Source organism: Saccharothrix stipae (genome assembly GCF_054781895.1).
In genome coordinates, this window is the sequence record NZ_BAAGTN010000008.1 from 1,050,782 (window position 1) to 1,108,452 (window position 57,671).

Consider the following 57,671-nt stretch of genomic DNA (forward strand, 5'->3'; position numbering starts at 1 on the left):
CTGATCACGCGCACCGTCAACGGCGTGGAATCGCAGCACTGCACCGGCTGGATGTTCGGCGCGAGCCTGGTGCTGACCGCCGGGCACTGCGTCTACAACCAGAGCAGCGGCTGGTACACCGGCCAGCTCAAGTTCTACCCCGGCGCGAACGGGACCACCTACCCGTACGGCTCCTGCACCGCGGCGACCCTGCGGTCCAACACCGGCTGGACCACCGACGGCAACCCCGACGCCGACTACGGCGGCGCGTCCCTGAACTGCACTGTCGGCAACACCACCGGCTGGTACGGCGCGTACTGGACCACGGCGTCGCTCATCGGCACGTCCACCACGATCCAGGGCTACCCCGGCGACAAGGCGCGGCAGCAGTGGATCCACTCCGATCAGGTCCGGGCGAGCAATTCACTGCGCCTGTACTACGACAACGACACCGTCGGCGGCAACAGCGGCAGTTCGGTGCACACCGTGCGGGCGTCCGGGTCCTCCGGCTGCGCCGGCCGGTGCTCGCTGGCGTTCCACGCCTACGGCGTCGGTTCCAACGGCCACAACAGCGGCCCGCGCATCACCGAGAGCCGGTTCAACCTGGTCATCGGCTGGCGCTGACCCGATCCGGTGCGGTTCGCGGGGGCGCGGCAACCGGGAACGCCGTCCGTTCCGTCCCAGTGGTGACCGAGAGGAGCGAATCGTGAGACGCGCACACCTCGCGCTGCTGATCGGCGTGCTGGCGCTCGCGGCGTGCGGCGGGGAAACCCCGTCGTCCGACGCCGACACCCCACCGCCCACCACCGCGCAGGCCGTCGTCACCGGCGTGGTCACGGACTCCGCCGGTCGACCGGTGGCCGACGCGCTCGTGCAGCCGAGGTCGCTGGACACGCCACCCCACCCGGTGCCGGAACTGGCGGTCCTGTCCGGACCGGACGGCCGCTACGAATGGCGCCTGACCCCGGGCCGCTACGAGTTCGCCGTGACCAAGGACGACCGCACCGGTCCACCGGCCGAAGCGACCACCGAAGCAGGCCGGACCGACCACGTCGACCTCCGCCTGCCCTGACGCCCGCCGCCCCGACCCGGAGATCCGGGTCGGGGCGGCCCGCCCGGCCACGACCGGGTGTCAGCACGCGTCGGATCCAGCCCCGTCAGACGCCCGTCACGGCGCCTGTCACCGCGCGCACCGAGCGGATGTGGCTGACCAGGAACTCGCGGTGTTCGCCGCGCGGCGCGCAGTTGGCCTTCAGGTTGCCCGCCGCGTGGTCGACCGGGGTGATCACGTGCTTCACCGTGCTGCGCCGGCCGTTGGCCACGGCGATCTCCACCGACGTCCGGCTCACCAGGGCGTCCGCCAGCAGCACGACCTCCGAGTCGGGCAGCACCAGCGACTGGTCCCGCAACAGCCGCACCGCGCCCATCCGCTGCGACTGCGCGGGTGGCAGCGCGATCTTCGGGCGCGGCCGTTCCCGCTCGACCAGCGCCGCGGCCAGCTTCGCCAGCTCCTGCTCGGTCAACGGCGCCCGCCACCCGCCGGTCGCCCCGCGCGGCACCGGCGGCTCGACGCGGCGCCGGGGCACCCGCTCCAGCACCGACGTGCCGTCCACCGCCGACGTCGTCGGCGCGTAACCGGCCGCCCGCAGCAACGCCAAGGTCTCCGTGGCGGGCTTCGCCGAGGCCAGCACCGTCGGACCCAACGGCTGCAGCGACAGCTGCGCCAACGACCGGTGCCCGGCGATCTCGCTCAGCAGCAACGGGTCCTCGGCCCGCACGCAGCACGCCACCGGTGTCACGGTGATCCGCCCGTGCTGCCGCGCCACCTCCCGCACCAGCCGCTCCACCGTCGGCGGCACGCCGTGCTCGGCCACCGACGCCAACCGCGCCAGCAGCGCGTCCGGCTCGTGCCCCGCGTCCAGCGCCCGCCGCACGCTGGCGCCGCTGAACCGCCAGCCACCCGCCGTGCCGTCGGCCGCCAGGTCCAGCACCGAGCTCAGCTCACGGCTCGGCAGCCCGGCCACCACGGCGGTCAGGTCCGGTCGCAGGTGGGCGGTCGCCGCGGCGGGCGGCACGAACCGCCCGGCCACCTCCGCCACCCGACCCGGCTCCACCCGAACCGTTTTCACCCGATCGGGGGTCACGTGGCCCGCCGACACCGCACGTCCCAACGCGGTCGCCGAGCCCAGCGCCACCAACCCCACCGACTCGGCCTCCACCAACGCCGCCTCGGTGGCCGCCCGGCCGTGCACGGCGGGCCGCGTCCACACCAGGTCCGCCACGACCTCCTGCCGCAGCTCGAACGCCTCGTCCTCGCCGAGCAGCGCGTACCGCTCCAGCAGGCCCTGCCGGACCCGCTCGCCGGTGTCCCCGGCGGAGGGCTCGGCCGGCGCGGGCCGCTGCCCGCCCGGCGGCCACGTCATCCGCGGCCACGCCTCGGCCAGCGCGGCCAACCGGTCCGCGGGCGGTGCGGCGCGCCAGGCGTCCGACCCGCTGGTGGGCACCAGCCGACCGTCGTCCACCGCGAGCAACCGCGCCTCCACGGCCAACCCCAGCCACAACCGCACCCGACCCTCGTCGGCCCGCAGCACGCCCGCCACCCGCCGCAGCTCCCGCACCCCGACCACCGCGCGGCACGCCACCTGATCGACGTCGCACAGGTCGACCAGCCGCGTCACACCATCCACAGTGGACGTCGCGGGCGTGATCGCGGCCCGGTCGGCGAAACCCCGGTTCTGCGCCGCACGGCGCGGCGCGCGCGGCGCGGGCGTGATGCGGCGGCGCGGCTCCTCCTCCAGCGGCCGCAAACCCGGCGAGAAGACCAACCGCCCCTGCGCCGGCCACACCAGCGCCCTCGCCCGCAACTGCCCCAACGCCCGCTTCAACTCCGCCCGCGACGCCTTCCCGTTGCACCGCAACCGTTGCGCCAACGCCTCCGCGCAAGCCTCCTCGCCTAATCGCACCGCGGTGTCCAGCACGTCCCGGCACGCCTGGTCGAGCCCGTCCACGGCCGCCCGCAGCGACGCCGTCGTGGTCAACTCCTCCGCCAGCGCCCGCAGCGAGTGGGGCCGGCGGTCGGCGGCGTCCCTGCGCACCGCCAAGATGTCCCGGATCTCCCCCGCGTCGAGCTCCCGCAGCCATCCGGCCAACACCGATTTCCTACCCACCCGGCCGATTATGCACAGAACGTGACCGCTCGGTGATGCGTTGCGATAGGGCGCTCGAATGAGCCACGAATGGACGAACGTAAGCTGGGCGCCGTGGAATTCACCGGCTTCGGCGAACACGCCATCGACTTCTACGACGGACTCGTGGCCGACAACTCCAAGGCCTACTGGGAGGACCACAAGCACGTCTACCAGCACGACGTCCGGGAACCCATGGACGCGCTGCTCGGCGCGTTGGAGGCCGAGTTCGGCAAGGGAAAGGTCTTCCGGCCCTACCGCGACGTGCGGTTCAGCAAGGACAAGACGCCCTACAAAGACCACTGCGGCGGCGTGGTCGAACTCGGCCGCGGCGGCGGCGCGCACTACGTGCAGCTCGGCACCGACGGCCTGTTCGTGGCCGCCGGGTCGTTCGCCATGGCCTCCGACCAGCTCGCCCGCTACCGCGAGTCGGTCGCCGACGACGTGCGCGGTCGTGCGCTGGAGAAGGTGCTCGCCAAGCTCGCCAAGTCCGGTTGGCAGCTGCGCGGCGACGAGCTCAAGCGGGTGCCGCGCGGCCTCGACCCGGAGCACCCGCGGGCCGGGCTGCTCAAGCACAAGCGCATCTACGTGGCCAGGGTGTGGCCGCCCGACGACACGCTGCACGAGCCGGGCTGCCTGGACCGGGTCCGCGGCGCGTGGCGCGAGGCGACGCCGCTGGTCGACTGGTGCGCCGACCACATCGGGGTCACCGAGACCGGCTTCGGCCGCTGACCACCCGCCGTGCCAGGAGGTGGCCGACCGCGATGCCGGCCACGTCCACGAGCGCGTCGAACAGGTCTCCGCCGCGGTTGAGCGCGGTGATGAGCCACTGCAACACTTCCGAGACCGCGGCGTAACCAATGAGGACCGCGGCCAGTGGCCCGGCGGGCAGCCGTGCGTACCTCCCGGCACCCATGAGCAGGGCGAACAGCAGGAAGTGCACCACCTTGTCGGTGCCCGGCGGAGCCGTGGGCACACCTGACGCGGGGGTGAACAGCACGATGACGCTGAGCAACACCGCGACCACGAACGGAAGGATTCTGACGCCCACGGACCGGATTCTCCCTGTTTCGCGGAGATTACTTCCCGGTACATCCTGATCGGTCCAGTGACAGGGACTACTCTGACTAGACGTGAGTCGACGCGCGAAGATCGTCTGTACGATGGGTCCTGCCACCGCGACCGAGGAAAAGGTCAACGAGCTGGTGGCGGCCGGTATGGACGTTGCCCGGATGAACTTCAGCCACGGCAGCCATGCCGACCACAAGCAGGTCTACGACCTCGTCCGCAACGCGGCCGATGCGTCGGGCCGCGCGGTGGGCATCCTGGCCGACCTCCAGGGACCGAAGATCCGGCTCGGCCGGTTCGCCCACGGCCCCGTCGAGTGGCGCACCGGTGACATCGTCCGGGTGACCGTCGAGGACGTCGAGGGCACCCACGACCGCGTCTCCACCACGTACAAGCAGCTGGCGCAGGACGCGAAGGCCGGCGACCGGCTCCTGGTGGACGACGGCAAGGTCGGCCTGACCGTCACCGAGATCGACGGGCCGGACGTGGTCTGCGAGGTCACCGAGGGCGGCCCCGTCAGCAACAACAAGGGCCTCTCGCTGCCCGGCATGGACGTGTCCGTGCCCGCGCTGTCCGAGAAGGACATCGAGGACCTGGAGTTCGCCCTCAACCTGGGCGTGGACTTCATCGCCCTGTCGTTCGTGCGCTCGCCCGCCGACATCGACCTGGTCCACCAGGTGATGGACCGCGTGGGCCACGGCCGCAAGCCGGTGATCGCCAAGATCGAGAAGCCGGAGGCGGTCGACAACCTCGAAGCGATCGTGCTCGCCTTCGACGGCGTCATGGTCGCCCGCGGCGACCTGGGCGTCGAGCTGCCGCTGGAGCACGTGCCGCTGGTGCAGAAGCGGGCCATCCAGATCGCCCGCGAGAACGCCAAGCCGGTCATCGTGGCCACCCAGATGCTCGACTCCATGATCACCAACTCGCGGCCGACCCGCGCCGAGACCTCGGACGTCGCCAACGCCGTGCTCGACGGCGCCGACGCGCTGATGCTGTCCGGCGAGACGTCGGTCGGCCGCTACGCCATCGAGTCGGTCAAGACCATGGGCCGCATCATCGTGGCCGTGGAGACCGAGTCGACCGTGGTCCCGCCGTTGACGCACGTCCCGCGCACCAAGCGCGGCGTGATCTCGTACGCGGCGCGCGACATCGGCGAGCGGCTGAACGCCAAGGCGCTGGTCGCGTTCACCCAGTCCGGTGACACGGTGCGGCGGCTGGCCCGCCTGCACACCCCGCTGCCGCTGCTGGCGTTCACGCCCGAGCCCAGCGTGCGCAGTCAGCTTTCTCTCACCTGGGGCACCGAGACGTTCCTCGTGCCTAAGGTGGACTCGACGGACGAGATGGTCCGCCAGGTCGACCTGTCGATGATCGACATCGGCCGGTACCAGCCGGGCGACCTCGTCGTGGTCGTGGCAGGCTCGCCGCCTGGCACCATCGGCTCGACGAACCTCATCCGGGTGCACCGCCTGGGGGAGGACGACCACGCTTAGGAGATGACGTGACCGAGGCTGCCCGCGCCGCGGCGACCGCCGAGTTCTCGGACGTTCCACGGGACACCGACGGCGTGCCGCACGGGCAGCCCGTGCTCGACCGCCTCGTCGCGCTGCTCGACCTGGAGCGCATCGAGGAGAACATCTTCCGCGGGGTGTCGCCCGCCGAATCGCCCGTGCGGGTGTTCGGCGGGCAGGTCGCGGGCCAGGCCCTCGTCGCCGCCGGCCGCACCGTCCCGGCCGAGCGCCGGGTGCACTCGCTGCACTCGTACTTCATCCGCGGCGGTGACCCCACCGTGCCGATCGTGTACGAAGTGGACCGCATCCGGGACGGGCGCTCGTTCACCACCCGGCGCGTGGTCGCGGTCCAGCACGGCAAGGCGATCTTCGCCCTGTCGGCGTCGTTCCAGCTGGACGAGCCGGGCCTGGACCACCAGGAACCGATGCCCGCCGTGCCGCCGCCCGCCACGCTGCCCACCTACGCCGAGTCGGCGGCCGGGTACCTGGAGAAGATCGGCATGGCCAGGCTGCCGCGGCCGATCGACATCCGGTACGTGACCGAGCCGCCGTGGCGGGCGCGGGAGGACGGGCCGGGCGAGGCGCGCAGCCAGGTGTGGATGAGGGCCGACGGCAAGCTGCCGGACGACGACCTGCTGCACGTGTGCGTGCTGGCCTACGCGTCGGACATGACGCTGCTCGACTCGGTGCTGGTGCGGCACGGCGTGTACTGGGGGACCGACAAGGTCCTGGGCGCGAGCCTGGACCACGCCATGTGGTTCCACCGCCGGTTCCGGGCGGACGAGTGGTTCCTCTACGACTGCGCCTCCCCTTCGGCGTCGGGTGCCCGGGGGTTGGCGACGGGCCGCTTCTACCGCCACGACGGCCAGTTGGTGGCTACCGTGGTGCAGGAGGGCCTGCTTCGGGTTCTGTAACCGATCGGCTACGCTGCGCAGTCAACGGGACGTCATGGGAAGTGGGTCGCGATGAGCACGATGCACAGGCCTGACCACTGGCTCACGCTGGAAGAGTGGGACGCGCTCCCTGAGGACGAGTTGCATCACGTCGAGCTGGTTGAGGGAGCTTTGCACGTGTCGCCGAAGCCGGCGCTCAAACACCAATTGGCTGCGAAGCGGTTGGGTACCTGGCTCGATGAGCAGCTGCCTCACGATGTGGTGGCGGTGCCAGAGATCGATGTGCTGATCAATCCCGTGCCTCCGATCACAGTGCGCGCACCCGACATGGTCATCGTCCCGACCGGGCGTGCTATGGAGTACCCGAAGCGCGTCGACCCTGACGACGTCCTGCTGGCAGTTGAGATCGTGTCACCGGGGACAAGGCGCATGGACCGCATGCTCAAGCCGATCGAGTACGCCGACGCCGGGATTCCGCACTACTGGCTGCTCGAACTCGACGACCCGATCACGCTCGTGGCGTTCACCCTGGTTGACGGCGAGTACAGGCATGTCGCCGGTGGCACCGGGAAGGTCGAGGTCCCCAGTCCCTTCCCGGTCACCCTCGACCTCGACGCGCTGCTCATCCGCTGAGGGCTTCCCACAGCGCTCGGACGTGCCGCTCCTCGGTGGCCTCAGCGCCGATCGCGACCCGGATGGCGAACCGGCCGTTGACGACGGTGTGGGTGATGAACGCGTCGCCGCTCGCGTTGACGCGGTCCATGGCGGCCCGGGTGACCGCGTCGCCGTCCCGGTGGGCGATGACGACCAGTGACAGCGAGCGCGGGACGACCAGGTCCCACTCGTCGGACGCCGACACCCACGATTCGAGCAGGGCGGCCAGCTCCACGTGGCCGCGCAGGTGGGCGCGCACGCCCTCCAGGCCGTACCAGCGCAGCACCGACCACAGCTTCAGCGCCCGGAACCGGCGGCCCAGCGGGACCTGCCAGTCGCGGTAGTCGACCACCGCACCCGACTCGGTCGCGGTGTCGCGCAGGTACTCCGGCAGGATCGTGAGGGCGTCCACCAGCACGTCCGGGTGCGCGGTCCAGAACAGGGACAGGTCGAACGCGGTCAGCATCCACTTGTGCGCGTTCGCGGTGAACGAGTCGGCCGCCTCCACGCCGTCGAACAGGCCCCGGAACTCACGGCACAGCGCCGCCGGCCCGGCCCACGCCGCGTCCACGTGCAGCCAGATCCCGTGCTCGGCGCACACCGCGGCGATCTCGCGCACCGGGTCCACCGCGCCCGTGCTCGTGGTGCCTACGGTCGCGCACACCAGCACCGGCCGGCGCCCGGACTCCACATCGGACCGGACGCGCGCGGCCAGGGCGTCGACCCGCATGGCCAACCGGGAGTCCACCTCGATCCCCCGCACGGCCTGCTCGCCGAGCCCGGCCATGCGCGCGGCGCGTTCGACGGACGAGTGGGTCTGCGACGACACGTACACCGTCTCGGTCCCGTCCACCCCGGACCGACGCCACGTCCCGCCCGACGCGCGGTGCAGGGCGGCGAGCACCGCCACCAGGGCCGCGGACGACGCGGTGTCCTGGATGACACCACCGCCCACGAACGACGACGGCAGGCCCATCGCGCCGACCAGCTCGTCCAGCAGGTGCTGCTCGACCTCGGTCGCGGCCGGCGAGGAGGACCACAACATGCCCTGCACGCCCAGGCCCGACGACAGCAGGTCGCCCAGCACCGACGGCAGGGACGCGTTCGACGGGAAGTAGGCGAAGAAGCCCGGGTGCTGCCAGTGCGTCGTGCCGGGCAGCACGACCCGGTCCAGGTCCGCGAGCAGGCCGTCGAACCCCTCGCCCCGCTCGGGCAACCCGGCCAGCCGCCCCCGCACCCAGCCCGGCTCGACCGGCGACTTGACCGGGAAGTCCGCCACCCGCGAGCGGTAGTCGGCGATCCAGTCGACCACCTCGTGGCCGATCCGGCGGAACTCGTCGGGGTCCATGGCGTGGAATCTAGACGCGGCGCCTGCGGTGGGTGGGTCGCTGGTCATCCGGTGGGGTGAGGGCCCGGGTCTCCACCCGCTCCAGCACCACCGAGCTGGTCAGGTTGCGCACCTCCGTGCGGGAGGCGATCTTGTCCATCAGGAACGCCTGGAGGTGGGTGCTGTCGGCCACCGCGATGTGCACCAGGAAGTCCGCCTGGCCGCTGACGTGGAACAACGACCGCGTCTCCGGCTGCGCCATCACGAACCGCCGGAACGCCGCCACCACCGGCCTGGTGTGCGGCCGCACGTTCACCGAGACCACCGCCTCCAGCGGCAGACCGGTGGTGCGCGGGTCGACCACGGCGTGGAAACCGGTGATCACGCCCAGGTCGCGCAGCCGGCGCACCCGCTGCAGGCACGTCGACGGCGCGATGCCGACCAGCTCGGCCAGGCTCCGGTTGGGCAGCGTCGCGTCGTTCTGCAACGCCTCCAGGATCAGCCAGTCGACCGAATCCAGTTCGGCTGTCTCGCTCACAACCGAACACTGTAACCCTCGGGTGGAATACACCCGAACGTGTGGCCGAGGATGCGGCCGTGCACATCGCCTGGACCTCCTTCCTGCTCGCCCTCGTGGTCATCACCGTCGTGCCCGGCCCGGACTTCGTGCTGGTCACCGGCAACGCGGTGCGCGGCGTGCGGTACGGCGCGCTCACGGCGGCGGGCGTGGTGACCGGGCTGCTGGTGCACGCCGTGCTGGCCACCGCGGGGCTGTCCGCGCTGGTCGTGGCGGTGCCGGCGGCGTTGCTGGCGGTCAAGGCGGTGGGCGCGGTGTACCTGGCGTACCTGGGCGTGATGACGTTGCGCGCGGCCCGGCGCGGTGGGCCGATCAGGCGAGCGCCGAAGTCGGACCGGTCGCTGTTCCTGCGCGGCGTGCTGTGCGACCTGCTCAACCCGAAGGTGATGCTGACCTTCCTCAGCCTGGTGCCGCAGGCCATGGACCCGGCGTCGCCGCCGTTGCCGCAGGCCGCGCTGCTGTCGGCGGTCGCGGTGGGTGTGTTCGCGTGCTTCTGGGCCGTGGTGGTCCCGCTGGCGGGCCGGCTGGCGGCGCTGTTGTCGCGGCCGGGGGTGCGGCCGGTGTTCGAGCGGCTGTGCGGCACGGCCCTGATCGGCATGGCGGCTTCCGTGCTCGCCGCGTAGTTCTCGTTATCGTGCCGCTTCGGGGCAGTCTCCGGTGGGTGAGCCGGACTCGGCCGAGAGGAGCGGTATGCGGGCACCAGGGGACGCGGCGGCGGTGACGGCCGCGCAGCGCGGCGAGCCGGGCGCGTTGGACGCGCTGGTGGCGGCCTACCTGCCGCTGGTCTACAACGTGGTGGGGCACGCCCTGGCCGGGCACCCGGACACCGACGACGTGGTGCAGGAAACCATGCTCCGCGCGCTGAACGGGCTGTCGAGGCTGCGGGAGCCCGAGGCGTTCCGGTCGTGGCTGCTCGCGATCGCGATGAACCAGGTGCGCGACCACCACCGCGCGCGGGCGCCGCTGGCCGACGCCGAACCGGCCGACCTCGCCGACCCCGGCGCGGACTTCGCCGACCTGGCCATCACCCGGCTCCAGCTCACCGGCCAGCGCCGGGAGGTGCTGGCCGCCACCCGGTGGATCGGCGACGACGAGCGCGAGCTGCTGTCGCTGTGGTGGCTGGAGCAGGTCGGCCGGATCACCCGCGCCGAGCTCGCCGAGGCGCTCGACCTCACGCCGCAGCACGCGGCCGTGCGGGTGCAGCGGATGAAGGCGCAATTGGACGGGGCCCGGGTCGTCGTCCGGGTGCTCGCCATGCCGCGTTGCGGCGACCTGGCCGGGGTGATCGCGGACTGGGACGGGCAGCCCAGCGCGCTGTGGCGCAAGCGGATCGTGCGGCACGCGCGGGAGTGCGCCCGCTGCGCGCGGGGGTTCGCCGACCTGGCGGCGGTGGACGGGCTGCTGGCCCGCATCCCGCTCGTGCCGCTGCCGGCCGGGTTCGACCTCGGAGCGCGGCCCGCGGTCGTGGTGGCGAAGAAGGGGTTCTGGGCCAACGCGGTCGCCTCCAAGCCGTTGGTCGCGGCGGCGGCCGTGGTGGCGGTGACGGCGGTGGCGGGCGCGGTCGTGCTGCTGCCCGCCGAGGGGACGCCGGTACCGGCGGCGGCGCCGGTCGTCACGACCACCCGGATGCCCTCGACCATCGCCACCACCACGACCACCACGACGACGACAACGACCACGACCACGACCACGACCCCAGCCGCGCCGGTCGCACCGCCGCCGGCCGTCCAACCGGTCGCCAAGTCCGTGAAGAAGGGCGTCGGCACCTGGCACTTCGACGGCGTCACGCGGGCGCTGTCCGACGTCGGCGCGGGCTGGTACTACAACTGGGCGACCACCCCGGAGAACGTGCAGGCGCCACCGGGCGTGGAGTACGTGCCGATGATCTGGGGCGCGAAGGCGGTGACACCGGCGAACCTCCAGGCGGTCAAAGGACAGGGGACCACCCTGCTCGGCTTCAACGAGCCGGACCTCGCCGAGCAGTCGAACATGACCGTGGAGCAGGCGCTCGACCTCTGGCCGCGTCTCCAGGCGACCGGGATGCGCCTGGGCAGCCCTGCCGTCGCCCACAGCGGTGACCGCGAGGGCGGTTGGCTCGACCGGTTCATGGCCGGCGCGCGGGAACGCGGGCTGCGGGTCGACTTCATCACGCTGCACTGGTACGGCTCGGACTTCGGCCCGGCCGCCGTCGGCCACCTGAAGAGCTACCTGGACGCCGTGCGGGCCCGGTACGGCCTGCCGGTCTGGCTCACCGAGTACTCGCTGATGGACTTCTCCGGTGGCGGTGTGCGCTACCCGGACGCGGTGCAGCTGGCCGACTTCGCCGGCGCGTCGTCGCGGATGCTCGAAGACCTGCCCTACCTGGAGCGCTACGCGTGGTTCGCGCTCCCCGCCGACAAGCCGGGCACGGGGTTGTACGTGCCCGGGGGAACACCCAACCGGGCGGGCGAGGCCTACCGCGCCACCGGTTAGGTGGGTGCCCACCGCCGGTCGTGCGGCGGTGGGCACCGTGCGACACCGGCCCGCCGCCGGTCGAGCGGCGGCGGGCCGGTTCCTCGTGCTCAGGCGAACATCTCGGCGAGCAGCTCGGGGCCGAGGGCGATCGCGGCGGGGCGGTAGGCGGGCGGCGGCGTGCCCATCAGCTCGCGCACCAGGAAGTCCCAGCAGCGCTTGCGGACGTAGGTCAGGCAGTCGATGAACGTGTGCTCGGCGCCCGGCACGATGAGCAGCTCGAAGTCCTTGTCGGCGGCGACGAGCCGGTCGGCCAGCCGCATCGTGTGGTCGGGGTGGACCTGGTCGTCCAGCTCGCCGTGCACGAGCAGCAGCTTGCCCGCCAACCGGTCCGCGAGCTCCACGTTGGAGGAGCGGGCCCACGCCTCGGGCGCGTCCGCGCCGTCGTAGGTCTCCACGAAGCCCGGGTTGAAGCAGGGGGCGTCGTGCGAGCCGGACAGGGCGACGCCGACCTTGTACACCTCCGGGTGGTCCAGCATTGCCCGTGCCGCGGCGAACCCGCCGCCGGAGTGACCGAGCACGCCCACCCGGTCCAGGTCCAGCCACGGCCGCGTCCCGGCCAGCTGCCGCAGCGCCGCGACGTGGTCGGCCAGGCCGCCCGCGTCGGCCACGTTGCCGTAGGAGGCGTCGTGGAAGGCCTTGCTCCGCCCCGGGGTGCCTCGCCCGTCCAGCGCCACCACCACGAAGCCGAGCGCCGCGAGGGGTTCCGCGTCCAGGCCCATCCCGCCCGGGTCGAAGCACGGTGCGACCCGTTCGACCTGCGGTCCGGGGTAGACGGTGTCCACCACGGGGTAGCGCCGGGCGGGGTCGAACCCGCGCGGCCGGTACAGCACCCCGTAGATGTCGGTCACGCCGTCGGCCGCCTTCACCCGGAACCGCTCCGGCGGCGTCCAGCCGGTGGCGGTGAGCTTGGTGGTGTCGGCGCGCTCCAGCTCGACCAGCACCCGCCCGGACCAGTCGCGCACCGTCGTCACCGGCGGTGTGTCCACTGTGGACGCCGAGTCGATGAAGCCCGCCAAGGTGTCCGAGAGGGTGACGACGTGGTCCAGCTCGTCGTCGGTGACCTTGGCGAAGCCGGAGCCGTCCAGCCCGACCCGGCACACCGTGCGCCGGTACGGGTCGGACTCGACCAGCCCGGAGGCGGTGAAGTACACCACCCGCTCGGCCTCGTCGACGTGCAGGAGCCGCCGCACCGCCCACGGGCCGGAGGTGACCTGCCCGAGCAGCTCGCCGGTGCGCAGGTCGTACCGGTACAGGTGGCCCCAGCCGTCGCGCTGGGAGTACCACAGCACCTCGTCGGCCAGGACCCGCACGATCGGCGGCTCGAACAGCCACTGGTTGGGCTCGACCCGGGTGGACCCGGTCTCCCGGAGCACGGTGGTGACCTCGCCGGTGGCCGGGTCCAGCCGGTGCAGGGTGAGCGTGCGCGGGTCGCGGGGCCGGGCGAGGTAGTACACCGCCGAGCCGTCCGCGGCCCACCACGCCCACTTGGCCGTGATCGGCGACAGGTGCGGCGTGAGCAGCGGTTCGGCCTGCGCCCGGACCACCGTGCCGGTGGCGACGTCCAGCACGACCAGTTCGGTCCGCGGCAGGTGCTCGTCACCGGGGTAGGCGTACCGCTGGGTGTGCAGCACCGGGGCGCCGCCGTCGGCGGGCCTGGCCTCCACCAGGTGGGTCCGCCGGACGTCGCGCTCGTCGATCCGGTGCGCCAGCACCTTGGTCGAGTCGGGCGACCAGGCCACCGCGGGCGGCAGGTGCGGCAGTCCGATCTTGCGCAGCAGGGTGGCGTTGCCGGTGGCGGCCGGGCCCGGGCCGTAGGCGTGGTCGGGTTCGCCGTCCGTGGTCAGCGCCCACTCGCGGCCGTCGGACAGCGAGTGCGCCCACAGGTCGTGCCCCCGGCGGGAGACGGCGACCTTGCCATCGGGCGACGGCACCGCCAGCGGGTTGCCCGGCGGCGTGAACTCGGCCCGCTCGCAGGTGTAGCCGTCGAGGTGGCAGCGCCAGTACTCGCCGAACGCGTCGAACTCCACGGCGTTCCCGGTCGGTGCGATGGCGGTGAACGGCAGGGCCTCGGGGTCCACCTCCCGCCCTGAGACGACGGTCAGCGCGGCGGCGAGCCGGGCGTGGTCGAAGGCGGGCTCACGGGTGCCGGCCGCCGGGTCGACCAGCACGAACCGCTTGCCGCCGCCGGTGTTCACCGCGTACCAGAAGCGAGCGCCCCCGTCGATCCACCGCGGCCTGACCTTGTCGCCGACGACGAGCTCGCCGGGGCGGGCGGGTCGGCGGAGGAGCTGTTCCGCGGCTTGGTAGTCCTCAGTGGTGCTCATGTCCTCGTCCTTCTCGGTGTCGGTCGGGCGCGGCGGTGCCGCGGTGGTGCTCGCAGGGGGGTGCTGCTCAGATGCTGCGGGCGGTGATGTCGCCGTAGGCGGTGGTGGCGTGGATGGCCAGCTCGGCGGTGCCGTCGGTGTTGCGCAGCGAGTTGTGGACGCGGCCGTGGCCGGTGCCGGCGTCGAGGGACGCGGAGACGCCGGTGGCGGCGCCGACGGTCACGTTGCCGGCCTGGGTGCGGAGCACGAGGGTGCCGTGCACGGCTTCGGCGATCGCGATGTCGCCCTTCATGGTGCTGATCTCGGCGGGGCCGGTGAGGCGGCCGACGGTGACGTCGCCGGCGTGGGTGGTGAGGCGGACGGTGGCGGCCTCGTCGAGCTTGACGGTGCCGTGGGAGCCGTCGTAGGTGACGTCGCCGAGGCGTCCGACGCCGCGGAGGTCGGCACTGGCGGCCTTGGCCTCGACGCGGGAGCCGGTGGGGAGCTGGACGGTGACCTCGACGGCTCCCGAGGCGCCGAGGTACTGGTTCTTGGCGGTGGTCACGATCCGCAGGACGCCGTCGGCGTAGTCGACCGAGGTCTGCTCCGCCGCCTTGACGTCGCGGCCCTTGGCGGCGTCGGCGGGCCGGACCTCGACGGCGGTGTCGGCGCGGTCGGCGGCGATGAACCGGACGTGGCCGGCGGGGATGTCCAGGACGGTGGAGACGGGGGCGGTGGTGGCGAAGGTGCGCATCGTGTTCAGCTCCTGGGCTCGTTGTTTCTGATGCTCGAAACGCTACGTTGCGTTCACAGATCGAGCAACAACGGCGTTGCACGGATGCGCAGTATGTACTGGTAAAACCATGATTTTCGTTGCAACGGAGCAGAATCAAATGCAACAAGCCGTGCTCGTTGCGTTGCAATGGTTCAGAAGTGAACGCTATACTGGGCGCATCGGGGCGGCACGGAGGAGATCGCGATGCCGGGAGGCAGGCTCACCCAGCAGGAACGCCGGCAGATCGCGCTGGGCCTGGCCGACGGCCTGCCCTACGCGGAGATCGCCAGGCGGCTCGACCGCCCCACCTCGACGGTCACCCGTGAGGTGATGCGCAACGGCGGGCCCACCACCTACCGCGCCGACCTGGCCCACCGCGCCACCGAGCGCCGCACCCACCGGCGCAGGCAGACCGTGCCCGCCGGCCCCCGGGCGACGTCGCAGGCGCACGGGCGCGACGCCGAGGCCGTGCGGGAGTACGAGGAGACGTTCACGACCATCCTCGTGCAGTCGGGCCTGCCCAAGATGATGGCCCGGGTGCTGACCTGCCTCTACACCACCGACGCGGGCAGCCTCACGGCCGCCGAACTCGTCGGTCGCCTCCAGGTCAGCCCGGCGTCGGTCTCCAAGGCGATCACCTTCCTGGAAGGCCAGGGCCTGGTCCGCAGGCAACGCGACGAGCGCCGCCGCGAGCGCTACGTCGCCGACAACGACGTCTGGTACCAGTCGATGATCGCCGCCGCCCGGTCGCACGCCCAGCTCGCCGAGACCGCGCGGCTGGGTGTCCGCGTCCTCGGCCCGGACACCCCCGCCGCCAACCGCCTGCGCAACATCGCCCGCTTCGTCGACTTCGTCGGCGAGAGCATCGTCCGCGCCGCGGAGCAGGCCCGCGAGATCCTCTCCACGGAACTCGACACGACCCCGCAAGGCACGACCCCGCAAGACGTGCGCCCGGAGGGCGCGCCCTAGGCGTCCGGGCGGTTGTCGAACAGCGGCTGCCAGCGGCCGTCGAAGCCGCCGTTGGCCGGCAGGTGCCAACCGGGCGGCAGCCACACGCCCACCTCGTGGCTCGCGCGGTCGTCCACGCCGCCGGAGTGCACGAAGTACTCGTGCTGCCGCCAGTAGGTCCCGTGCGAGGCCGGGTCGCCGCTGACCGCGCCCCGGCTGCGCCCCGAGCTGTCCAGGCCCGTGCCCGCGAACCCGCCGAAGTCGTCCGACCCCGACGGCGTGTCCTCGTCCAGCTCCGCCGAGTACGCGCCGAAGAACCACGCCTTCGACAGGTAGCCCTCGCGCCCGTCGGTCAGGTCCGAGGCGGCGTCGTCGCGCGACTGGTTGTAGAACCGCTGCACGCCCGTCCCGATGCCCAGCGCGGGCGTCTCGAACCGCACGTCCACCACGTCGGTGGCCAGCCAGTGCCGCTGCCACGCCGCCTGCGACCAGTGCGTCGGCACGATGTCGGCGAGGTCCTGCAACTCGTAGGTCAGCCGCTTGACCCGCGGCCACGCCACCTTGGTGCCGTTGTCCACCCGGCTGGCCTGCGCGGAGGCGTTGGCGAACGTCAGCGGCACCGCGCCGAACGCCGCCACCGCGCCCGCCGCCCCCTCCGGCACGAACGCGTAGTGCACGTTGCGCTTGTCGTCCGCGCCGGAGATGTTCACCTCGGCGTTCACGCCCGCCGCCATCCGGCCCGAGACGTGCTCCCAGGTGTTCGTCACGAACCGCAGCTCGTGGGCGTGCGGCCCGGCGCTCGGCAGGTCGAAGTCGCTCTCGTCGGCCTGCCACAGCAGCAGGTGCGTCCCCGTGGGCGTGCGCAGGAAGTTGACGTCCGGGTCGTAGGACCGCCGCATGACGTGGTCCTTGTGGTGGGTCACGGTGGCGTTGCCGAACGACTCGCCCGCGCCGCCCGGCGTGCCGGTCACCCCGCGCACCACGATCTCCACCCGTTCCCAGTCGTGGATCTCGTCGCCGTCCTTGTCCGCCGCGTTGTACACGTGGTAGAGCAGCACCAGGGACTTCGCGCCGTTCTCGGTGAACTCCAGCAGCGCGGTGTAGAGCGTGGGCCGGATCCGCCACCGCTCGTAGCCCGCCGTCCCGGCGACGTACCGGGGGATGAGCTTCCAGTTCGCGCGGTTGGTGGCGTAGGCGCCGTCCCGGTCGAAGTCGAAGTTCGCCAACCAGTCGCGGCCCTGCTTGCCGTCGTTCTCGTCACCCCGCTTGAGGATGACCGGCGCGTAGTGGGTCAGGTACGCCTGCCGCTGGGCGGCGGTCAGCGCCCACGTGGCCTGGGCCGGGGCCGCGGGCACGGTCAGGCAGGCCGCGAGCACGGCCGCGACGAGCACGAGGAGTCGTGTCATGCCCACGACTCTCGCGCCGTCACGGCCGGGTTGTCAGCGGGGGCCCGCCCCGGTGGAGCGGGACCCCGTAGCGTCGAGCGACCACGTTCAGGCGATGTTCCACTTCTGGTTGGCCCCGCCGGTGCACGTCCAGATCTGCAACCGGGTGCCGTCGGCGCTGGTGTTCCCGGTGACGTCCACGCACTTGCCGGTCGCCGGGTTCACCAGGTCACGCCCGGCGGTGTGGGTCCACTGCTGGTTCGCGCCGCCCGCGCAGCTCCACAGCTGCAACTGCGCGCCGTCGGCGGTGCCGCGGTCCTTGATGTCGAGGCACTTGCCCAACGCCCGCAGCGTGCCGTCACCGGGCCGCGACCACTGCTGCGCCGCCGTGCCGTTGCACGAGTACAGCTGCACGGCCGCGCCGTCCGCGCTGCTCGCGCCCGCCACGTCGACGCACTTGCCCGCCAGGCCGGTGATCGCGCCGCCGCCGCCCGGGTTGCCGGAGCCCGGCGTGCCCTGCCAGGTGAACGTCGCCGAGGTGCGGGCGGGCAGGGTGTAGGTGAACGACTGGTTGCCCCAGTCGACCCGGATCGACTGGGACGACGTGCCGCCGTTGTGCGCGATCAGGGCCTTGGAGCCGTCCGGGTTGCGGTAGGCCACGTTCGGCACGGTGCCGTTCGCGGTCGAGTCGATCCGGTACGCGCCCGGCTTGACGAACTTCGTCAGGTGGCCGGTGGTGTAGTACTCGACGGTGTAGTCGACCTGGCCGGCGCGCGGGCCGCCCTCCTGCACGGTGATCAGGCCGGTGCACGTGCCGCAGCCGCCGTTGTGGGGCCCCATGTCCTGGTTGAGCGCGAGGCTCCACTTCACCAGGCTGGAGCTCCAGTTGCGGGCGTAGTTGACGATGTCGGCCATGTCCTCGTTGTGCTGGTTGGAGATCCACGTGCCGCCGGAGTGCTCGGTGCTGAACTGCCTCACGTTCGGGTACTGGTTGCGCACCTGCGTGCCGACCGCCGGGTCGCCGAAGTAGCCGTGCCACGCGATGCCGCCGAACAGCGGGTCGTTGCGCACGGCCGCGTCGCCCAGGACGCCGGAGCCGAAGTTGGCGTAGTCGCCGTAGTTCCAGTCGTGCACCAGCACCTTGGTGGTGATGCCCGCCGCGCGGAACGCCGGGTAGAGGTGGTTCTTGGTGAACTCGGCCAGGCCCGCCGGGTTCCAGCTCATGCCGGGGTAGTTCATCGCGGTCGGGTTGGACGCCTGGCAGCAGTTCGGCTCGTTCTGCACCGACACGTAGTCGATCGGGATGCCCGCGGCCCGGTAGCTCTGGACGTACTTCACGAAGTACTGGGCGTACATCGGGGCGTACTCCCACTTGAGCCAGCCCATCTGGTCCATGCGGCCGTTGTCCTTCATCCAGCCCGGCGCGCTCCACGGCACGCCCTTGACCCGCAGCTGCGGGTTGAGCTGCTTGGCCTGCTGCGTCAGCAGCCGCACGTTCGCGTCGTACCCGTTGGTGCCCCAGTCGTTGAGGTCGCAGCACGTGTCGTCCAGCGAGACGTGGCCCGGCCGGGACAGGTCGGACGCCCCGATCGGGTTGCGCACGAACGACAGGCCGATGCCGTCGACCGGGTGGAACAGCCTGCGCATCACCGCGTCGCGGGTGGCCGCCGACACGGGACCGCCGCGCAGCAGGTAGGCGGTGGTGTCGGTGATCGACGCGCCACCGCCCTCGAACTGCTGGTAGGTGGTGCCCTCGTTGACCGTGATGGTGTGGGTCGCGCCGCCCCCGTTCGAGCCGAACGCGACCGACGGCTGCTGGGCGAGGCCGCGGGTGACGACCCGTCCGCCGCTGTCGGAGGTGGTGGTCAGGTAGACGTTGACGGTCTCGCCGGCCGCGGCGGCGGGTTGCGAGGCGGCGAGGGCGGCGGCGACGGTGGTCAGGGCGATGCCGGCGCTGACGAAAGCCCGACGGTGGGAAGAGGGCACCCCGGACTCCTTTCACGACGATGTGGGCAGGGGTCATCGGCGGTCTGTAACAAAATGGAACATTTGTGGAACTTGTCCGCACGTGAAAGGAAACAAGGGCTCCGAACACCTGTCAAGGTCGTGCGCCGAGCCCGGTAAATACCGTGAAAAGTGCTGGAACGCGGGTCGCGTCAGCGGGTCGGCGCGGGCCCGGTGGACGCCCTGACCACCAGTTCCGTGGCCAGCTCGACGTGCAGCGCCTCCAGCTCGTGCCGGTCGAGCAACCGCATCAGCAGCGTCACGGCCATCCGACCCATCTCCTGCAACGGCTGCCGCACGGTGGTCAGTTCCGGTCGGGTGGCGCGGCTGAGGTCGAGGTCGTCGAAACCGGCGACCGACACGTCGCGGGGCACGTCCAGGCCGTGTTCCCGGGCCGCCCGCAACGCGCCGACCGCCATCTTGTCGTTGAACGCGACCAGCGCCGTGGGCCGGTCGGCCAGGCCGAGCAGGTCGCGGGCGACGAGGTGGCCGTTCTCGGTGGTCGGCTCGTCCACGTGCCGCAGCAGCTCCGCCGACGGCAGCACGCCGACGTCGGACAACGCCGCCGCGTACCCGGCGAGCCTGCCGTCGCTCGCCAGCCAGTCGCCCGGACCGCCGATGATGCCGATCCGCCGGTGCCCCAGCTCGACCAGGTGCGCCATGAGCCGCCGCGCTCCCGCGAAGTGCGCCGCCGACACCGACGCCACGTCGCGCGGCAGCTCGGTGCGCGGGTCGACCACCACGAACGGGAACCTGCGGTCGCGCAGCCGGACCAGCTCCTCGGCCGGCTCCGGCGGCAGGACCAGGATCGCGCCGCCCACGTCCGACCGGCCGGCCAGGCCCGGCAGCACGGAGGCGCGCTGCGCGGACACGCCGGCGCTCAGCACGACCTGCCGGTGGTGCAGGGCCAGCGTCTCGGCGACGCTGGAGACGATCAGCCCGAAGTAGTCGGTGAGCAGGTACGGGCAGCGCACGTAGATCGGGCCGGTCGGCTTGGCGCCCCGGGCCCGCGGCGCCTGCGCGCCCAACCCGGCCACGGCCCGCAGCACCAGCTCGCGGGTGTGCTCGGCGACGTTGGCCTGGCCGTTGAGCACCCGCGACACCGTGGCGATGGAAAGCCCGGTCGCCCGCGCCACGTCCCGCACCGTCGCCCTGGCCATCCGCGCCCCCGTTCCACCGCTGTTTCACGATGTTACAGCGCCGCCGGTCGAGGTCGGCGCGGGCGGCATTCAGGGGTGTCGCACAGGTGCGCGCAGGCGCGGGCGTGGGGCAGGCTGGGCAGATGAACACCTCCGAGGCACCCGCGCGGATCGCCGTCACCGGGCTCGCCGTCATGGGCAGCAACCTGGCGCGCAACCTCGCCCGGCACGGGCACCGCGTCGCCGTGCACAACCGCAGCCACGCCCGCACCAAGGCGCTGATCGCCGACCACGGCCACGAGGGCGACTTCGTGCCCGCCGAGACGCTGGAGGAGCTCGTCGCGAGCCTCCGGACGCCGCGCCAGATCATCATCATGGTGAAGGCGGGCGCACCCACCGACGCCGTCATCGACGAGCTGGTGCCCCTGCTGGAGCCCGGCGACATGGTGATCGACGGCGGCAACGCGCACTACGCCGACACCCGCCGCCGCGAGGCCGCGCTCAAGGAGGCCGGGCTCCACTTCGTCGGCGCGGGCATCTCCGGCGGCGAGGAAGGCGCGCTCAACGGCCCGTCGATCATGCCGGGCGGCTCCGCCGAGTCCTACGCGCACCTCGGGCCGGTGCTGGAGGACATCGCGGCCGAGGTCGACGGCGTGCCGTGCTGCGTGCACGTCGGGCCGGACGGCGCCGGGCACTTCGTGAAGATGGTGCACAACGGCATCGAGTACGCCGACATGCAGCTCATCGCCGAGGCCTACGACCTGCTGCACCGGGTCGGCGGCATGTCGCCCGCCGACGTCGGCGAGGTGTTCCGCGGCTGGAACACCGGCGACCTGGAGTCCTACCTGGTGGAGATCACCGCCGAGGTGCTCGCCCACGTCGACGTCGAGACCGGCGCCGCGCTGGTGGACGTGATCGCGGACGAGGCCGAGCAGAAGGGCACCGGCCGCTGGACCGTGCAGGAGGCGCTGGAGCTGGGCGTGCCGGTGACCGGCATCGCCGAGGCCGTGTTCGCCCGGTCGCTGTCCGGGCGGGCGGCTCAGCGGGAGGCGGTGCGGTCGGCGTTCGGGCCCGCCGACGTCGCGTCCGGCGCGGACCCGTCGCTGGTGGAGGACGTGCGGCAGGCGCTGTACGCGTCCAAGGTCGTGGCGTACGCGCAGGGCTTCGACCAGATGCGCGCGGCGAGCGCGGAGTACGGCTGGGACCTCGACCTGGGCGCGATGGCCACGATCTGGCGCGGCGGCTGCATCATCCGGGCCCGGTTCCTCGACCGCATCCGCGAGGCCTACGACAAGGACCCGGAGCTGGCGTCGCTGCTCGTGGACGACTACTTCCGCGACGCCGTCCGGTCGGCCGAGGCGGCGTGGCGGCGGATCGCGGTGAAGGCGGTGTCCGCGGGCGTGCCCGCGCCCGGCTTCGTGTCCGCGCTGGCCTACTACGACGGCCTGCGGTCCGAGCGCCTGCCCGCGTCGCTCATCCAGGGGCTGCGCGACTTCTTCGGCGCGCACACCTACCGCCGCACCGACCGCGAGGGCAGCTTCCACACCCTCTGGTCGGGTGACAGGTCTCAAGTGGACGCCTGAGACCACCGGCCCGATCATGGCCGGGTGCGTGACCGCTTCCGCCGCTTCCCCGTCACGGCCGGCTACCTGTCGGCCGTGGCGGGGCTCGCGCTGCTGATGCGGTTCGTGTTCGCCGACGGGATGTCGGCGCAGGTGCTGGCGTCGTTGAGCACGAACGCGGCCAACCTCGCCGACCACCCGGTCAACGCGTTGGTGGGCAGCGCGTTCGTGCTCGACCCGGTCGGCGACGGCTTGGTCGCGACCGCCCTCGGCGTGGTCGCGGTGGCGGTCTGCCTCGGCGTGCTGGAGCGCGAGGTCGGGCCGTGGCGCGCGGTGGCGGTGGTCCTCGCGGGCCACGTCGGCGCGACGCTCGTGACGGCCCTCGTCATCTCTTCGGGTGTTTACCCGACCGATCTGACCGACGTGGTCGACGTCGGTGTCGGCTACGTGGCGTTCACCGCGGCCGGCGCCATCACCGTGCTGGGGCCCGTGGTGGTGCGCTTGCCGTGGTCGGCGTTCCTCGTCGCGTACCCGTTGCTGGGCGCCGAGTGGTTCGGAGTGGTGCCCGAGTTCGCCGCCGTCGGCCACGTCGCGGCCGTCCTCATCGGACTGGTCGGCGGCACGGTCGCGGTCGCCCGCGCCTACGCGGCGGTCGGCCGGTAGGTCCGTCACCAGGGGTGACAACGACCCGCGTGATCAACACGACCGGGTGGATCCGCTGTCAGACCGGCCACTTCCTCAGTCATCATGGGGTGGACGCGACCTGTGCGACGCGGGCTGTGCCGACACGTCCCTTGTGCCGACACGGAGGTGCCACCGTGGCGACCCCTCACCACCGCGCCGGGGCCGAGTTCCGACTCGATGCCTTCTGGCCGCGCCTGCTGCCGCCCTTAGCCAGGCCGTAGCCACCCTCCCCGAACGACGACACCCCGCGCGCCGCGCGGGGCGATGACCCCTTGCTGCTCGGAAGGACCCCAGCGATGAACCGACCGCGTCCCAACAAGTCCCACGCCGGCGAGCACACCACGGCAGGCCCCCCGGGCGGCCTCGCCGCCGTGCTGCGCCACGACCTGCCCGCCTCCGCGGTGGTGTTCCTGATCGCCGTGCCGCTCTCGCTCGGCATCGCCGCCGCGACCGGCGCGCCGCTCATGGCCGGGCTGATCTCCGCCGTCGTCGGCGGCATCGTGGCGGGCTCGCTGTCCGGCGCGCCGTTGCAGGTCAGCGGGCCCGCGGCGGGCATGGTGGTGATCACCGCGGGGGTCATCGCCGAGTACGGCTGGGCCGCCACGGCCGCCATCACCCTCGCCGCGGGCGCCGTGCAGGTCGTGTTCGGCCTGAGCAAGCTCGGCCGGCTCGCGCTGTCCCTCTCACCCGCCGTGGTGCACGGGATGCTGGCCGGCATCGGCGTGAGCATCGCGGTCGGCCAGCTCGCCGTCGTCCTCGGCGGCACGGCGGCCACCTCCGTGTTCGACAACCTCGGCAACCTGTTCGACATCGACGTGCGGTGGTCGGCCGTGCTGGTCGGCGCGCTCGCCGTGCTGGCGCTGGTGCTGTGGCCCAGGGTGCCGCGCGCCTCGGTCGTGCCCGCCCCGCTGGTGGCGGTCGTGGTGGCGACGCTGGCCACCACCGGGCTCGACGTGGCGCGGGTCGACCTGCCCGACGACCCGCTCGGCCAGGTCGTGCTGCCGCAGGTGCCGTCCGGCAGCTTCGGCGCGGTCGTGTTCGCCGTGCTGACCGTGGCCGTGGTGGCCAGCGTCGAGTCGCTGCTGTCCGCCGTCGCCGTGGACAAGCTGCACGACGGGCCGCGCGCGGACCTCGACCGCGAGCTGATCGCCCAGGGCACGGCGAACGCGGTGGCGGGCGCGCTCGGCGGGCTGCCGGTGACCGGCGTGATCGTCCGCAGCTCCACCAACGTCGCCGCGGGCGCGCGCACCCGTGCGTCGACCGTGTTGCACGGCCTGTGGATCGCGGTGTTCGTGCTCGCGCTGGGTTCGGTGCTGGAGCGGATCCCGCTGGCCGTGCTGGCCGGTGTGCTGCTGGTGGTGGGCGTGCGGCTGGTGAGCGTGCGCCGGATGCGCGCGCTGTGGCGGCACGGCGAGTTCTCCGCGTACGCGGTCACCCTGGTGGGCGTGGTGGCGCTCGGGTTGGTGGAAGGCGTGCTGCTGGGCGTCGCGGCGGCGGCGCTGCGGTCGTTGCACCGGCTGACCCGCTCCTCGGTGCGCATCGAGCAGGAGCCCGACGCCTGGCGCGTGGTGATCCGCGGCTCGCTGGTGTTCCTCGGCGCCGGGCGGCTCGTGCGCGGGCTGCGCGCCATCCCGTTGGGCCAGCGGGTGCTGCTGGAGCTGCACATCGACTTCCTCGACCACGGCGCGTACGAGGCGATCGACGACTGGCGCGTCGGCTACGAGCGGCTGGGCGGGCACGTCGAGGTGGACGAGGTGCACGACACCTGGTTCAGCAAGGCCACGCGGGGGATCCCCGCGCTGCGCAAGACACCGCTGTCGCCGCTGCCGCGGTGGTTCGCGCCGTGGTCGCACTGGCAGCGCCACCGGCACGTCACCGTGCCCAGGCCGCGCCCGGACGCCGACCCGATGATCCGCGGCATGCGCGAGTTCGAGCGCACCACCGCGCCGCTGGTCCGCCCGTTCCTGGCGGAGCTGGCCTCGCGCGGCCAACGCCCGCGGCAGCTGTTCATCACCTGCGCCGACTCCCGCGTGGTGCCCAACCTGATCACCACGAGCGGGCCGGGCGACCTGTTCTGCGTGCGCAACATCGGCAACCTCGTGCCGCCGGACGGCGACGACTCCGTCGGCGCGGCGATCGAGTACGCGGTGGAGGTGCTGGCCGTGGAGACGATCGCGGTGTGCGGTCATTCGGACTGCGGCGCGATGAAGGCGGTCGTGCAGGGCTCGACCCGGCCGGGCACGCAGCTGCACCGGTGGCTGAAGGCGGTCGAGCCGAGCCTCATCCGGTTCCACACGGGGGAGTCGGACCTGCCGGCGGTCGAGCGGCTGGCGGTGGCGAACGTCGCCCAGCAGCTGGACAACCTGCTGGCCTACCCCAGCGTGCGCGAGGCCGTGGCCACCAGGTCACTGCGCCTCGTCGGCATGTACTTCGACATCTCCGCCGCCCGCGTCTACCTGGTCGACCCGGAACGCGACGGCCTCAAACCGGTAGGCGTCTGACCCACCCCACCTGCACACGATGGCGACGCCCACCGGGCTCCATCCCCGTCGCCACCGGGCTCCATCCCCGTCGCCACCCCTGCGAGGTCGCGTCGGTCGTTCGTGGCGGATTTCCCGGCGACCACGCTTTTCGGTCGCCGGGAAATCAGGCGCGAACGACCGACTTCCCGGCGACCGAGCCGCCGTCTGCGGAGCAGCGGCAATCAACTCAGCCGCCGGGAAATCAGGCGCGCGAACGGCCGACTTCCCGGCGCCCGGGCCGCCGTCTGCGGGGGGGGCGGCGGCCATTCACCACCGGCCCCGGTCGGGGGTGCGGGGCCGGTTCGATCCGAGCCCGGATCGGGTCGGGCGGCGCTGGGCTCGATTGCGGGGGATGCGCGTCGCCCGACGTGAGCGGGGACGCGCCCCCGCTCGTCGGTGGGGTGCTAACCGACGCTGCGCAGGTGCCTGCGGTGGTTGCCGGACGGCTCGTCGGGCGTCACGGTCAGCGCCAGCTGGGCGCCGAGGTACGCCCGGCACGGCGAGGGGAGGCGGCGGCTCCACCGGCGGGTGCGGCACTTCGGGCAGCGGCCGTGCTCGTCGGGCGTGTGCTCGTCCAGCAGCACCTTGACGGCGGCCACCACGCGGGGCAGCTCGCAGCGGGCGAGCTCGACCGCGGTGTCGTCGTCGCCGGTCGCCGCCAGGCGGACCAGCGTGGCCAGGTGTTCGTGGAGGGATCGGTCGAGCTGGCTGAAGACGGTGGTGGACACCTTCAGCGCTCCTTCCCTGGTGGCGGTGTGCTCCACGCAGCCTGGGACCGCGTCCGGCCGGCTGCAAGTTGCAGTACACGAATGGATGACGGATCTTTGCTCCGTTCGCGCCCGGCCACAGACTGGCTGCGTCGCCCGGACGAGTCGCCGATGGAGGTGTGTGCGGATGCCACGGGGCAGCAGCCCGACGTTGCGCAAGCGGCGGTTGGTCAGCGAGCTGCGCAGGCTGCGCGAGGCGGCGGACCTCACCATCGAGGACGTGGCGCGGCGGCTGGAGTGCTCGGCGTCCAAGATCAGCCGCATCGAGACCGGCCGCGTCGGCGTCACCCCGCGCGACGTCCGCGACATGCTCTCCGCCTACGGCGCCGACCGGACCACGCTGGACGAGCTCGTGCAGGTGGCGCGCGAGGCGCGGCGCCGGGCGTGGTGGGACGAGTTCGGCGACATCGCGCCGGGCCGCTACGTCGGGTTCGAGGCCGACGCCGAGTCGGTGCGCACCTACCAGGGGCTCATGGTGCCCGGTCTGCTCCAGTGCGAGGCCTACACCAGGGCGTTGATCCGGGGCGTGCTGCCGGGGGCGGCGCCGGCCGAGGTGGACCGCCGGGTGCGGCTGCGCAAGGCCCGCCAGGCGCTGCTGCTGGAGGACGACCCGCTGCGCCTGCACGTGGTGGTCGACGAGGCGGCCCTGCGGAGGCTGGTGGGCGGCCGGGAGGTGATGGCGGAGCAGCTGCGGCGACTCGACGAAGTCGGGAAACGGCCGAACATCACCCTCCAAGTCGCCACTTTCGAGGCGGGCGGTCACGCTGCGATGGACGGCCCGTTCGTGATCCTGGCGTTCCCCGAGGAGTCGGATCCGGCCGTGGTATACATCGAAAGCCCGAGGGGCGACGTCTATTTGGAACAGCCGTCGGACGTCGCCGGGTATTCCGACATGTTCGCTCGGCTCAGCGCCGAATCGCTCGACCCGGCCGCATCATCCGCGCTGATCGGGCGGGTCGCGCGCGAGCTCGCCTGACCCCGAGGTGAACTCCCATGCAACGCCAGTGGCGCAAGAGCACGAGGTCGTCCGCGAGTGGTCCGGAGTGCGTGGAAATAGCGCTCGGCCCGAACGGGGTCGGCGTGCGTGATTCGAAGAACCGAACCGGTGGCGAGTTGGACTTCGGCATCGCGCAGTGGTCGCGATTCGTCGGCACCGCGCGCAACGGGGCGCTCGACTCGCCCTGATCGGGGCCGAACCCCGGTCATCCGGTTCGAGGGCGCCTGAGGGATTCCCCTGACTTTCGACCACCGACCCGTACGACCTTGGTCTGGTGGCCGGTCAGCCCTCGGTCCGATGTGCCCGGCGCCGTCGGTGCGGTGGACTCCCCCTAGCCTGCACTCCGGTGCTGTCATGATCCACAGGGGGACGAACCATGGCCTTGCTGACCGACGCCCTGGAAGGGCTCGCCGGTCTGCCCCAGCCCGCCGTGCTCGCGGTGACGGGCGCGTTGACGTTGGCGGAGTGCACGCTCGGCGTGGGCTTCATCGCGCCGGGGGAGAGCGCGCTGCTGCTGGCCGCCACCACGGTCACCAGCACGTCCCGGTTCCTGGTGATGTGGCTGGTGGTGTCGGTGTGCGCGGTGGCGGGCGACAGCATCGGCTACTTCCTCGGCCGCCGCTACGGCGACCGGCTGAGGGAGAGCAAGGTGGTGCGCAAGCTCGGCCAGGAGCACTGGGACAAGGCGGGCGCGCTGCTGCGCAGGCGTGGGGCGTGGGCGGTGTTCTTCGCCCGGTTCATGCCGGTCGTGCGGACGCTGGTGCCCGCGTCGGCGGGCGCGTCGAAGCTGGAGTACCGCCGGTTCCTGCCCGCGTCGATCGCGGGCGCGGTGAGCTGGTCGGCGCTGCACATCGGCATCGGCTCGGCCGCGGGCGCGTCGGCGAAGTACATCGAGTCCGTGTTCAACGGCGCCATGTGGGCGTTGATGGGCGTCGCGCTCGTGGTCGGCGTCGTGGTGGTGCTGCGCCGTCGGCGCAAGGCGGCCAAGGCCGCGGAGCCCAAGGAACTGGAAGAGGTCGCCTAGCCTTCGCCGCGCCGCGGCCCGACTGGACACGTGCCGCGGCCCGACCCCGGACATGTCGAAGGGGCCGTGACCGGGGGTTCGGATCCCGGTCACGGCCCCTTCCACTGGGGGGAGGGCAGTGGAGGCGGGCCATCCCCTACCGGATGACCCGTCTCCGGTGGAGAAGGGGACGAGGGCGGGCCGGCGTTCCGCCGCCGCGGGCTGGATGCCCCTTGCACGCCGGCCTGCCCTCGTCGTTCAGGGAGAGCAGCGGATGTTCCGCTGTCTGGTCCAACCTCCCTCACCGGGGTTCGCCCTGTGTGGTTGATCGGACACGCTTAGCGTAAGAATGCGGCTACAGGACGACTGGAGCCGGACTGAAGTGATCTCCTAGGCTCCGTCTGGGGCTCAACGTTCGGTGAAGGATCGGTCGGTGGCAGACGGCGGCGGCGAGCGCTTGCGGTTCGAGGTGCTCGGCCTGCTCCGGGCGGTGCGCGGTGGCGGGGAGGTCGACCTCGGCGCCGCCAAGCAGCGTGCCGTGCTGGCGGTGCTGCTGCTGGCCCGCAACGCGCCGGTCAGCCGGGACCAGATCATCGAGGCCGTGTGGGGCGACAACACGCCGACCAGCGCGGTCAACCTCGTGCAGACCTACGTGGCCGGGCTGCGCCGCGCGCTGGAGCCCAGCCGCGCCCGCCGCGCACCGGCCGAGCTGCTGACCTCCGTCGGCGACGGCTACCTGCTGCGGGTCGACCCGCACGCGGTCGACCTGGACGAGTTCGAACGCGGGGTGGCGGCGGCCGCCCGCCTGCGCGCGTCCGGCGACCTGATCTCGGCGGCCACCGCGCTGGACGAGGCCCTCGGCCTGTGGCGCGGCGAGCCGCTGGGCGGTGTCGCGGGCCTGTTCGCCGAGGTCGAGCGCGGCCGGCTGGTCGAGCGCAGGCTGGCCGTGCTGGAGGAGCGCGCCGAGCTGCTGCTGTTGATCGGACGCGGTGCCGAGCTGGTGCCGTCGCTGACCACGCTGGTGGGCGAGCACCCGCTGCGGGAACGCGGCCACGGCCTGTTGATGCGCGCGCTGTGCCAGGCCGGACGGCAGGCCGAGGCGCTGGCCGTCTACCGCGAGGCGCGCCGGGTGCTGATCGACGAGCTCGGCGTCGAACCGGGTCCGGAGCTGCGCAAGCTCCAGCAGGCCGTGCTGGCCGGGGAGAACCCCGAGCCCGAGCGCCCGACCCTGCCGATGGAGCTGCGCCCGCCGGCGGCGGACCTCTCGCCCGCGATCACGCCCGCGCAGCTGCCGCGCGTCTCGGCGTCCCTGATCGGCCGTGACGACGAGCTGAAACGGCTGGACGGCCTGCTGGCCGCCTACCCGGAGGGCGGGCTGGTCCTCGTCGTCACGGGGCCCGCCGGCGTGGGCAAGACCGCGCTCGCCCTGCACTGGGCGCAAGGCGTGCGCGAGGACTTCCCCGACGGCCAGCTGTACGTCGACCTGCACGGCTACGACCCGAACCAGGAGCCGCTGGGCGCGGGCGAGGTGCTGAGCCGGTTCCTGCGCACGCTGGGCGTGCCGTCGCCGGACATCCCGGTGACGGTCGAGGAGCGGTCGGCGTTGTTCCGCACGCTCATCGCGGACCGGCGCATGGTGGTGATGCTGGACAACGCCCGCGGCTCGACCGAGCTGCTGCCGCTGCTGCCCGGTCCGCCGTCGTGCGTGCTGGTGACGTCCCGGCGGCGGTTGGTCGGCCTGGTCGCGCACGCCGAGGCGCGGCTGGTCGAGCTGGACATGCTCGACCTGGACGCGTCGGTGGCCGTGGTCAGCCGGGTCGCCGGCCGGGACGCCACGGAGGCCGCCGCGCTGCGCCGGCTGGCCGTGCTGTGCGACGGGCTGCCGCTGGCGCTGCGGATCGCGGCGGCCCGACTGGCGGTCGCGCCGTCGTTGCGGGTGGCCGAACTCGTCGCCGAGCTGGACGACGAGCACGGCCGGCTGGCCGCCCTGGGCCTGGAGGACGAGGACTCCACCGTGCGGGCGGCCCTGGACGCGTCCCGCCGGGCGCTGCCGCCGCTGCCCGCGCGGCTGCTGGCGCTGCTGGGCCTGCACCCCGGCCCGGACGTGACGGCGTTCGTGGTGGCCGCCACGGCCCGGGTGCGCGTCGGCGAGGCGCAGCGCGCGCTGGACGCGTTGACGGCGGCGAACCTGCTGTCGGTCAACGAGCCCGGCCGGTACGGGGCGCACGACCTGGTGCGGGTCTACATGCGGACGTTGGCCGCCGAGCTGCCGCCCGACCTGCGGCACGAGGCGACCAGCCGGATGCTCGACTACTACCTGCACTGCGCCGACCTGGCCGACGGCCGGTTGCCGGTGACGCGCGGCAGCAGCGTGCGGATCGCACCCGAGCACGTGCCGGTGGAGGTGCCGAAGTTGCAGGGTTCGGCCGAGGCGATCGCCTGGCTGGACGCCGAGCAGGGCAACATCATCGCCGCCGCCGAGTCGGCCGCCGCCGAGGGCGCGGACCCGAAGTGGCTGGTGCACGCCTGGCAGCTGCCGTACACGCTGTCGCGGTTCCTCTGGCTGCGGGCGGACCGGACCACGTGGCTGCGCACCACGGAGGCCGCGCTGGAGGCGGCCAGGACGCTCGGCGACCCCGAGGCGACGTTCGTGATGCTGTTCAACCTCGGCATCGCGCTGGCCCAGTTCCAGCGGATGGACGAGTCGCTGGCCCGCCACCGCGAGGCGTTGGAGGTGGCGCGGGCGTCCGGCGACGTGAACGCGCAGGCCAGAGCCCTGACGGCGGTCGCGGACATGCTGGCGTTCCTGGGCCGGGTGGACGAGTCGGAGTCCTCGTACCGGGAGGCCCTGGAGGTCAGCCGGGCGGCCGGGTCGCGGTGGGCCGAGGCGAACGCCCACCACAACCTCGGGCTGCTGCACCTGGCGTCACGCCGCTACGACGAGGCCAAGTCGTGGCTGCGGGCGGCGGTGACGATGTACCGCGAGGTCGGCGAGCAGTGCGGTGAGTCGACCTGCCACACGGACCTCGCGACGGTGCTGATGGAGTCGGGTGAGGGCGCGGAGGCCGTCACGTCGGCGCGCACGGCGCTGTCGGTCGCGTCGGCCGCGGCGAGCCCGTACCACCAGGCGATGGCGCACGACCGGCTGGCCGTGGTGTTCGACCGGCAGGGGTTGCCGGGGGCGGTGGCGCACTGGCAGCGGGCGCTGGCGTTGCTCACCGAGCTGGACGCGCCCGAGGCCGACCAGGTCCGGGAACGCCTGGCGCGCGCCCGCGCCACCACGACCGTCTGACCGTACCCGTAGGTGGTCTGGACCTATTGACATAGAGGTCTAGACCTATTTACGGTTCGGTGGCTGCGTCGTGGCCGCCGCCTCGTGCAGGAGGTGTGCCGGCCTTGTCCAGAAGATCCGGGTTCAGCAGGTCCAAGCTCTCGCCGCTCGTGGCGTTGCTCGCCGCGGTGGTCGGACTCGGCGTCGTCGCCGTGTCCCCGTCCTCGCCCGACGCCGCCGCCGCGGGGGAGGAGTGCCGTCCCGACGGCCTCTACCAGACCCCCGGCGTCGCGGTGCCGTACTGCTCCGTCTACGACACCGAGGGCCGGGAGTCGTTGGGCGCCGACCACTCCCGCCGCGTCATCGGCTACTTCACCAGCTGGCGCACGGGCCGCAACGGCGCGCCCGCCTACCTGGCGTCCGACATCCCGTGGACCAAGGTCACGCACCTGAACTACGCCTTCGCGCACATCGACGCGCAGAACCGGGTCTCCGTGGGCCCCGACGGCCCGGACAACGCCTCGACCGGCATGACCTGGCCCGGCGTCGACCTCGACCCGTCGCTGCCGTACAAGGGGCACTTCAACCTGCTCACCAAGTATAAAAAGCAGCACCCGAACGTGAAGACGATGATCTCGGTCGGCGGCTGGGCGGAGACCGGCGGCTTCTTCAACCCTGACGGCACGCGTAACGCGTCTGGCGGTTTCTACAAGCTCGGCGCGCAGCCGCAGGCCACCGTGGACGCGTTCGCCGACTCCGCCGTGCAATTCATCCGCACGTACGGCTTCAACGGCGTGGACATCGACTACGAGTACGCCACGTCGAACAACCACGCGGGCAACCCGGACGACTTCTGGATCTCCAACGCCAACCGGGGCACGCTGTGGGCCGGCTACGAGAAGATCATGAAGACGTTGCGGGAGAAGCTGGACCGCGCCTCGGCGCAGGACGGCAGGCACTACCTGCTCACCGCCGCCGTGCCCGCCTCCGGCTGGTTGCTGCGCGGCCAGGAGGCCTACCAGGTCACCCGCTACCTCGACTACCTGAACGTGATGAGCTACGACCTGCACGGCTCGTGGAACCACTTCGTCGGCCCGAACGCCGCGCTCTACGACGACGGCAAGGACGGCGAGCTCGCCGCGGGCGGCGTCTACACCGCGCCGCAGTACGAGGGCATGGGCTACCTGAACACCGACTGGGCCTACCACTACTACCGGGGCGCGATGCAGGCCGGCCGGATCAACATCGGCGTGCCGTTCTACAGCCGCGGCTGGCAGGGCGTCACCGGCGGCACGAACGGCCTGTGGGGCCGCGCGGCGTTGCCCGACCAGGCGAAGTGCCCGCCCGGCACCGGTTCCAGCGTCGGTTCGACCACGCCGTGCGGCAACGGCGCGGTCGGCATCGACAACCTGTGGCACGACTCCACCGCGGGCGGCGCCGAGGTGCCGTCGGGCGTGAACCCCATGTGGCACGCCAAGAACCTGGAGCACGAGATCACGCCGGACTACCTCGCGCGGCACGGCCTGGACCCGGCCAACGACCCCACCGACCGTATTTCCGGCTCCTACCAACGGTTCTACGACACCACGCTGACCTCGCCGTGGTTGTGGAACGCGGACAAGAAGGTCTTCCTGTCCACTGAGGACGAGCAGTCCATCGCGGCCAAGGCGAAGTACGTGGCGGACAAGGGCATCGGCGGCATCATGATCTGGGAGCTGGCGGGCGACTACCGCTTCGACGGCGCCAAGGGCCAGTACACCGTCGGCGACACCCTGCTCACCAAGATCAACGACGGGTTGCGCGGCGCGGCGCCGTACGGCAACCGGAAGGCGGCGGGCGCCACGCCGAGCCAGGTGCTGGACGTGAGCGCCACCGTCTCCGGGTTCGCGCTCGGCGACGGCAACTACCCCATCACGCCCAAGCTGAGGTTGACCAACAACTCGACCACCACCCTGCCGGGCGGCACGAAGATCGAGTTCGACTACGGCACGAGCGCGCCCGGCAGCATGGCCGACCAGTCCGGGTTCGGGCTGCGGGTCACCGCCAAGGGCCACACGGGCGGCAACGTCGGCGGCTTGAAGGGCGACTTCCAGCACGTCGAGCTGACGTTGCCGACGTGGCAGCCGCTCGCGCCCGGCGCGTCGGTGGACGTCGCGCTGAGCTACCAGCTGCCGATCGCGTCGCCGTCGAACGTCAAGCTCACCTTCGGCGGCCAGTCCTACGCCATCGCCTCCGACCACCCGCGCGGTGGCGGCGGTACCGGCCCGACCAGCACCACGACCACGACGACGACCACGACCAGCGGGCCGAGTTGCACCGCGCCCGCGTGGGACCGCGCCAAGGTCTACAACGGCGGCAACGAGGTGTCGCACCGCGGCAAGCGCTGGCAGGCCAAGTGGTGGACGCAGGCCGAGGAGCCGGGCACGACCGGCGAGTGGGGCGTCTGGCGCGACCTCGGCGCCTGCTGAGGGGCCTCTGACGTGCTCTGACACCTCCCTGAGGCATCCCTTACCCGCCGTCTGCCACCCCTTACGGCGGCGGGTAAGGGCATCACCGCCGCAACCCACGTGAACGACCAATGCCCGCACCGGGGCCTCAGGACGAATCTTCGTGTCATCAGAGAAGCGAACGACACGAGGAGCAAGTCATCATGGAGTGGACGCCCGAGTCCTTGAAGGCGGAGATCGACTACCGGCAGGCCGCGCTGCGTGCGGACGCGTCCCACTACCGCGTCGGTCGGCAGTCCGGCCAGGCCACGCGGTCGTGGTGGCGGCGGCTGGCCCATCGCACCGGCCCGGATCGGCCGTCAGCGGACGATGGTCACCGCGACGCCGCCTGAGGTGTGACAACATGCCTGGTGTGGCACGCCTCGGTTCCGGAATCCCCTTGGTGGCACGCGGCAGGGAGATGACCAGGCTGCGTGCCGCCCTCGACGAGGCCGCCCGCGGCCAGGCAGGCGCGATGCTGGTCGCCGGTGACGCGGGGGTGGGCAAGACGCGGTTGATGGACGAGCTGGCCGCCACCGCGGGTGACGCGCTCGTGCTCACCGGCCGCTGCCTGGACGTCGGCGAGACCGGCCTGCCGTACCTGCCCTTCACCGAGGCGTTGGGGCAGGTGCGGCAGGCCGGTCTGCTCGACGTCACCGCCCGGCCGGCCCTGGGCCTGCTGATGCCGGAACTGGCGCTGCCCACCGGCCACGACGGCAGCACGTCGGTCTCCGGCCTGCCGTCTCACCTGGTCGGCCGCCGTCCCGAGCAGGACGTCGGCCAGCTCCAGCTGTTCGACGCGGTGCACGGGCTGCTCGGCGACCTGGCCGAGGAACGGCCCGTGCTGCTGGTGCTCGAAGACCTGCACTGGGCCGACGCCTCCACCCGCTACCTGCTGTCCTTCCTGCTCTCCCGGCTGCGCGCGCAGCGGCTGCTGGTGGTCGCCACCTACCGCTCCGACGACCTGCACCGCAGCCACCCGCTGCGGCCGCTGCTCACCGAGCTGGTCCGGCTGCCCGCCGTGCAGCGGCTCGACCTGACCCCGCTGAGCGCGATCGACGCGCGTTCGTTCGTCGCGGCGCTGTCCGACGACCTGTCCGACGACCTGGTGCTGGAGGTCGCCGAGCGCTCCGACGGCAACCCGTTCTTCGCCGAGGAGCTGATCGCGGTCGCGAGCTGTCGCGACCGCGAGGTGCCGTGGACGCTCGCCGAGGTGCTGCTGGCCCGGATCGAACGCCTCTCACCGGACGCGCAGCGCCTGGTGCGGGTGGCGTCGGTCGGCGGCCGGTCGGTGCGCCACGACCTGCTGCGCGACGTGGCGGGCATGGACCACGTCGGCCTCGACGGCGTGCTGCGCGAGGCCGTGCAGCACCACGTGCTGGTGGTCGACCCCGCCGAGGTGTACACGTTCCGGCACGCGCTGCTGCGCGAGGCCGTCTACAACGACCTGCTGCCCGGCGAACGGGTTCGGCTGCACGCCGCGTACGCCGACCGGCTCGCCTCGTCCGGCGACCGCGGGGCCGCCGCCGCGCTGGCCCACCACAGCCTGGAGTGCCACGACCTGGCCCGCGCGCTGCGCGCGTCGGTCGATGCCGGGAACGAGGCGCAGGCGGCCGGCGCGCCCGCCGAGTCGCTGAGGCACCTGGAGCAGGCGCTGAAGCTGTGGCACGCGGTGCCCGCCGACCAGCGACCGCCCGGCCTGACCGAGCTGGAACTGCTGCGCGGCGCGTCGTGGGCCGCGGGCACGGCCGGCCAGCCCGAGCGGGCCATCGCGTTCGCCCGCACCGGCACCACCGTGGTGGACGAGTCCGATCCCGAGGTCGCGGCCGTGATGTGGCGGCGCTTCGCCCAGACGCTCCAGGTGCTCGACGGCACCGACCACGAGAAGTACCAGGCGGTGGAGGAGGCGTGGCGGCTGGTCCGGGACCGGCCCGCGAGCCCGGCCCGCGCCTGGGTGCTGGCGGTGTGGGCGGCGGCGCTGCGGCACGACCGCAAGTACGTCGAGGCCCGTGAGCGCGCCGAGATGGCGGTGGCCGACGGCCGCGCGGCGGGCGCGGAATCGGCCGTGGCGGACGCGTTGACCACGTTGGGCCTGCTCGACGAGCCGGAGGGCGACGTGTCGCGGGCGCACGAGCACCTGACCGCGGCGGTGGCGTGCGCGATGGAGGCCGACGCCGTCAGCACCGAGCTGCGGGCCCGGTACTTCCTGGGCCTGCACCACTACGACCTCGGTGAGCTGGACGAGGCCGCGCGGGTGTTCGACGAGGGCGTGGCGCGGGCCAAGGCGACCGGGCTGACGTGGAGCTCGTTCGGCCTGGAGCTGCGCATCCTGCAAGTGCTGACCAGGTACTACCGGGGCGAGTGGGACGGCGCGGCGACCGCCGCCGAACCGCCCGGCCTGCGGGTGTCGAGCACGGTGTCCGCGCGGCTGGCCGCGGCGGGCACGCACGTGGCGGTCAGCCGGGGCGAGTTCGACCAGGCCGAGCGGATGATCCGGGAGCTGCGCGCGGACTGGCACCGCGACCTGCAGATCGCGTTGATCACCGGCGGCACGGGCGCGGAGCTGGCGTTGTGGCGCGGTCAGCCGGAACTGGCCGTGGACCGGGTCGCGGACGCCATCAGCTGGTCCCGCAAGGAGGGCGAGTGGATGCTGGCCGGCATCCGGTTGGCCGCCCTCGGTGTCGCGGGCCACGTGGAGATCGCGGCGCGGGCACGTCGGCGCAAGGACCGGGCGGCCGAGGAGGACGCCGTGCGGGCCGGTCGCGAGCTGGTCGAGGACGCGCACCGGACGGTCGAGATGGGGATGCCCCGCACCGGCGAGCTCGGTCCCGAGGGTCGGGCGTGGCTGGTGCGAGTGGAGGCCGAGGAGTCGCGGTTGACCGGGTCGGGCGACCCGGAGCTGTGGCGGCGCGCGGTGGACGGTTTCGGCTTCGGGTCGGTGTTCGAGCAGGCCGTGTGCCGGTGGCGGCTGGCCGAGGCGCTGCTCGGCGCGGACCGGCGGGACGAGGCGGCGGCGGAGCTGAAGCTGGCCAGCGCGGTGGCCGACGAGCTGGGGTCGGCGCCGTTGCGCGAGGCGCTGGACCTGGTCGCCCGGCGGGCCAGGGTGGCGTTGCGCGACGTGGGACCGCGTGACCGGGTGGACCCGTTCACGCCGCGTGAGCGGTCCGTGCTGGAGCTGGTCGCGCAGGGGCGCACCAACCGGCAGGTCGGCGAGGAGCTGTACATCTCGGAGAAGACGGTCAGCGTGCACCTGAGCCGGATCATGTCCAAGCTCGGCGCGAGCCGGCGGGCCGAGGCGGTGGCCAACGCGTTCGACCGGGGCCTGCTCGACCTGCCCAAGGGCGACCCTGGGACGGCGGCCGCGCCCGAACCGGCGGCGGAATAGGGCCGCGCCCCGGACCGGCAGCAGAATCGGGCCGCGCCCGGACCGGCCGGGGAATCGGGCCGCGCCCGCCCGCGCCGTCCGGCGGCGGTGCGTCAGACCTCGGGACTAGTGGGCGTCATCCCGCCGGTTGACCTCCGGTTCCGCCGCCGAGGTGACGACCGGCGACCCGCGTGCCCCATAGCTTTCTCGACGTCAGCAGACCCGAGGAATTGAGGGAGCATGTCCGCACTGGTGTCCGACGTCGGAACCCGCACCGCCGCAGCCGCCGCGAACCTGGTCAAGGTCTACGGCAAGGGCGACACCGCCGTCCGGGCGCTGGACGGTGTCAGCGTGGCCTTCGCGGCGGGGAAGTTCACCGCCATCATGGGCCCGTCCGGGTCCGGCAAGTCGACGTTGATGCACTGCCTGGCCGGCTTGGACAACGTCGACGGCGGCGCCGTCCACATCGGCGGCACCGAGATCACCTCGTTGGGGGACAAGGAGCTGACCAGGTTGCGCCGCGACCGGGTCGGGTTCGTCTTCCAGGCGTTCAACCTGCTGCCCACGCTCACCGCCGAGGCCAACATCCTGCTCGGCCTCGAACTGGCGGGCCGCAAGCCCGACCGCGAGTGGTTCGACACCATCGTGGACGTGCTCGGCCTGCGCGACCGGCTCAAGCACAAGCCGACCGAGCTGTCCGGCGGCCAGCAGCAGCGCGTGGCCTGCGCCCGCGCCCTGGTCGCCCGGCCCGACGTGGTGTTCGCCGACGAGCCGACCGGCAACCTCGACTCGCGCTCCGGCGCGGAGGTGCTCGACTTCCTGCGCATGTCCGTGCGCAAGCTCGGGCAGACCGTGATCATGGTGACGCACGACCCGGTCGCCGCGTCCTACGCCGACCGCGTGGTGCTGCTCGCCGACGGCAGGCTCGCCGGCGAGATCGACAACCCGACCGCCGACTCCGTGCTGTCCGCCCTGAAGCACCTGGGGGCGTGACCTGATGCTGCGCACGATCATCGCGGGCCTCAAGGCCCGCACCGCGCGGCTCGTGCTGTCCTCGGTGGCGATCGCCCTCGGCGTCGCCTTCGTGACCGGCACGCTGGTGCTCGGCGACGCCATGAACGCGAGCCTGCGCGACGAGTTCGCCAAGGGCGCGCGCAACGTCGACGTCTCGGTGACGCTCTCGGGCGAGTCGTCGTCCGACGCCGAGGGGATCGACCCGGGGACGTTGGCGAAGATCCGGCAGGCGCCGGGCGTGGCGGGCGCCGACACGCGCGGCGCCCAGACGGTGCCGCTGGTCGCCGCCAACGGCAAGGCCAAGCCCGCGTGGGCCGTTTCGCTGGCCACCAACGAGAAGCTGAACGAGTTCGACCTCGTCGAGGGCCGCTACCCGACCTCGGCCGCCGAGATCGCGGTCGACAAGCGCACGGCCACCACCGCCAAGCTCGCGATCGGGCAGCCGGTCGTGCTGCTCGGTGAGCAGGACCAGCGGTCCACCTACACGCTCGTCGGCACGTACCAGCAGGGCACGAACCAGATGTCGTTGTCCGGCTACGACCACATCGGGCTGACGCCCGAGGCGTTCCAGGCGCTGCGGCCCGAACGGCTGCCGTACCAGGCCGTCGCCACCGCCGCGGCCGGCTTCACGCAGCAGCAGGTGGTCGACAACGTCCGCAAGGCCATCGGGGACGGCGGGTTCTCGGTCCAGAGCGGTGAGGAACTGGCCAAACAGACGCTGGAGCGGGTCGAGTCCCAGGCGGGCGAGCTCACCACGGTGCTGCTGGCGTTCGCGATCATCGCGCTCGTGGTCGCCGCGATGGTCATCTACAACACGTTCACCATCCTGGTCGCGCAGCGCACCCGTGAGCTGGCGCTGATGCGGTGCGTGGGCGCGAGCCGGAGCCAGGTGTTCCGCGGCGTGCTGGCCGAGGCGCTGGTGATGGGCCTGACCGCGTCGGTGATCGGCCTGTTCGGCGGCATCGGGGTGTCCGCCCTGCTGCAACAGGTGATCTTCTCGTTCGACGAGGGCGGCGGCGGGGGCACGGTGCTCCTGCCGGTGACCGTCACGACGGTGCTCGCCGCGTTCGCGGTCGGCACGCTGGTGACCGTGCTCGCCGCGGTGCTGCCGGCCCGCAAGGCGACCCGGGTCGCGCCGGTGGCCGCGCTGCGCAGCCAGCCCGACAGCGGCGAGGAGGTGCACCGCACCGGGGTGCTGCGCGTGCTGACCGCCGTGCTGTTCGCGGTGATCGGCGTCGGCGCGGTGGTGTACGGCATGGGCCTGGACGACGAGGAGACGGCGATGCTCGCCGCCGGCGCGGGCACGATGGCGTTGCTGGCCGCGGTGCTCGTGCTCGGTCCGCTGCTGGTCGGCCCGGTCAACCGGGTGCTGGGCGCGGTGCCGCGGGCGCTGCTCGGGGTGCCCGCCAAGCTCGCGTCGGCCAACGCGGGCCGCAACCCCAAGCGCACGGCCGCGACCACCGCCGCGCTGATGATCGGCGTGACGATCGTGGCGCTGGTGACCGTGGTCGCCAACAGCGCCAAGGAGACCGCCAACGCCGAGATCGACCAGCGGATGCCCGCCGACTACACGGTGACGTCCGCGGTGTACGGCCGGCCGCTGCCCGAGGAGCTGGCCGACCAGCTGGGCGTCGTGCCGGAGGTGGCGAAGGTCGCGCCGACCACGGTGGTGTACGGCGAGCGCGGGTACTTCACCGGCGTGTCGCGTGACGCGATCGGCGACCTGTTCCGGCCGACGGTCACCAGTGGGTCGCTCGCCGACCTCGGCGACGGCGCGATCGCGGTGAACGCGGAGTACGCCAAGCGCGAGGGCGTGTCGGTCGGCTCCACCGTGACGATCGAGGCGGAGCGGGGCGAGCCGCAGCAGCTCAAGGTGGTCGCCGTGATCGAGGGGCAGCGGCTGTCCGACGGGGTCATGACGATGGCTACGTCGCTGAGGTTCCCGCAGGCCGCCGAGGGGTACGAGAGCATCCTGGTCAAGCTCAAGGACGGTGCCCAGAACGGGCGTGCGGCGGTCGAGAAGGTCACCGACCCCTCGCCGTTGGCCGTGGTGGACAGCGCGGCGGAGACGAAGGAGCAGCTCAACCGGCAGCTCAACCAGGTGCTCGGGTTCATCTGGGCGCTGATCGGGCTGGCCGTGGTGATCGCGCTGTTCGGCATCGCCAACACGTTGACGCTGTCGGTGCTGGAGCGGACGCGCGAGTCGGCGCTGCTCAGGGCGCTCGGCCTGACCCGCGGCCAGCTGCGGTTGATGCTCGTGGTCGAGTCGGTGCTGATGGCGTTGATGGGCGCGGCCCTCGGGCTGCTGCTGGGCATCGGCTTCGGCTGGGTGCTCACCGAGGCGTTGTCGACCGACACGATCTCGGTGGACCTGGTGGTCCCGTTCGGGCAGATCGGCGTGATGCTCGCCGGCGCGGTGGTGGCCGCGGTCCTGGCCGCCGCGCTACCGGCCCGGCGTGCCGCCCGGACCTCGGTCGTCGCGGGGATGGCCGAGGCGTGAAGACCCGGCGGCCCGCTCTTCTTCGGGGGAGGAGCGGGCCGCCGGGTTCCCGGTCGGTTCACGGCAATCGACTCGTACCTCGCTGCACGCGCTGGTACAACTGCACCCCATGAGCAGCACATCGGGTGGCTCCCAAGGACGACGGTGAACCCGGCGGGGACCGCCCGGCCCACGATCGTCGTGGTCGAGGTGGAGGGCCCCGGTGACGTGCGGCAGGTGGTCGCCGACGCGCTCCGAACCGCCGGTGTGCCTTGGGACGCCTGCCGTCGCGAGGACCGCGGCAGCGGCCTGTTCGTCCTGGTGCCGCCGGAGTTCGACCGGGCTCCGCTGGTCGAGGCGCTGCCGGACGCGCTGGTGCGGGCGCTGCGGGCGCACGACGGCGCCGGCCGGATCGGGCAGCGGTCCCGATTACGCGTGGCCGTGCACGCCGGCGAGGCTGGTTCCGACGGCCCCGGCGTCACCTCCACCTCGCTCGCCGCCGCGTTCCGACTCCTCGACGCGCCACCGGTGCGGCAGGCGCTCGCCGATTCCCCCGGCCACATCGCGCTGATCGTGTCCGCGCAGGTTTTCGACGAGGTCGTCCGCCACTCCGCGGTGCTCGCTCCCTCGACGTTCCGCCCGGTGCCGGTCGAGGTCGGGGGAGTGCAGGACACCGCGTGGGTTGCCTCGCCGGACGACGTCCGCGCCCCGGGCGCCGCCGCGAGCCGCGCCGCGGACAACCGCGCGGGCAACGTCGCGGGGACCGTCATCCAGGCGGGGACGATCGGTCAGGTGACGAGCCAGTCCCCGGCGTTCGGCCGTGGGCAGGTCCTGGTCGCCGCCGGTGTGGCGGTCCTGCTGGTCGCGGCGGTCATCGTCGCGGTGGTGTTGAACGACGGTGACGTCACGGTGACCAACAACAACACCGTCGTGATCCCCACGACCTCGCAGCCGCCACCGGAGTCGGTGGTGGCGTTCCAGGGATGGCCCGACTGGTGCGGGACGTCCTACCACTCACCACCGAAAGTCGAACAGGCGCTGGCCATCACGGACTCGCACGAGCTGAACCGCGTGGCCGAGGGGCGCGAATTGACTCCCATCAGGATCACGGCCCAGGCCAAGGGTGCTGAGGACATCCTGCTGACGGGGATGCGCTTGGTCGAGGTCGCGGTCCCGCCGCCGCCGACCACCGGCGTCATGCTGGTCCCGGTCTGCGGCGGCAGCCGGGTCACCCCGCGCAACTTCCAGGTCGACCTCGACCACCCGGACCCGGTCGCCAAGCCCGTCCCGATCATCAGCGACACCGACGGGGCGTACTACCCGGCCGTGCCGTTCCCGTTCCGGATCTCGGCGGACGAACCCGAGGTCTTCGACCTGCACGTGGTGCGGGCACAACCGTGCGACTGCCGGTTCGTGGTGGAGATGGACTGGGTCGTGCGCGGGCAACGTGGCACCAGTCGGGTGACCGACGAAGGCGAGGGGTTCCGCTTCATCGTCGGCGACGCCTTGGCGCGATACCGACTCGACCGGAGGAGCGGGACGTGGGTGCGGGAAGGATGAGGGCCGCGGTGCTCGCCGTCGTGACCGCCTGCCTCTGCCTGGCCGCCTGCGGTGTCGACGACTCGCCGGACCCACCGGGAGGTGGCGGCACACCCGGCGCGCCGGCCGTGAGTTCCGTCGCGCCGGGCCCGCCGAAGGACTTGCCGGCGGACCTCGCCCTGCCGCTCGCAGGAGAGGGCGTCACCGTCGACCGCGGCTTCTACACCGAGTGGATCCCGGCGACGGCGTGCCCGCGGGAGGCGGACGGAACGCCGCGCACGACCATGGAGTCCGACCTGCTCCGCACGGGATTCCTCAGCGCGACGAAGGTCGCGGACCGCAAGCAGGCCTGGCAACTGGGCGTGTACGCCGACCCGGACGCCGCCCACCGCGCTTTCACCGAGCTGCACGCGGCCATCGACCGCTGCCAGACCGGGGTGCAGACCGCCCGCCACCCCCGGGACGACCTGGGTGCCGACGAGGCCTTCGCCAAGGCCTTCTACTACCCGGCCGGGGAACCCGGCGACCGGGCGTCCGAGTACACCGCCCACGTGGTGGCACGCGTGGACAACGCCCTGGTCGCGCACATGGTCGGGGAGAAGGACACCCCGATCCGGGATCCGCGCGCTCCGGGCGAGCCCACGGCCGAGGCCGTCCGGGGTTTCGTGTCCCAGCTCTGCGAACGGCACCGGTGGTGCCGCGGCTAGTCGCCCGCGCGCCGTGTGACGTGGGTTACAAGATTTTCGGCGAGCACGCGTCACATCCAGGGCTGGAACGCCTCTAACAGGGTGCGGGGTGGCTCGGGCGAGGGCCGGGCCACCCGGCTTCGCACACCTCCCGCCGCCGGGCTCACGGAACGTGCTCGACCATTGCGGTCCGTGCACGAGAGCGCTTCAGATTGTTGCGGAACGGTGTCGACCGGTTCTTCCCGGGTTGACACCGCGAATCGCGACTCACCAGTGTGAGAGCGCTCTCATGAGAGCGCTCTCACGGTGTCGGGCCCGAGCCCGGCGAGTGCGTCGAGGAGGACGGATGAGCAGGACTCCGGTCGGCCGGACCACGTCGATCACGGCGGTGGCGTTGACCGCCGCCCTGGTGGCCGCGTGCGGTGGCGGGGGAGGTGACGCGGGTGACGGCAAGGTCAAGCTGTCGATCGGGATCTTCTCCGACTTCGGCTACACCAACCTGATCAAGGAGTACCAGGCGTCGCACCCGGACGTCGAGATCGAGCAGCGCACGGTCAAGATGGAACAGCACCACACCCAGCTCGCCACGCAGCTCGCGGGCGGTCGGGGCGCCGCCGACATCGTGGCGATCGAAGAAGGCAACATCACGCAGTTCCGCCAGTCCAAGGACAAGTTCGTCAACCTCGCGGACTACGGCGCCAAGGAACTCGCGAGCCGGTGGGCCGCCTGGAAGTGGAACCAGGGCACCACCGACGGCGGGAACTTCGTGCTCGGCCTCGGCACCGACATGGGCAGCCTCGCGCTGTGCTACCGCCGCGACCTGTTCGAGGCCGCCGGCCTGCCGACCGACCGCGAGGAGGTCGGCGAGCTGTGGCCGACCTGGGAGAAGTACCTGGAGGTGGCGGACACCTTCACCCGCAAGACGCCGGACGTGAAGTTCGTCGACACCGCCCAGAACGTCTACAAGGCGATCCTCGACCAGACCGAGGAGGGCTACTTCGCCAAGGCCGACGACTCGTTCATCGGCGACCGGAACGACCAGGTGGAGCGGGCCTTCACACTGGCCGCGAGCCTGGGCGAGAAGAAGCAGACCGGTGCGCTGGCGCCGTTCAGCCAGGACTGGAACGTCGCGCTCAAGCAGGCGTCCTTCGCCACCACCACCTGCCCGGCGTGGGCGCTCGCGCTGATCAAGGCGGGCGCCGGCGACGCCGCGGCCGGCAAGTGGGACGTGGCCGCCGCGCCCGGTGGCGGTGGCAACTGGGGCGGCTCGTTCCTCGCCGTGCCCAAGCAGGGCAAGCACCCCAGGGAGGCGTACGAGCTGGCCAAGTGGCTGACCGCGCCCGAGCAGCAGAAGCGGATCTTCACCGAGACCGGCAACCTGCCCAGCGAGCCCGCCGCGTACCAGGACCCGGAGGTCACGGCCACGGTCAACGAGTACTTCAACTCCGCACCGGTCGGCCGGATCTTCGGCGCCTCCGCGGAGAGCCTGAAGCCCACCTACCGCGGCACCAAGGACGCCAAGGTCACCCCGGTCTTCAACAACGCCCTCTCGCGCGTGGAGACCGGCAAGCAGTCCACTTCGGACGCTTTCGCCCAGGCCGTCGGGGAAGCGCGGGACGCCGCCAAGTGACGGTCGCACCGGAACGGGCGGCGGGACGGGGCACGGCTGCCGTCCCGCCGCCGGCGCGGCGCCTGTCGTGGCGGGACCGGCTCGGCCGGCTCGACACGAGGTACACGCCGTACGTGATCATCGCGCCGTTCTTCGTGGTGTTCGCGGTCTTCGGCCTCTACCCGCTGCTGTACACCGCGTGGGTCTCCCTGCACGACTGGCAGCTCATCGACGGCGACCAGGGCTTCACCGGCCTGGCCAACTACGCCGAACTCCTGTCGGACGAGAACTTCTGGAACGCGCTGGGCAACACGGTCAGCCTGTTCCTGCTCTCCACCGTGCCGCAGCTGTTCGCCGCGCTGGGCCTGGCCGCCCTGCTCGACCGCGGCCTGCGCGGCCGGGCGTTCTGGCGGGCGGGCGTGCTGCTGCCCAACGTGATCTCGGTGGCCGCGGTGGCGCTGGTGTTCGCGCAGCTGTTCGGCCGCGACTTCGGCATCGTCAACGCGCTGCTCGGCTTCGTCGGGATCGACCCGGTCGACTGGCGGGCGCGGACGTGGGCCTCGCACCTGGCGATCAGCTCGATGGTGGTGTGGCGCTGGATCGGCTACAACGCGCTGATCTACTTGGCCGCGATGCAGTCGGTGCCGCGGGACGTGCACGAGTCGGCGATGCTCGACGGCGCGTCGCGGTGGCGGGTGTTCTGGTCGATCACCGTGCCGAGCATCCGGCCGACGATCCTGTTCACCGTCATCGTCTCCACGATCGGCGGCATGCAGCTGTTCGTGGAGCCGCAGCTGTTCGACCCGGGCGGCACGGCCACCGGCACCGGCGGTGACGACCGGCAGTTCCAGACCCTGGTGATGTACCTGTACGAGAAGGGCTTCCGGTTGTTCGACGCGGGCTACTCGTCGGCCATCGCCTGGGTGCTGTTCCTGGTGATCCTGGTGGTGGCGATGGTGAACTTCACGCTGGCGCGACGCATCGCGTCGAAGGGGTGAGGCCGGTGCCCGCGACGAGGTCCTCCAAGCTGTCGGTCAAGGCCGGGCCGTTCACCTACGCGCTGCTGGTGGTCGTGCTGCTCGCGTCGGTCTTCCCGCTCTACTACTCGTTCCTGATCGCCGGCAAGGACAACTCCGCGCTCGGCGACGCGGTGCCGTCGCTGGTGCCCGGCGGGAACCTGGTGGCCAACCTGACCAGGGTGTTCGACACCGTCGACTTCTGGCTCGCGATGCAGAACTCGCTGGTCGTGGCGGGCACGGTGGCGATCAGCAACGTCGTGCTCGGCACCCTGGCCGGGTTCGCGTTCGCGCGGTTGCGGTTCCGGGGCGGCAACTCGCTGTTCCTGGTCGTGGTCGGCACGTCGATGGTGCCCACCCAGCTGGGCGTCATCCCGCTGTACATGCTGATGTCGGACCTGGACTGGTACGGCACGCTCCAGGCGGTGATCGTGCCCGCGCTGATCGGCGCGTTCTCGGTGTTCTGGATGCGGCAGGCGTGCGAGGAGTCCGTGCCCTTCGAGCTGGTCGAGGCGGCCCGGGTGGACGGGTGCTCGGTGCTGCGCACGTTCTGGCACGTGGCGTTCCCGGCGGTGCGCCCGCAGGCCGCGGTGATGGGCATGTTCACGTTCATGACCGCGTGGAACGACTTCTTCTGGCCGCTGATCGTGCTCGACCCCAATGACAGCCCCACGGTGCAGGTGGCATTGTCGACCTTGGCGAGCGGTTACTACACGGACTACTCGCTCATGCTGTCCGGCGCGTCGCTCGCGGTGCTGCCGGTGGTGGGGATCTTCCTCCTGCTGGCGCGGCAGATCGTCGGCGGGATCATGCAGGGCGCTGTGAAGGGGTGAACTCGTAGATGACGACAACCGACCCGGACACCGAGGTCGGGCGGGGCCTGCTGCGCTTCCCACCGGATTTCCTGTGGGGAGCGGCGACGGCGTCCTTCCAGATCGAGGGTGCGACCACAGTGGACGGTCGTGGTCCGTCCATTTGGGACACGTTCGCGGCGAGGCCGGGTGCGGTGCTCGGCGGTGACACCGGCGACCCGGCGTGCGACCACTACCACCGCTACCCGGCCGACGTCGAGCTGATGTCGGAGCTGGGGCTCGGCGCGTACCGGTTCTCCCTGGCGTGGCCGCGCATCCAGCCGCTCGGCTCGGGTCGGGTGGAGCCGAGGGGGCTCGCGTTCTACGACCGGCTAGTGGACGAGCTGCTCGGCCGGGGCATCCAGCCGGTCGCCACGCTGTACCACTGGGACCTGCCGCAGGCGCTGGAGGACCGCGGCGGGTGGCGCGACCGCGACACCGCGTACCGGTTCGCCGAGTACGCCGCCGTGGCGCACGAGCACCTGGCCGACCGGGTGCGGCTGTGGACCACGCTGAACGAGCCGTGGTGCTCGGCGTTCCTCGGGTACGCCGCCGGCGTCCACGCGCCCGGCGTGGTGGACCCGAAGGCGTCGCTGGAGGCCGCGCACCACCTCATGCTCGGCCACGGCCTGGCGGTGCGGGCGATGCGCGCGCAGGCGCCAGCCGACCACCGGTTCTCCATCGTGCTGAACTTCTGCTCGGTGTGGGTGGACGACGACGCCTCGCTCGACGCCGCCCGCAAGGTCGACGGCCTGCAGAACCGCCTGTTCCTCGACCCGCTGGGCGGCCGCGGCTACCCGGCGGACGTGGTCGAGGACACGGCGTGGCTGGGCGACTGGACGGCCGTGGTGCGCGACGACGACCTGGACGTGATCGCCACGCCGATCGACTGGATGGGCGTGAACTACTACAGCCCGACCCGCGTCGCCGCCGCGGCCGACCCGCTGGTGGTGAGCGGCGGGCCGTACCCCGGCCTGCGGGGCGTGGAGTTCCTGCCGCCGCGCGGCGAGGTGACCGGGTTCGGCTGGGAGGTCGACGCCCGCGGGCTCACCGAGCTGCTGGAACGCCTCCAGCGCGACGTCGGCCTGCCGCTGGTGATCACCGAGAACGGCTCGGCGTTCCCGGACGTGGTCGAGGACGGCCAGGTGGTGGACGAGGCGCGCACCCGGTACCTGGTCGACCACCTGCGCGCGGTGCACGAGGCCATCGGCGCCGGTGTCGACGTGCGCGGGTACTTCGCGTGGTCGCTGCTGGACAACTTCGAGTGGGCGGCCGGCTACAGCCAGCGGTTCGGCATCGTGCACGTCGACTACGACACGCAGGTGCGCACGGTGAAGCGGAGCGGTCGGACGCTGGCCCGGGTGATCGGCGCCAACGCCGTCCCGGCCACCGGCTACGACCTGCGGTGACCCTTCGGTCGGGGGCCGCTCGCCGGTGCGGCCCCCGACCGACCGGGTGCGCGCACGGCGGCGACTACGCGGACTCGCGCCGGACCAGCACCGTGGGCAGCACCTCGCGCCGGGCCCGGATGGACTCGCCGCGCAGCAGCCGCAGCAGGTGGGTCACCATGTGGCGGACCTGGGCGCTGGTGTCCTGCCGCACGCTGGTCAACGACGGGGTGGTGTGCGGCGCGATCATCGGGTGGTCGTCGAACCCCACGATGGCCACGTCCTGCGGCACCCGCTTGCCCGCCTCGCGCAACGCGTCCAGCACGCCGGCCGCCATGTGGTCGGAGGCCACGAACGCCGCGTCCAGGTCGGGCACCCGGGCCAGCAACGCCTCCATCGCCTTCCTGCCGCCCTCGCGGGAGAAGCCGCCGTCGGCCGTCATCAACGCGGTGGTCTCGTCGTCGGCGCCGACCGCCGTGCGCCACCCGGCCAGCCGGTCCATCGCGGAGTGCTCGTCCAGCGGCCCGGTCACCGACACGACCTTCTTGCGCCCCAACGAGATCAGGTGCTCGGTGGCCAGCAGGCCGCCGCCCTCGTTGTCGTGGTCGACGGTGTGCAGGCCGCGCAACGAGCCCCACGGCCGACCCGCGTACACCACCGGCAGCGGCAGCTTGCGGGCCACCGTCGGCAACTGGTCGCCCTTGTGCGGTGCGAACAGCAGCGCGCCGTCCACGTGCCCGCCGGCGAGGAACCGCTCGGCCCGCGCCTGGTCCTGCGTCGAGTGCACCAGCATCAGCACCATCTGCACGTCCGCGTCGGCCAGCGACCGGGCCGCGGACCGGATCAGCCAGGCGAAGTGCGGGTCGTCGAAGATCTTCGGCTCGGGCTCGGAGAACACCACGGCCACCGCGCCGGAACGCCTGGTCACGAGCGCCCGCGCGGCCTGGTTCGGTTGGTAGCCCAACTCCATCACCGCCGCCGTGACCGCCTCGTGCGCCTCCGGGCTCACCCTGGGCGACGCGTTGAGCACCCGCGACGCCGTCGCACGGGAGACGCCCGCCTTCGCCGCCACGTCTTCCAGCGTGGGCCGCGCGCCTGAGTGCGATTGAACCGACACGAGCACCACTCCTCGACGATCGCCTACGAATCCAGCTTAGCCGGAGGCGACCTGCCGGGAAGCGCTCTCAAGACGACCCGGAACGGTGATCCGGGGGGGCTCGGTGGCGATCGACACCCGCAGCAGACCGTCCTCCCGGCGCACCGCCGTCGGCAGCCCGGCGCGGGCCGCGGTGCGGACCAGTCCCGTCTCGGCGGGCAGGCACCAGCCGACCAGCTCGCGCCGGCCGTCCGCCCGTGCCGCGCCGGCCAGCGAGCGGAGCAGCGCGGTGCCCACACCACGACCCTGCCAACCGGCCTCCACCAGCAACGACACCTCGGCGCTGTCCGGAGTGGACATCGGGATGAGCTGCCCCATCGCGACCACCCGGTCCGCGCACTGGGCCACCACCGTGCTGCCGCGCGGCGGGCTGAGCAGCCGGTGCAGCCAACGCCTGGGCACCGTGCGCATACCGGCGTGGTAGCGGTGGAACAGGGTGCCCATCGAGCACCGGGAGTGCAGGTCGGCGACCGCGTCCTCGTCACCCGCGCGGCCGGGCCGCAGCACCAGCGCCATGCCGTCCTCGGTCAGCAGCGCGGTGGGCCGCGCCGCCGCCGCGCCGCGGGCGGCGAGCAGGTCGATCAACACCTGCCCGCGGGTCAGCTCCACCTGCGTGAAGGGGGCCCAGCCGCGTCGCGCCAGGAACACCGCCCCGTCACGGGTCACCAGTCGAGCGGTGTTGGCCTGCGCCGCCTCCGGCGTGGCGCCCTCCTCGGGCACGGCCACCACCGAGTCGGCCGCCAGCACGGTGCGCAGCGCGTCGCACACGGCGTCGGGGTCGCGCAGCGCGTGCCCGGCCACGCGCAAGGCCGCCGTCGGCGCGTCCACCAGGTCGTGCAGGTCGGCGGCGGTGATGCCGACGCAGCGGCCGCCCTCGGCGCGCACCGCGTCCACCAGGTCCGCGGGCAGCAGGCCGGGCCCCGCCTGGACCACGAGCTCGTCGATGACGCCGCCGGGTACCGGCAGCACGGACAGCGCCAGCACGTTGCAGTCCTGGTCCGCGAGCCGGATGGTCACCCGAGCCAGGGCGCCGGGACTGTCGTCCAGCTCGACGCGCAGTCGCCAGGTCTTCGGTGTGGTGTCCATGGACCCAGGCTGCTCGACCGACGTTGCCGGGCGGGGACGTGGGCGTTTCGGCGACGTTGAGCCTTGCCGCGCGGGTCAGTCCCGGCAGTGCGGTGGCGGCAGCGGGTTGAGCGGGCTGCACGGCCACTCGGTGTTGCGCACGGTCGTCGTCGTGGTCGTCGGAGGCGACGTCTGCGGCGGGGTCTCCGGTGGTGGCGGCGGCGCGGCCGGTGGTGGCGTCGTCGTCGTGGTCCGGACCGCGGTGGTCGAGCTCGGCGGCGACGAGATGGCGTCCGTGGTGACGGCGCTCGGCGGCGTGGTGGAGCTGCTGCCGCCGGTAGCCGGCCGACCGGTGATCCACGTCGAGGCCGGGGTGTCGGCCTGCTGGTCGTCGTTCACCCCGTCGAGGTACACCCCGAGGAGAACACCCGTCAGCGCCGACGCCGCCACGGCCAACCCGCACGTGGCCCACAGCACCCGCACAGCAAGCCTCCTGACAGAACGCGCTTGTGGCGCAACGGTGAGCGGCTGAACAGTACCGCCCGTCGGACCAGTCCTACTCGGCCCAGTGCACCTCGGTCCGGTGCACCTCGGCCCGGGCGGCCAGGCGGTCCACTTCGTCGAGCACGGCTTTCCGCGCCGCAGCGGACAACGAGCGGAACGGTCGCACGGTGACGGCCGTCCGTCGACCCCGGCGCTCCTGAGACCAGACGCCGGCCATCATCCCGTTCACCAGGAGTACCGGGGACAGCCATCCCTGCGGTCGGTACACCTGTTCAGGCGTCCCTCCATCGAGAAAGTGCGTGGCTTGCCGTGTCGCCGCGACGACGTACTGGTCGAACGCGGGCAGCAGCCGGACCGTCTCGACCGGCTCCGCCGCGCGCAGGCCCTCGACGTCCTCGGTCCGCGCCCAGCAGGCGGTGCCCTCGACGTCCAGCGGCTCGACCCGGTCGCCGAGCGCCTTGAGCACCCGACCGCCCTCCGCGGGCTGCACGCCCCACCAGCGCGCGAAGTCCTCCCTGGTCGCGGGCCCCTGCTGGGCCAGGAACCGCAGCGCCACCCACTCGACCGCGCCGTCGCGGTCCGCCAGGTCGACCCCCAGCCACGTCCGCGGTTCGGTGAACCGGACCAGCTGCCCCTCGCCGGGCCCGAAGACGAGCCTGCCCCGGAACGACGCGGGCTTGAGGTAGGCGCCCCAGCTCTCGCGCAGCTTCCCGCCGATGTGCGCCGACGTGCGCGCGGCGACCTCGTCGGCCAGTTCGGCGCGGGTGAGCACGCGGTCCGCCAGGACGTCGCCGACCGCGTCGACCAGCGTGGTCAGCTCCTCGGCGGTGATGTGGAAGTTCCGCAGCCACACGGGCTTGAGGTAGTGCCGGTAGGTGGCGAACCCGGCCTGCCACAGGGGGTACTCGGCGACCGGCAGCAGGTGCAGCGTCCCGCGCATCGACCAGGTCTTGACCAGCGTGCGGTCGACCCACAACGCCCGTGCCACGGCGTCGTCGTCGAGGTCGTCCACGCGTGCGCGCAACGTGGCCTCGGCGGACGACATCACCTGCGCGTGCAGCCCGCAGAGCCGCGAGACGACGTCCAGCGCGTCGGCGGCCGGTCGCCGGACGTCCAGGCCGTGCCTGCGGGTGCGCCAGGCCGCCACCTGCCGCCAGGTCACGGTCACCGGCGCTCGCCCCGCGTCTGCGTGGCCGTGGGCCTGCGTTCCAACACCGCCGTGCCCAGCACCCGGGCCAGCACCAGCCCGGCGCCGGACAGGCCGGCCACCAGCACCGCGCCGGTCATGTGCCAGGTGGGTGCGTCACCCGTACAGGTGAACACTTCCGTGAACTTGGCCGAGGAGCAGGTCACGAACGGCACGGAGGCCAGGCCGATGCTGGCCGCCGCGACCCCGCCGAGCAGGGCCGATCCGAACGTGCGCATCAGCGGGAACGCGGCGTTGGCCGCACCGACCGCGGCGATCGTGAACAGCAGCGGCACGGGGTGCGGGAACGGGCCGAACGCGGCGCAGCCCACCATCAGCGCGCACACGATCGCCAACCCGGCCCGTTCACCCACCCGGCGACCCTAACAACGCGGGCCTGCGAGGCGTCAGAACTTCGTAAGCCGATTTCGGCCGCGTCCCGCCGCCCGGTTCGCCAGAGTTGTCGGTGAACGAGACGACTCCGGAAGGCGTGCGATGTCCAAGCGGGTAGTGGTGATCGGGGTGGCCGGCGTGCTGGTGGTCGCCCTGGCGGTGGGGTTGTACCTGTTCCAGCCGTGGCGGCTGGTCACCGACCGGACCGCCGACGAGGCGCTGCTCGTGCCGCCGCCGACGACCTCGGCCACGATGACGAGCGCCCTCGTGACGGCCTCGGCAACCACGACGACGCCGGCACCGCCCGCCGGTCCGGTCGCGTTGGCCGCGGGACCGTTCCGCTCCCTCGACTACACCACCACGGGCAGCGCCACCCTGGTCCAACTGGTCGACGGCAAGCGGGCGGTGCAGTTCGAGGCGCTGGACACCAGCGACGGCCCGGACCTCTACGTGTACCTCTCGGACAAGCCCGCGGACTCGCCCGAGGAGGCCTTCGGCTCCGGTTTCACGAAGTTGGGCAAGCTCAAGGCCAATCGGGGCAACCAGGTCTACGACGTGCCCGCCGGCGTCGACCTCACGGCCGTTCGCAGCGTCGTGATCTGGTGTGAGAGGTTTTCCGAGGGTTTCGGGGTAGCACCCCTGGAACAGGGCTGACACATAGGTGAAACAAATGTGGAATGGTCTGTGCCATATATAGCCTTTTCGACGTATTGACGTATCTGGTCTAGACCACCTAGAGTAGAGAGCACCACAACGTCCCTCGTTGGTGGGCGGGCGGATGCCCCATCGACGAGGAGCCGGCTCACTGGGGTGGGCCACCGTGGCGGCGGCGCGGCGCTTTCTCTCCCCGTTCCGCGCCGCCGCTCACGGCCCGCTGTGACGGTGATGCACACTGTGAGTGATGCTCACCAGGACCATCGCCATCCACTACGTGAACGCCGCGCTGCGTGGCGCGGTGCGCCGTGGCGTCGACGTGACCGGGCTCCTGGCGGCCGCGGGCATCGGCGAGGCCCTGCTGGCCGACGAGCGCGCCCGGGTCACGCCCGCCCAGTACACCAAGCTGGTCCAGACGCTGTGGGACGTGCTGGACGACGAGTTCATGGGCCTGGGGCCGCGGCCGAGCAAGCGCGGCACGTTCCCGACGATGTGCCTGCTCGCGGTGCACTGCGCGTCGCTGGAGGACGCCCTCCGGCGCGGCCTCGCGTTCTACGGGCTGTTCGACGTGCGGCCCGCGATGACCTTGGGGGAGCAGCACGGCGCCGCCGTGTTCACCCTGTCCACGGAGGGGGTGGACGACCCGGACCGGTTCCTGGTCGAGTCGTTGCTGGTGCTGTGGCACCGGTTCTCGTCGTGGCTGATCGGGCGGCGGATCCCGTTGCGCGGGGTCGACCTGTCCTATCCCGAACCGCCGCACGGCGCGGAATACCACCTGATCTTCGGCGCGCCGCTGCGGTTCTCCGCACCCGCCACGACGTTGACTTTCGACGCGCGGTTCCTGCGGATGCCGGTGGTCCAGGACGAATCCGCATTAAGGCGGTTTCTGCGCAATTCCCCCGCCGAATTGCTGTCCCGGCGCGATTACGGCGCGGACGCGTCCAGCCAGGTGCGGCGGATGCTCGGCGGCGGGGTGGTGGGTCTGGAGAACGTGGCCGCGCGCCTGGGGATGAGCGCGCCGACGCTGCGGCGGAAGCTGGCGGCCGAGGGCACGTCGTTCCGCGAGGTGCGCGAGCAGTTGCTGCGCGACCAGGCGGTGGCGAGCCTGGTGCGCGGTGGCGAGTCGGTGGAGGAGTTGGCGCTGCGGCTGGGTTTCTCCGAGGCGAGCGCATTTCACCGGGCGTTCAAGCGATGGACGGGCGCCAGCCCTGGCACCTACCGGGGCGGGGCTGTTGGCTGATCCCGCCGGACGGCCGATCGGGTCGACAACTGCGGCCGAACGGGCGTGTCCGGCGAATCGTCAACACGGTGGACTTACATCGCGTAAGTTCCTCACCCACCCTGCGGGAGTGCCCGTGTTCCCACGCCCTCGCTTCGCCGCCCTGGCCTCGGCACTGGTCTTCGCCCTGTCGGTGGCCACGCCGGCACATGCCGAGCCACCACCGTCCTTGGTCGACCTGCCGGGCGTCGCGGTCGCGCCCGCCGTCGACCCCGCCCGCCGCATCGAGACCGCCCGCACCACCCGCCCGGTCGCGCCGGGCGTGTCGCTGAGCTCGTTCGACTGGTACGAGCCGGGCGGCGCGGGCGGGTGGATCCGCGGCGACGCGCTCACCGTCGACCTCACCGCCGGCACGAGGGTCGACTACCTGCACCCCGGCCGGGTCGCCGCCGCCGAACCGCTGTCCGCGCAGGCGGACCGGACCCGCGCGGTGGCCGCCGTCAACGGCGACTTCTTCGACATCAACAACTCCAACGCGCCGCGCGGCGTCGGCGTGCAGGACGGCCGCACGGTCAAGTCGCCGGTCGCCGGGCACCGACGCGCGGTCGGCCTCGACGCGGCGGGCGTCGGCCGGGTGATGGAGGTGTTCTTCGACGGGCGGATCACCCGCGAGGACGGCACCTCGATCCGGTTGGACCAGCTCAACAGCGCCGCCGTCGAGTCGGGCGGCATCGGTCTGTTCGACCCGATCTGGGGCTCCTACAGCCGGGCGCGGGCGGTGTCGGGCGCCTCCCGCGTGACCGAGGTCGTGCTGCGGGCGGGCGTGGTCACCGAGCGGCGTGACCGGGCGGGTGACGACCCGGTGCCCGCGGACGGCCAGGTGCTCGTGGGCCGGGAGGCGGGCGCCGACGCGCTGGACACGTTGGCGGTGGGGCAGCGGGTCGCCGTGGAGCACACCACCAAGGCCGACGACGGCAGCGCCCTTCGTGCCGCGATCGGCGGGAACCAGCTGCTGATCCAGGACGGCGAGGTCGTCGCGCCCGCCGACCCGCTGCACCCCCGCACGGCGGTCGGGTTCTCGGCCGACGGCAAGAAGATGTTCCTGCTCACCGTGGACGGCAGGCAGGGTGCGTACCTGCTCGGGCTGAACCTCAAGGACGTGGCCGCGATCCTGCTGGAGATGGGGGCGCACAACGCCCTCAACCTCGACGGCGGCGGGTCGTCCACCCTGGTGGCCCGCACGCCCGGCGCGGAGTCGGTGGTCGTGGAGAACACGCCGTCCGACGGCGGCGAGCGGCCCGTGCCCAACGGGTTGGCGCTGTACGCGCCCGCCGGCAGCGGCTCGCTCACCGGCTTCTGGGTGCGGACGGCGATCGACCCGCGTGCCGCGCCGGGGTCGGACACCGTGCCCGGCGGTCACCCGGAACGCGTGTTCCCCGGCCTGACCCGGCGGTTGGTGGCCGACGGGCACGACGAGACGTACGGCCCGGCGCGGGACGACGCGCACCGGTGGCGGACGGCCCGTGCCGACGTGGGGCGGGTCGATCCCGACGGTGTGTTCCACGCCCACCGGCCCGGTACCACGAAGGCCGTGGCGCACCGCGGCGGCGTGACCGGCGAGGTCGAGCTGACCGTGCTGGGCGCGTTGGCCGGGCTGTCGGCGACCACGAGCAGGTTGAGCCTGCCCGAGGTGGGCGGCACGAGCGCGCTCGGCGTGGTCGGGCGGGATGCCGAGGGGTTCACCGCGCCGGTCGAGCCCGCGGACGTGGTGCTGCACTACGACCGCTCGGTGATCGACGTCGTGCCGGGGGCCGACGGCTCGCTGCTGGTCACGGCCCTGCGGCCGGGTGCGACGACGGTCGAGGCGCGGGTCGGGGCGCACGTGGTGCGGGTGCCGGTGACCGTGGGGCTGGAGGAGCGGCTGCTCGCCGGGTTCGACGACGGCGCGGCGTGGACGTTCGGCTCGGCGCGCGGTTCCGGCTCGGTGGCGCCGGTGTCCGAGGGGCACACCGGCGCGGGCCTGCGGATGTCGTACGACTTCTCGCGGTCGACCGGCACGCGGACGGCGTACGCGATCCCGCCCCGGCCGATCGAGGTGCCGGGGCAGCCGTTGGCGCTGGGCGCGTGGGTGTACGGGCACGGGCGTGGTGAGTGGACCGCGTTCACCGTCACCGACTCGTCGGGGCTCAGCCGTTCGCTCTACGGGCCGTACATCACCTGGACGGGGTGGCGTTACCTGGAGGTGCCGGTACCGGCCGGACTCGCGTTCCCCTTGCGGGTGAACAGGTTCTACACGATCGAGACCAAGGCGGACCGGCAGTACACCGGTGAGGTGATCGTGGACGACATCGTGGCCAAGGTGCCGCCCGCGGTGGAGCTGCCGGTGGTGGAGGAGCCCGAGGACCGGTTCGTGGTGCGGGACGGCACGGTGGCCGACCGGCCGTGGCGGTTCGCGGTGATGTCCGACGCGCAGTTCGTGGCGCGCGACCCGGACAGCGGGCTGGTGCGCGCGGCGCGGCGGACGTTGCGCGAGATCAAGGCGCAGCGGCCGGACTTCGTGGTGGTGAACGGCGATTTCGTGGACGAGGCGTCGCCCGCGGACCTGGCGCTGGCGCGTCGGGTGCTGACCGAGGAGCTGGGCGACGAGCTGCCCTGGTACTACGTGCCGGGCAACCACGAGATCATGGGACCGGGCACGATCGAGAACTTCCGGCGCGAGTTCGGCGCCACCAACCGGGTCTTCGACCACAAGGGCACCCGGTTCGTGCTGCTGGACTCGTCCACCGGCACGGTGCGCGGCGGCGGGTTCGACCAGGCCGTGATGCTGCGTGACGCGTTGCGGGACCACGCTTCCGTGCACTCGGTCGTGGTGGTGGAGCACCACCCGCCGCGCGACCCGACGCCGACCAGGGGCAGCCAGTTGACCGACCGGATGGAGGCCGACGTGGTCGAGGACTGGTTGGCGGAGTTCCGGCGCACGACCGGCAAGGGCGCGGCGTTCATCGGTGCGCACGTGGGCCTGTTCCACGCCTCGCGGGTGGACGGCGTGCCGTACCTGGTCAACGGCAACTCGGGCAAGGCGCCCGCGGGGGAGGCCGGTCGGGGCGGCTTCACCGGCTGGACGATGCTCGGCGTCGACCCGCGCCTCGGGGACTCCTGGCTGGCCGCCGAGATCCGCCCCCACGTGGACGGCCTGACCCTGACCGCCGAGCCCACCACCCGCATCGGCAGCCCGACCAGGGTGACCGCGTCGATCACCCAGGGCGCGCGCCAGGTCCCGGTCGCCTACCCGGTGACCGCGGACTGGTCCGGTTCGCTGAACCTGCACGTGGGTCCGGCATCCGGCCTGCGCCCGTGGCACGTCGCGTGGCTCGACCCCACCACCGACACCCTCACGGCCCTGCGCCCGGGCCGCGTGACCATCGCCGTGACCGTCAACGGCGTGACCCAACGCACCGACACCACCACCGCCTTCCCCCACCGCACCCGCACCCCCGCCTAACCCCCGCGAGAGTCCTACCTTCACCCCGCGAGAGTCCTACGCTCACCCCGCGAGAGTCCTACCTTCACGTCGCGAGAGTCCTACGTTCGGAGCACCTGAATTCAACACTCAGGACAGGGAGCACCTGTGCTGAGCGTTGAACTCGGGGGTCCTGAACGTAGGACTCTCGACGTCTGAACGTTGGACTCTCGGGCTAGAAGGGGGTGTTGTGGGTGGCGCGGTCGCGGAGGGAGGCGGGAGGGCGGAAGCGCTCGCCGTAGGTGTCGGCCAGGTAGTCGGCGCGCTCCACGAACTCCGTCAAGCCGTAGGAGTTGACGAACTGGACCGTGCCGCCGCTCCACGGCGCGAACCCGAAGCCGAACACGCTGCCCACGTTCGCGTCACCGACCGACGTCAGCACGCCCTCGTCCAGGCACCGCACCGTCTCCAACGACTGGATGAACAGCAACCGGTCCTCGACGTCCTGCTCGGTCACGCCCGCGTCGGCCCGCGCGT

At 72.5% G+C, this 57,671-nt stretch carries 46 protein-coding genes (2 of these 46 running past the window's edge); 30 read left to right on the forward strand and 16 right to left on the reverse strand.

The features are described from left to right. Together ACYVLT_RS21820 and ACYVLT_RS21825 are read left to right on the forward strand one after the other, a co-directional pair. A protein-coding gene (locus tag ACYVLT_RS21820; RefSeq protein WP_461122014.1) for a trypsin-like serine peptidase crosses the window boundary here: on the forward strand, positions 1-603 show its 3' portion. 336 nt of this gene lie to the left of the window's left edge; the window shows 603 of its 939 coding nt (coding positions 337-939); its start codon lies beyond the left edge, outside the window; its stop codon occupies positions 601-603. A gap of 82 nt (positions 604-685) precedes the next feature. Next, positions 686-1,051, forward strand: coding sequence for a carboxypeptidase-like regulatory domain-containing protein (locus ACYVLT_RS21825; RefSeq protein ID WP_461122015.1), 366 nt, complete (start codon positions 686-688; stop codon positions 1,049-1,051). Between the two features lie 85 nt (positions 1,052-1,136). Here ACYVLT_RS21825 and ACYVLT_RS21830 read toward each other — a convergent pair whose 3' ends face one another. Next, the gene (locus tag ACYVLT_RS21830) at positions 1,137-3,146 is read right to left on the reverse strand and encodes a helicase-associated domain-containing protein (RefSeq protein WP_461122016.1); all 2,010 of its coding nucleotides are present in this window, start codon (positions 3,144-3,146) and stop codon (positions 1,137-1,139) included. A gap of 93 nt (positions 3,147-3,239) precedes the next feature. Between ACYVLT_RS21830 and ACYVLT_RS21835 the strand changes: the two genes are divergently transcribed. Next, a complete protein-coding gene (locus ACYVLT_RS21835) occupies positions 3,240-3,896 on the forward strand; it encodes a DUF2461 domain-containing protein (RefSeq protein ID WP_461122266.1) in 657 nt (218 codons plus the stop codon). On the opposite strand, the gene ACYVLT_RS21840 is transcribed toward ACYVLT_RS21835, so the two are convergent. Continuing rightward, entirely contained in the window at positions 3,871-4,215 is a 345-nt protein-coding gene (locus ACYVLT_RS21840; RefSeq protein WP_461122017.1) for a VanZ family protein, read from the reverse strand. The two genes, ACYVLT_RS21835 and ACYVLT_RS21840, sit on opposite strands and share 26 nt — an antisense overlap. Before the next feature lie 82 nt (positions 4,216-4,297). Between ACYVLT_RS21840 and pyk the strand changes: the two genes are divergently transcribed. Genes pyk through ACYVLT_RS21855 form a run of 3 tightly spaced genes read left to right on the forward strand, consistent with a single transcriptional unit; the run spans position 4,298 to position 7,266 of the window. Beyond that, complete coding sequence (gene pyk, locus ACYVLT_RS21845; RefSeq protein WP_461122018.1) at positions 4,298-5,722, forward strand: pyruvate kinase; 1,425 nt, start codon at positions 4,298-4,300, stop codon at positions 5,720-5,722. Between the two features lie 8 nt (positions 5,723-5,730). Further along, a complete protein-coding gene (gene tesB / locus ACYVLT_RS21850) occupies positions 5,731-6,654 on the forward strand; it encodes an acyl-CoA thioesterase II (RefSeq protein ID WP_461122019.1) in 924 nt (307 codons plus the stop codon). A 51-nt stretch (positions 6,655-6,705) separates the two neighbouring features. Beyond that, positions 6,706-7,266: a Uma2 family endonuclease gene (locus ACYVLT_RS21855; protein ID WP_461122020.1), complete on the forward strand. Its 561-nt coding sequence runs from the start codon at positions 6,706-6,708 to the stop codon at positions 7,264-7,266. Here the strand turns inward: ACYVLT_RS21855 and ACYVLT_RS21860 are convergent. After that, positions 7,256-8,635 (reverse strand): pyridoxal phosphate-dependent decarboxylase family protein, encoded by a 1,380-nt coding sequence (locus tag ACYVLT_RS21860; RefSeq protein ID WP_461122021.1) that lies wholly within the window; start codon positions 8,633-8,635, stop codon positions 7,256-7,258. The two genes, ACYVLT_RS21855 and ACYVLT_RS21860, sit on opposite strands and share 11 nt — an antisense overlap. Before the next feature lie 10 nt (positions 8,636-8,645). Further along, complete coding sequence (locus tag ACYVLT_RS21865; RefSeq protein ID WP_461122022.1) at positions 8,646-9,152, reverse strand: Lrp/AsnC family transcriptional regulator; 507 nt, start codon at positions 9,150-9,152, stop codon at positions 8,646-8,648. Positions 9,153-9,193: 41 nt separating this feature from the next. Here ACYVLT_RS21865 and ACYVLT_RS21870 point away from each other — a divergent pair, with 41 nt between their 5' ends. Both ACYVLT_RS21870 and ACYVLT_RS21875 read left to right on the forward strand, forming a co-directional pair. Next, positions 9,194-9,814 carry a LysE family translocator gene (locus tag ACYVLT_RS21870; protein WP_461122023.1) on the forward strand — a complete coding sequence of 207 codons (621 nt, stop codon included), beginning with the start codon at positions 9,194-9,196 and terminating at the stop codon, positions 9,812-9,814. Between the two features lie 67 nt (positions 9,815-9,881). Further along, positions 9,882-11,663 (forward strand): sigma-70 family RNA polymerase sigma factor, encoded by a 1,782-nt coding sequence (locus tag ACYVLT_RS21875; protein WP_461122024.1) that lies wholly within the window; start codon positions 9,882-9,884, stop codon positions 11,661-11,663. Positions 11,664-11,752: 89 nt separating this feature from the next. Here the strand turns inward: ACYVLT_RS21875 and ACYVLT_RS21880 are convergent, their stop codons facing one another. Both ACYVLT_RS21880 and ACYVLT_RS21885 read right to left on the reverse strand, forming a co-directional pair. Next, positions 11,753-14,029: a S9 family peptidase gene (locus ACYVLT_RS21880; protein WP_461122025.1), complete on the reverse strand. Its 2,277-nt coding sequence runs from the start codon at positions 14,027-14,029 to the stop codon at positions 11,753-11,755. 67 nt (positions 14,030-14,096) lie between these two features. Beyond that, positions 14,097-14,762 (reverse strand): DUF4097 family beta strand repeat-containing protein, encoded by a 666-nt coding sequence (locus ACYVLT_RS21885; RefSeq protein ID WP_461122026.1) that lies wholly within the window; start codon positions 14,760-14,762, stop codon positions 14,097-14,099. Between the two features lie 225 nt (positions 14,763-14,987). Here ACYVLT_RS21885 and ACYVLT_RS21890 point away from each other — a divergent pair, with 225 nt between their 5' ends. After that, complete coding sequence (locus ACYVLT_RS21890; protein WP_461122027.1) at positions 14,988-15,752, forward strand: GbsR/MarR family transcriptional regulator; 765 nt, start codon at positions 14,988-14,990, stop codon at positions 15,750-15,752. Here the strand turns inward: ACYVLT_RS21890 and ACYVLT_RS21895 are convergent. The 3 genes from ACYVLT_RS21895 to ACYVLT_RS21905 form a co-directional block, all read right to left on the reverse strand. Beyond that, complete coding sequence (locus tag ACYVLT_RS21895) at positions 15,749-17,137, reverse strand: hypothetical protein (RefSeq protein ID WP_461122028.1); 1,389 nt, start codon at positions 17,135-17,137, stop codon at positions 15,749-15,751. The two genes, ACYVLT_RS21890 and ACYVLT_RS21895, sit on opposite strands and share 4 nt — an antisense overlap. Positions 17,138-17,224: 87 nt before the next feature. Continuing rightward, positions 17,225-19,102, reverse strand: a complete 1,878-nt coding sequence (locus tag ACYVLT_RS21900) for a ricin-type beta-trefoil lectin domain protein (protein ID WP_461122029.1) — start codon at positions 19,100-19,102, stop codon at positions 17,225-17,227. A 170-nt stretch (positions 19,103-19,272) separates the two neighbouring features. Next, positions 19,273-20,280, reverse strand: coding sequence for a LacI family DNA-binding transcriptional regulator (locus ACYVLT_RS21905; protein WP_461122030.1), 1,008 nt, complete (start codon positions 20,278-20,280; stop codon positions 19,273-19,275). 122 nt (positions 20,281-20,402) lie between these two features. Here ACYVLT_RS21905 and gndA point away from each other — a divergent pair, with 122 nt between their 5' ends. The 3 genes from gndA (at position 20,403) to ACYVLT_RS21920 (ending at position 25,006) form a co-directional block, all read left to right on the forward strand. Next, the gene (gene gndA / locus ACYVLT_RS21910; RefSeq protein ID WP_461122031.1) at positions 20,403-21,842 is read left to right on the forward strand and encodes an NADP-dependent phosphogluconate dehydrogenase; all 1,440 of its coding nucleotides are present in this window, start codon (positions 20,403-20,405) and stop codon (positions 21,840-21,842) included. A 24-nt stretch (positions 21,843-21,866) separates the two neighbouring features. Continuing rightward, positions 21,867-22,484: a rhomboid-like protein gene (locus ACYVLT_RS21915; RefSeq protein ID WP_461122032.1), complete on the forward strand. Its 618-nt coding sequence runs from the start codon at positions 21,867-21,869 to the stop codon at positions 22,482-22,484. Positions 22,485-22,801: 317 nt separating this feature from the next. Continuing rightward, positions 22,802-25,006, forward strand: coding sequence for a SulP family inorganic anion transporter (locus tag ACYVLT_RS21920; protein ID WP_461122033.1), 2,205 nt, complete (start codon positions 22,802-22,804; stop codon positions 25,004-25,006). A 425-nt stretch (positions 25,007-25,431) separates the two neighbouring features. Here the strand turns inward: ACYVLT_RS21920 and ACYVLT_RS21925 are convergent, their stop codons facing one another. Continuing rightward, positions 25,432-25,755, reverse strand: coding sequence for a hypothetical protein (locus ACYVLT_RS21925; RefSeq protein ID WP_360459495.1), 324 nt, complete (start codon positions 25,753-25,755; stop codon positions 25,432-25,434). A gap of 166 nt (positions 25,756-25,921) precedes the next feature. On the opposite strand from ACYVLT_RS21925, the gene ACYVLT_RS21930 reads away from it, so the two are divergent. The 15 genes from ACYVLT_RS21930 to ACYVLT_RS22000 all read left to right on the forward strand — a co-directional run bounded on the left by ACYVLT_RS21930 (position 25,922) and on the right by ACYVLT_RS22000 (position 47,518). After that, positions 25,922-26,770, forward strand: coding sequence for a helix-turn-helix domain-containing protein (locus tag ACYVLT_RS21930; protein WP_461122034.1), 849 nt, complete (start codon positions 25,922-25,924; stop codon positions 26,768-26,770). Positions 26,771-26,787: 17 nt separating this feature from the next. Continuing rightward, a complete protein-coding gene (locus ACYVLT_RS21935; RefSeq protein WP_461122035.1) occupies positions 26,788-26,979 on the forward strand; it encodes a DUF397 domain-containing protein in 192 nt (63 codons plus the stop codon). Positions 26,980-27,167: 188 nt separating this feature from the next. After that, positions 27,168-27,815: a DedA family protein gene (locus ACYVLT_RS21940; RefSeq protein ID WP_461122036.1), complete on the forward strand. Its 648-nt coding sequence runs from the start codon at positions 27,168-27,170 to the stop codon at positions 27,813-27,815. Between the two features lie 412 nt (positions 27,816-28,227). Then, on the forward strand, positions 28,228-31,086 hold the full coding sequence (locus ACYVLT_RS21945) for an AfsR/SARP family transcriptional regulator (RefSeq protein WP_461122037.1): 2,859 nt from the start codon (positions 28,228-28,230) through the stop codon (positions 31,084-31,086). A 104-nt stretch (positions 31,087-31,190) separates the two neighbouring features. Then, positions 31,191-33,533 carry a chitinase C-terminal domain-containing protein gene (locus ACYVLT_RS21950; protein WP_461122038.1) on the forward strand — a complete coding sequence of 781 codons (2,343 nt, stop codon included), beginning with the start codon at positions 31,191-31,193 and terminating at the stop codon, positions 33,531-33,533. A gap of 182 nt (positions 33,534-33,715) precedes the next feature. Further along, a complete protein-coding gene (locus ACYVLT_RS21955) occupies positions 33,716-33,904 on the forward strand; it encodes a hypothetical protein (RefSeq protein WP_461122039.1) in 189 nt (62 codons plus the stop codon). Positions 33,905-33,915: 11 nt separating this feature from the next. Next, positions 33,916-36,936 carry a helix-turn-helix transcriptional regulator gene (locus ACYVLT_RS21960; protein ID WP_461122040.1) on the forward strand — a complete coding sequence of 1,007 codons (3,021 nt, stop codon included), beginning with the start codon at positions 33,916-33,918 and terminating at the stop codon, positions 36,934-36,936. A gap of 219 nt (positions 36,937-37,155) precedes the next feature. Then, positions 37,156-37,908, forward strand: a complete 753-nt coding sequence (locus ACYVLT_RS21965) for an ABC transporter ATP-binding protein (RefSeq protein ID WP_461122041.1) — start codon at positions 37,156-37,158, stop codon at positions 37,906-37,908. Between the two features lie 4 nt (positions 37,909-37,912). Further along, complete coding sequence (locus ACYVLT_RS21970) at positions 37,913-40,429, forward strand: ABC transporter permease (RefSeq protein WP_461122042.1); 2,517 nt, start codon at positions 37,913-37,915, stop codon at positions 40,427-40,429. Positions 40,430-40,573: 144 nt separating this feature from the next. Beyond that, complete coding sequence (locus ACYVLT_RS21975) at positions 40,574-41,968, forward strand: hypothetical protein (protein WP_461122043.1); 1,395 nt, start codon at positions 40,574-40,576, stop codon at positions 41,966-41,968. Continuing rightward, positions 41,950-42,654: a hypothetical protein gene (locus ACYVLT_RS21980; RefSeq protein ID WP_461122044.1), complete on the forward strand. Its 705-nt coding sequence runs from the start codon at positions 41,950-41,952 to the stop codon at positions 42,652-42,654. Before ACYVLT_RS21975 ends, ACYVLT_RS21980 begins: the two co-directional genes overlap by 19 nt. Before the next feature lie 325 nt (positions 42,655-42,979). Further along, a complete protein-coding gene (locus ACYVLT_RS21985; protein WP_461122045.1) occupies positions 42,980-44,263 on the forward strand; it encodes an ABC transporter substrate-binding protein in 1,284 nt (427 codons plus the stop codon). 62 nt (positions 44,264-44,325) lie between these two features. After that, positions 44,326-45,240: a carbohydrate ABC transporter permease gene (locus ACYVLT_RS21990; protein ID WP_461122267.1), complete on the forward strand. Its 915-nt coding sequence runs from the start codon at positions 44,326-44,328 to the stop codon at positions 45,238-45,240. 5 nt (positions 45,241-45,245) lie between these two features. Next, complete coding sequence (locus ACYVLT_RS21995; protein ID WP_461122046.1) at positions 45,246-46,091, forward strand: carbohydrate ABC transporter permease; 846 nt, start codon at positions 45,246-45,248, stop codon at positions 46,089-46,091. 8 nt (positions 46,092-46,099) lie between these two features. After that, positions 46,100-47,518 carry a GH1 family beta-glucosidase gene (locus tag ACYVLT_RS22000; protein WP_461122047.1) on the forward strand — a complete coding sequence of 473 codons (1,419 nt, stop codon included), beginning with the start codon at positions 46,100-46,102 and terminating at the stop codon, positions 47,516-47,518. Between the two features lie 64 nt (positions 47,519-47,582). Here the strand turns inward: ACYVLT_RS22000 and ACYVLT_RS22005 are convergent, their stop codons facing one another. The 5 genes from ACYVLT_RS22005 to ACYVLT_RS22025 all read right to left on the reverse strand — a co-directional run bounded on the left by ACYVLT_RS22005 (position 47,583) and on the right by ACYVLT_RS22025 (position 51,782). After that, positions 47,583-48,569, reverse strand: a complete 987-nt coding sequence (locus ACYVLT_RS22005; RefSeq protein WP_461122048.1) for a LacI family DNA-binding transcriptional regulator — start codon at positions 48,567-48,569, stop codon at positions 47,583-47,585. Positions 48,570-48,650: 81 nt separating this feature from the next. Then, positions 48,651-49,739 carry a GNAT family N-acetyltransferase gene (locus ACYVLT_RS22010; protein ID WP_461122049.1) on the reverse strand — a complete coding sequence of 363 codons (1,089 nt, stop codon included), beginning with the start codon at positions 49,737-49,739 and terminating at the stop codon, positions 48,651-48,653. Positions 49,740-49,814: 75 nt separating this feature from the next. Then, positions 49,815-50,201, reverse strand: a complete 387-nt coding sequence (locus ACYVLT_RS22015) for a hypothetical protein (protein ID WP_461122050.1) — start codon at positions 50,199-50,201, stop codon at positions 49,815-49,817. A 73-nt stretch (positions 50,202-50,274) separates the two neighbouring features. Further along, positions 50,275-51,390, reverse strand: coding sequence for a winged helix DNA-binding domain-containing protein (locus ACYVLT_RS22020; protein ID WP_461122051.1), 1,116 nt, complete (start codon positions 51,388-51,390; stop codon positions 50,275-50,277). Then, entirely contained in the window at positions 51,387-51,782 is a 396-nt protein-coding gene (locus ACYVLT_RS22025) for a hypothetical protein (protein WP_461122052.1), read from the reverse strand. Before ACYVLT_RS22025 ends, ACYVLT_RS22020 begins: the two co-directional genes overlap by 4 nt. Before the next feature lie 121 nt (positions 51,783-51,903). On the opposite strand from ACYVLT_RS22025, the gene ACYVLT_RS22030 reads away from it, so the two are divergent. The 3 genes from ACYVLT_RS22030 to ACYVLT_RS22040 all read left to right on the forward strand — a co-directional run bounded on the left by ACYVLT_RS22030 (position 51,904) and on the right by ACYVLT_RS22040 (position 57,176). Next, positions 51,904-52,455, forward strand: coding sequence for a DM13 domain-containing protein (locus ACYVLT_RS22030; protein ID WP_461122053.1), 552 nt, complete (start codon positions 51,904-51,906; stop codon positions 52,453-52,455). Positions 52,456-52,702: 247 nt separating this feature from the next. Further along, positions 52,703-53,695 (forward strand): AraC family transcriptional regulator, encoded by a 993-nt coding sequence (locus ACYVLT_RS22035; RefSeq protein ID WP_461122054.1) that lies wholly within the window; start codon positions 52,703-52,705, stop codon positions 53,693-53,695. Between the two features lie 115 nt (positions 53,696-53,810). Then, the gene (locus tag ACYVLT_RS22040) at positions 53,811-57,176 is read left to right on the forward strand and encodes a phosphodiester glycosidase family protein (protein WP_461122055.1); all 3,366 of its coding nucleotides are present in this window, start codon (positions 53,811-53,813) and stop codon (positions 57,174-57,176) included. Between the two features lie 193 nt (positions 57,177-57,369). Here ACYVLT_RS22040 and ACYVLT_RS22045 read toward each other — a convergent pair whose 3' ends face one another. Continuing rightward, positions 57,370-57,671: the 3' end of a 3-hydroxyacyl-CoA dehydrogenase NAD-binding domain-containing protein gene (locus ACYVLT_RS22045; RefSeq protein ID WP_461122056.1), read on the reverse strand. 1,762 nt of this gene lie beyond the right edge of the window; the window shows 302 of its 2,064 coding nt (coding positions 1,763-2,064); its start codon lies beyond the right edge, outside the window; its stop codon occupies positions 57,370-57,372.

Coding starts and splice junctions, on each gene's coding strand:
- ACYVLT_RS21965 (WP_461122041.1), top strand. CDS start 37,156: ATGTCCGCACTGGTGTCCGACGTCGGAACCCGCACCGCCGCAGCCGCC.
- ACYVLT_RS21860 (WP_461122021.1), bottom strand. CDS start 8,635: ATGGACCCCGACGAGTTCCGCCGGATCGGCCACGAGGTGGTCGACTGG.
- ACYVLT_RS21955 (WP_461122039.1), top strand. CDS start 33,716: ATGGAGTGGACGCCCGAGTCCTTGAAGGCGGAGATCGACTACCGGCAG.
- ACYVLT_RS21930 (WP_461122034.1), top strand. CDS start 25,922: ATGCCACGGGGCAGCAGCCCGACGTTGCGCAAGCGGCGGTTGGTCAGC.
- ACYVLT_RS22010 (WP_461122049.1), bottom strand. CDS start 49,739: ATGGACACCACACCGAAGACCTGGCGACTGCGCGTCGAGCTGGACGAC.
- ACYVLT_RS21855 (WP_461122020.1), top strand. CDS start 6,706: ATGAGCACGATGCACAGGCCTGACCACTGGCTCACGCTGGAAGAGTGG.
- ACYVLT_RS21905 (WP_461122030.1), bottom strand. CDS start 20,280: ATGGCCAGGGCGACGGTGCGGGACGTGGCGCGGGCGACCGGGCTTTCC.
- ACYVLT_RS22000 (WP_461122047.1), top strand. CDS start 46,100: ATGACGACAACCGACCCGGACACCGAGGTCGGGCGGGGCCTGCTGCGC.
- ACYVLT_RS21960 (WP_461122040.1), top strand. CDS start 33,916: ATGCCTGGTGTGGCACGCCTCGGTTCCGGAATCCCCTTGGTGGCACGC.
- ACYVLT_RS21935 (WP_461122035.1), top strand. CDS start 26,788: ATGCAACGCCAGTGGCGCAAGAGCACGAGGTCGTCCGCGAGTGGTCCG.
- ACYVLT_RS21985 (WP_461122045.1), top strand. CDS start 42,980: ATGAGCAGGACTCCGGTCGGCCGGACCACGTCGATCACGGCGGTGGCG.
- ACYVLT_RS22035 (WP_461122054.1), top strand. CDS start 52,703: ATGCTCACCAGGACCATCGCCATCCACTACGTGAACGCCGCGCTGCGT.
- ACYVLT_RS21890 (WP_461122027.1), top strand. CDS start 14,988: ATGCCGGGAGGCAGGCTCACCCAGCAGGAACGCCGGCAGATCGCGCTG.
- ACYVLT_RS21970 (WP_461122042.1), top strand. CDS start 37,913: ATGCTGCGCACGATCATCGCGGGCCTCAAGGCCCGCACCGCGCGGCTC.
- ACYVLT_RS22030 (WP_461122053.1), top strand. CDS start 51,904: ATGTCCAAGCGGGTAGTGGTGATCGGGGTGGCCGGCGTGCTGGTGGTC.
- ACYVLT_RS21885 (WP_461122026.1), bottom strand. CDS start 14,762: ATGCGCACCTTCGCCACCACCGCCCCCGTCTCCACCGTCCTGGACATC.
- ACYVLT_RS21880 (WP_461122025.1), bottom strand. CDS start 14,029: ATGAGCACCACTGAGGACTACCAAGCCGCGGAACAGCTCCTCCGCCGA.
- ACYVLT_RS21940 (WP_461122036.1), top strand. CDS start 27,168: ATGGCCTTGCTGACCGACGCCCTGGAAGGGCTCGCCGGTCTGCCCCAG.
- ACYVLT_RS21895 (WP_461122028.1), bottom strand. CDS start 17,137: ATGACACGACTCCTCGTGCTCGTCGCGGCCGTGCTCGCGGCCTGCCTG.
- ACYVLT_RS21920 (WP_461122033.1), top strand. CDS start 22,802: ATGAACCGACCGCGTCCCAACAAGTCCCACGCCGGCGAGCACACCACG.
- gndA (WP_461122031.1), top strand. CDS start 20,403: ATGAACACCTCCGAGGCACCCGCGCGGATCGCCGTCACCGGGCTCGCC.
- ACYVLT_RS21875 (WP_461122024.1), top strand. CDS start 9,882: ATGCGGGCACCAGGGGACGCGGCGGCGGTGACGGCCGCGCAGCGCGGC.